The following is a 57,671-nucleotide window of genomic DNA, read 5'->3' as shown; positions in this document are numbered from 1 at the left end:
CTTCACACCCTGCTTCTTCAGGGCCGTGATGATGCCGCCGGCCATGCCGTCGTTGGCGGAGTAGACACCCTGGAAGCCGTCCTTGCCCAGGGAGTCGATGGCCGCTCCCATCTTCTTGTTGGCCTCGTCCGCCGACCAGTCCGGGATGTCCTGCTCGTAGACGACCTTCTTGACCTGCTTGTCGAGGACGCTGTGCGCGCCCCTCTTGAAGAAGGGGGCGTTCGGGTCGGTCGGCGAGCCGTTGATCATGACAACGTTGCTGTCCTTGGCCTTGGCGCCCAGCGCCTTGACCAGTGCCTCACCCTGGAGCTGGCCGATCTTCTCGTTGTCGTACGACACATAGGCGGAGATCGGCCCCTCCGCGAGACGGTCGTACGCGACGACCTTGACGTCCTTCTTCGCGGCCTGCTGGACCCAGGACTTCGCGGCCTTGTAGTCGACGGTGTCGAGGATGATGACCTTCACACCCTGCGTGACGAGCGCGTCGAACTGCTTCTTCTGGGTCTCGGTGTCCTGCGCGGCGTTGTTGTACTTGACCTCGCAGTCGGCGCAGAGCGCCTTGATCTTCGCCTCCATGATGGGGCGGTCGAACGTCTCGTAACGCGTGGTCTTGTTCTCCGGCAGCAGCAGACCGATGGTCTTGCCGTCGCCACCGCTGCCGCTGTCCTTGTCGCCGCCCGCCTTGCCGCAGGCTGCGAGGGAGACGGCCATCGAAACTGCGGCCGTGCCTATGACGATGCGTCGCGTCATTGCGTTCATTGCGGGTTTGCCTCCCTGACGAGGCCGCAACGTTGCGGCCGAGGTGGCTGGAAGTCAACTCGGCCGCGACGTCAACGTCAAGGAGTAAATTCTTAACGAGATGACAACGGTGCCATTCGTTATCTAAGTGAAGACAGGCGTGGCCGTCGACAGGCTGCTTTCCAAAAGGGGTGAATCCCCCATCTCGCTCAGCACGAGGGCCAGCGCGCCCAGCACCTCGGCCCGGCCGCCGAGCGCCCCGGGCAGCACCGAGAGCTGCCTGGCGGCACTGGGAATGGCATAGCGGGAGACCGAGTCGCGGATCGGCGCGAGCACCAACTCGCCCGCCTCGGCGAGCGATCCGCCGAGCACCACCCGGCTGGGGTTGAGCAGATTGCAGAGGTTGGCCACCCCGCTGCCGATGTGCCGCCCGACGTCCCCGATCACCCGACGGCAGCCCGGATCGCCCCCGCGGGCCAGCTGGACCACCCGTTCCATGGTGAGATCGGGCCCGTGACTGGGCTGGAGCAGCGGAAGGACGTACCGCGCGGCCGTGAACGTCTCCAGGCACCCCCGGTTGCCGCAGCGGCACACCGGGCCCGATTCGTCGAGCGTGATGTGCCCGATCTCACCGGCCGTGCCGCCCGGCCCCCGGTAGATGTTCCCGTCGATCACCAGACCGGCGCCGACACCGCTGGCGACCTTGATGTAGGCGAGGTCCCTGACCCCGCGGCCGCTCCCCCAGACCAGCTCGCCGAGCGCCCCGAGGTTGGCGTCGTTGTCGACGTACACCGGAACGCCGAGCCGGCCTGCGAGCTCCTCGCTGGGGTTGATGCCCGTCCAGCCCGGCAGGATCGACGTGGAGCCCAGCGTGCCGGACTCGACGTCGATCGGGCCGGGAACACCGAGGCCGACCCCGATCACCTTGTCCGGGCTGATCCCGGTCGTCTCGATCAGCCGTTTGACCAGCCGCTCCGCCCGCCCGAACCCCTCCGCCGCCGAGGCGTCGACATCCATCGGCTCGGACTCCTCGGCGAGCACCTGGTGGGCGAGATTGCCGACCGCCACCCTCAGATGCGTATGCCCGAAGTCGACACCGATCACAATGCCCGCGTCACCGCTGAGCGAGACGCTGCGGGCCCGGCGGCCGCCCGCCGAGGTGGGGGTCACCTCGACCGTGCCGCCGTCCTTCAGCTCGCGAACGATATTGGAGACGGTGGCCGCTGACAGGCCGGTGCTCCGTGCGATCTCCGCCTGGGTGAGCGAGCCGGCCATACGTACCGCGCGCACGACCCGCTCAAGGTTGGCGCGATGCAGAGATGTCTGCGACCCCGGAGTCTCCATCGACTCTCTCACTCCTACCGTTTTCTCTAACATGTGAACTCTAAGCTGAGCGTTTTGGGGTGCTCCCCGTCAAGACCTTGAGCATGCGAAGCCTCGGATGAGCACCATTGCCCGCACCGAGGCAGCCACCTGCACACGCGAACCGCCCGCCGGCGCGTGGCCGGCGGGCGGTTCGTATGTGTACGGAGGGTAGGGGTGCTACTTCACCGCACCCGCGGTGAGCCCTGCGACGACCTGACGCTGGAAGATGATGTAGGCCGCGAGAACCGGCAGCATCGCCATCACCAGACCGGCGAAGAGACCGGACCAGTCACCCTTGTATCCCTGGCTGGTGGCCAGTTCGACCAGCCCCTGGGAGAGCACCCGGTGGCCCGGATCGGTATTGAGCACCGTTGGCAGCATGTACTGGTTCCACTGCCCGAGGAAGTTGAAGATACCGACGCTGATCAGGCCGGGCTTCGCCATCGGCAGCATCACCTGGAAGAACGTCCGGGAGTGCGAGGCCCCGTCGAGCATCGCCGCTTCCGCCACCGAGGTCGGCAGCGTCCGGAAGAACGAGGTGAGGAAGAAGACGGTGAACGGCAGCGAGTACGCGATGTAGACCATGATCAGCCCGTGCCGCGTGTTCAGCAGGCCCATGTTGTTCATGACGAAGAACAGCGGGACCAGCGCCAGGATGATCGGGAAGCTCATCCCGCCGATGAACAGGTAGTAGATGAAGCGGTTGCCGGGGAAGTCGAACCGCGCCAGTACGTACGCCGCCATCGACCCGAGCAGCAGGGTGCCGACGAGCGAACAGCCCACCACCACGACGGTGTTGAAGAAGTAGTCGCTCATGTGTGCCTGACTCCAGGCGCGCGACCAGTTTTCGAAGTGCAGCTTGTCGGGCAGCGCCCAGGGCGTCGACAGGATCGAGTCGTCGGTCTTGAACGACGCCATCACCGCCCAGAGCAGCGGCAGGACGACCAGGATCGCCCAGATGATCAGCACACCGTGCGAGAAGACATTGAGGACCTGACCCTCGCTGCTCTTCTCCTTCACGGCGGGCGCGGGCGCCTTGGCCACGGGTGCCAGGTCGGCCGCCGGTGCCGCGGGAGGGGTGTCAGTCGTCTTCACGTGTACTCACCTCGTACTTTCGAGCCGGACACGGAGACCGACCTGTGGTGCCTGCCGGTGATCCGGGGGCCGGCCCCCGTCAATCGCAGCATCAGAACTCCAGCCGCTCGCGCCGGCCCAGTCGCATCACGATGGCGGCGAAGGCCATGGTGACGATGAGCAGTCCGACACCGATCGTTGTCGCGTATCCGGCCTGCCCGTCGCGGAAGGCCGTCTGGTACACGTACAGCGGAAGGACCGTGGTCGAGTAGTCGGGACCACCGGGGCCCACCGTCATGACCTGCACCGTGGTGAACGCCTCCACACCGAGCGCCAGGATCCCCATGTAGACCCAGCCCGACTGCACGGTGTCCCAGAGCAGCGGCAGCGTGATCCGGAAGAACGTCGTGAAGCGGTTGGCGCCGTCGAGGAGCGCCGCCTCGTAGAAGTCCTTCGGAATGGACGCCATTCCGGCCGAGAAGAGAACGACGAAGAATCCTACCGTCGACCAGACCAGCACCGACATGACACAGATGAGCGCGAGGTTCGGATCGCCCAGCCAGTCCGGCTGGATGGAGTCCAGGCCGATCGCCTTCAGCGTCGAATTCAGCATCCCGCTGGTGGGGTTGAAAGCGAACTGGAAGAGCAGGGCGACGATGACGATCGAGAGCACCTGCGGGAAGAAGTAGGCGATCTTGTAGAAACCCGAGCCGCGCACGCCGGAGACCGCGGCGTTCTTGCGCCGCCGGCCTCCGACATTGAGCATGAAGGCGAAGAAGAGTGCCAGGCCCAGCGTCACCAGCGGCAGCAGCAGCACGAGCAACACACTGTGCTGCAACGACTTCCAGAAGATGTCGTCCTTCAGCATCCTCGTGTAGTTGTCGAACCCGACCATCTTGAAGTCCGGGCTCAGACCGGTCCAGTCCGTGAACGAGTAGTAGATGGACTGGATGAACGGCCAAATGACGAAGACCGCGTACAACGCCAGTGGGACTACCAAGAACCCCACGATGAAACGGTACTTGCCATGCTGCATCGTTTACCGACCCCGATCTTTCCGCGGGTGCCGCCGCTGGTGACGGTTGCTCACTGGTGCTTGTAGTGCTTGATGGACTGGTCCTTGGCCGCCGCGTCGGCGAAGGCCTGGATCTTCTTGATGGCTTCCGCCGGGGTCGCGCGGCCGGCCATCATCTCGCCGATACCGGCGACGCCGATCTGCTCCTTCTGGAGCTTCACGTACCAGTCCTGCAGACGCGGGTTCACCACGTTGTCGCCGGCCTTCTTCAGCGCGTCGACACCGGACTGCATGGCGGTCGACAGGGTCAGGCCGTCGGTGCCGCCGTTGAACGCGCTGAGCGACTTGACCTGCTTGGTGAAGTTCTTCGAGGACTCCTCGGAGAGCATGATGCGCAGCTGCTCCATGCCGCCCTGGGGGTTCTTCGCGTTGGCCGGGACGACGAAGGGCTCGCCGCCGGAGGCCCAAATGGTGCCGAACGGCATCTTGTCGGACGAGTCCAGGCTGGACGGCGCCGCGACCATCATCTTGAAGTCCTTGGGCGTGGTCGGCGCGGCCTCGTTCTCCACCCACGAACCGTTCGGGAGGAAGAGCGCCTTGCCCTTGGTCCACTCGGTCTGCGACTGGATGTGGGTCAGACCGGGGGTGCCCTTGAGGATGTACCCCTTCTTGTACAGCTCGTAGTACGCCTCGAACGCCGCCTTGACCGCGGGGTCCTTCCAGGCGTTCGGCTCCAGGTTGTCGATCTTGTCGAGAACCTCCCGGCCACCGATCTTGCCGATGAACGGGTAGAGCGAGAACGGCAGGTAGTACGGGTACTTACCGGCGTACGTCCAGCCCGCGATGCCCTGCTTCTTCGCCTTCGCGCAGAGGGCGAGCATGGCGTCCCAGTCCTCCGGGTACTCCGCGTCGAGCTTCTCCAGCGCGGTCTGCGAGTACCAGACGCCGTACACGGTGTACGCGTAGTACATGATCCAGACCGGGTCGCCGTCGAACTGACCCATCTCCAGGACACCCGGGCGCAGCGTGTCGCGGACCTTCTTGGACGGGTCGTCGATGGACGGGGCGTCCATCAGCGGCGTCAGGTCGAGCAGCTGCTTCTTGCCGACCAGGACACCCATGTCCATCTGCTCGGCACCGGAGTTGTCGATCAGGTCCGGCGGGGTGCCGCCGTTGAAGCGCGGCTGGAGCTGCGACTGGATCTTCTGGGTCGCGACGTGCTTGACCTTCGGGGCCTTCGGGAACGCCGCGTTGTACTTCTTCTCCGCGTCGATCGCGTACTGCTGACCGAAGCCGCCGTCGAAGATGACCACCTCGAGCGGGGCCGTCTCGTTGACGCCGAGCGGGTTGGCCTTGGTGACCTTGCCCTTCTCGACCTTCTTGTCGCTGCTGCTGTCGCCGCTGGCGCACGCCGACAGGAAGCCCATCGTCGGAACGCTGATCAGGCCGAGTGCGGCCGATCGCTTGATCACATCGCGACGGCCAAGGCCCTCATTCTTGTGGGCGGAGGTGGATCCCATGCTCAAGTCCTCGCCTTCTCCAGGACTCAGGCGGTGTGTACCGGTCGCCCGTCGAAACTCGCCTCAGGCGAAGGGCCCCGCCACCGCGGTCAGTTGCGCTTGGGTAGTGCTGATCTCAGGCTAGCCATGTGCAGTGGGGGGCTTCGGAAGATCGGGCATCGGATGCACTTGTTGTGCACTCCTTGGCCGTTCCCCCGTGTCCCCCTTGTCCGCGGCGCCGGAAAAAGCTGTGCGGACGCCGACAGGTATAGTCCACTCACGGCCGCCTGAGCAAGATCGAATGCAAGGTTGAGCAGCAGTCTTTCCCGAGTTGAGACCTCGCGGATACCTGGACCCCTTGCGCCCCGGTCCGGGTGTAACGATTTCCGCATTACGGTCGATTCCGCTGGCGATTCATGCCCAACACCCTTGACACATCCCGGCACTTGGCTCCCTACTGGACCTTGCGTATCTCCATGACAACGTTGTCCAAAGCGCACTTCCTCGGGAGGAATGGCTCGGCATGCAGCCCCGACATGGTTCTCGCAAGAGACAAAGCCGTACGGCCGCACTGATCGCGGCTTCACTGGTTCTGGTCGTGACAGCCCCCACCGCGGCCGCCGCTCAGTCGGCAGGGACAGGCGAAAAGGGCCAAATCCCCTTGGGGGAACGGACATTCAGTTCGTCCTTCGAAACGGACGAAAAGCAGCCGGACTGGCGCAACACCATCGAAGAAGGTCCTGACGGAAAGAAGCGGTCATCGGGCGTCGATGGCGGCTTCTCCGCAGGAATACCGGGCAATGTCACGGACAAGGTGGCAGATGTCCGCGCCAGCGACGAGAACACCGGCGGCGGGGAGGTGAAGGAGAACCTGATCGACGGGGAGTCCGGCACCAAGTGGCTGTCCTTCGAGCCCACCGCCTGGGTCGAGTTCGATCTCACCGAACCCGTGAAGGTCGTGACATACGCGCTGACGTCGGCCAATGATCACGCCGAGCGCGATCCGAAGGACTGGACCCTCCAGGGATCCGCCGACGGCAAGGACTGGAAGGACCTCGACTCCCGGACCGGCCAGACGTTCACCGAGCGGTTCCAGACGAAGTCGTACGATTTCACATCTGACACGGCATACCAGCACTACCGTCTGCAGATCACGAAGAACAACGGCGCCTCTGACGCGACCCAGCTCGCCGACGTCCAGTTCTCCGACGGCGACACCTCGGTCCCGGCGCCCGACTCGATGCGCAGCCAGATCGACCGCGGCCCGTCCGGCTCCCCCACCGCCAAGGCGGGCGCCGGCTTCACGGGCAAGAAGGCCCTGCGGTACGCCGGTACGCACAAGGCGGACGGCCGGGCCTACTCGTACAACAAGATCTTCGATGTGAACACGGCTGTCACCCGTGACACCTCACTCTCCTATCTGGTCTACCCCCAGATGGGCGAGACGGACCTCTCCTACCCGGCGACGCATGTCTCGGTGGACCTGGCGTTCACGGACGGTACGTATCTGAGCGATCTGCGGGCCACCGACAGCAACGGCGGCCTGCTGACACCGCAGGGCCAGGCCGATGCCAAGCGGCTGTACGTCAACCAGTGGAACAAGGTCGACTCGACGATCGGCACGGTCGCGGCGGGCAAGACCGTCGACCGGATTCTGGTGGCGTACGACTCCCCCAAGGGCCCGGCGAAGTTCCAGGGCTGGATCGACGACATCAAGATCGCCCCGAAGGCACCCGAGAAGCGCCGCCCGCACCTCTCCGACTACGCGTCGACGGTCCGCGGCACCAACTCCAGCGGTGGTTTCTCGCGCGGCAACAACTTCCCCGCCACCGCGGTCCCGAACGGCTTCAACTTCTGGACGCCGGTCACCAACGCCGGGTCGACCAGCTGGCTGTACGACTACGCGCGCGGGAACAACGACGACAACCTGCCCACCCTCCAGGCGTTCAGCGCCAGCCATGAACCGAGCCCGTGGATGGGCGACCGACAGACCTTCCAGCTGATGCCGTCGGCGGTCTCCGGCACCCCGGACGCCTCCCGCAAGGCGCGGGCCCTGCCGTTCCACCACGAGAACGAGACGGCGAAGCCGCACTACTACGGTGTGACATTCGACAACGGCCTCAAGGCCGAAATGACACCGTCCGACCACGCCGCCCGGATGCGGTTCACCTATCCCGGTGACGACGCGAGCATCGTCTTCGACAACGTCTCCAACGACGGCGGGCTCACCCTCGACCCGAAGAACAGCTCCTTCACCGGCTTCTCCGATGTGAAGAGCGGCGGCTCGACCGGCGCCACCCGCCTCTTCGTCCACGGCGTCTTCGACGCGCCGGTCACCGCGAGCGGCAAGCTGTCCGGCGGCGGTGGCGACGATGTCACGGGCTACCTCCGCTTCGACGCGGGCAAGGACCGCACGGTCGGCCTGCGACTGGCGACCTCGCTGATCAGCATCGACCAGGCGAAGCAGAACCTCGCCGCCGAGATCCCCGCCTCCCGTTCCTTCGGCCGGGTGGAGGACCGGGCGCAGCAGGCCTGGGACGACATCCTGGGCAAGGTGGAGGTCGAGGGCGCCACGGCCGACCAGCTGACCACGCTGTACTCCAGCCTGTACCGGCTGTATCTGTACCCGAACTCGGGCTTCGAGAGGGTCGACGGCAAGGACAAGTACGCAAGCCCCTTCTCCCCGCAGGTCGGCTCCGACACCCCGACGCACACCGGGGCGAAGATTGTCGACGGCAAGGTGTACGTCAACAACGGCTTCTGGGACACCTACCGGACGACGTGGCCCGCGTACTCCCTCCTCACGCCGGACAGGGCCGGCGAGATGGTGGACGGCTTCGTCCAGCAGTACAAGGACGGCGGCTGGATCTCCCGCTGGTCGTCCCCCGGCTACTCCGACCTGATGACCGGCACCTCTTCGGATGTCGCGTTCGCGGACGCCTACGTCAAGGGCGTGAAGTTCGACGCCGAGGCGGCCTACGACGCGGCCCTGAAGAACGCCACCGTGGTCCCGCCGTCCTCGGGCGTCGGCCGCAAGGGCATGCAGACGTCCCCGTTCGTCGGCTACGCGAACACCTCCACGCACGAGGGCCTGTCCTGGTCGCTGGAGGGCTACCTCAACGACTACGGCATCGCGCAGATGGGCCGGGCGCTCTACAAGAAGACGAAGAAGGAGCGGTACAAGGAGGAGTCCGAGTACTTCCTGAACCGCGCCCGCAACTACGTCCAGCTCTTCGACGACAAGGCCGGCTTCTTCCAGGGCAAGGACGCCAAGGGCGACTGGCGGCTCCCCTCGGAGAAGTACGACCCGCGGGTCTGGGGCTACGACTACACGGAGACGAACGGCTGGGGCTACGCCTTCACGGCCCCGCAGGACAGCCGGGGCCTGGCGAACCTGTACGGCGGCCGCGACGGCCTGGCCAAGAAGCTCGACACGTACTTCTCCACTCCCGAGACGGCGGGCCCGGAGTTCGTCGGCTCGTACGGCGGTGTCATCCACGAGATGACGGAGGCGCGTGACGTACGAATGGGCATGTACGGCCACAGCAACCAGGTCGCGCACCATGTCACCTATATGTACGACGCGGCTGCGCAGCCCTGGAAGACGCAGGAGAAGGTCCGCGAGGTCCTGAGCCGCCTCTACACGGGCAGCGAGATCGGCCAGGGTTACCACGGCGACGAGGACAACGGCGAGCAGTCGGCCTGGTACCTCTTCTCCTCGCTCGGCTTCTACCCGCTCGTCATGGGCAGTGGCGAGTACGCGATCGGCTCCCCGCTCTTCACGAAGACCACGGTCCATCTGGAGAACGGCCACGACCTGGTCGTCAGGGCTCCGAAGAACAGCGCGAAGAACATCTATGTGCAGGGTCTGAAGGTCAACGGCAAGAAGTGGAACTCGACTTCACTGCCGCACGACCTGCTGGCCAAGGGCGGTGTGCTGGACTTCGACATGGGTTCCGAGCCGTCGTCGTGGGGCACCGGCAAGGACGCGGCGCCGACCTCGATCACCACGGACGACAAGGTGGCGTCGCCGAAGGCGGACGTACTGAAGGGCGAGGGTGCCCTGTTCGACAACACATCGGCCACCTCGGCGAAGGTCGCCACGGTGGACCTGCCGGTCCCCTCGGCCACGGAAGTGGTCCGCTACACGCTGACATCGGACAAGGCGGCCGGGGCCCCGGCCGGCTGGGTCCTCCAGGGCTCGTCGGACGGCACGACGTGGAAGGACCTCGACAAGCGCTCGGCCGAGCCCTTCGCCTGGGACAGGCAGACGCGGGTGTTCTCGGTGACCGATCCGGGCTCGTACGCCCACTACCGCCTCGTGTTCGCCGGTGAAGGCACGCTCGCGGAGCTGGAGTTGCTCTCCTGACCCGACGTTTCCCTTCGTCACGGCCGACGGCCGGTACCCCCGCCCCGGGGTACCGGCCGTCGGTCCGCCCACGGGGCGGCGCGGCTCCCGCTCAGTCGCGTTCCGGTGTCTCCGGTACGGCCCGGGGAAACAGGCTCTCCGGAAATGTCATATTCCATGCCGTGATGACCGGCTTCCCGTGCTCGGTGCCGAGCCGGGAGACGGCTCCCGTGGCGAGCTGGAACAGTGTGCCCTCGGCCGGGGTCAGGCCGAGGTAGCGGGCGGTGAGCACGCGCAGGAAGTGGGAGTGCGCGACGAGCGCGACGTCCTCGTCCGTGTCACGGCTCGCCGCCTCCGCGACTTCGGCCAGCACCCGGTCGGCGCGGGCACCGACCTCGGCGGGGGCTTCGCCGGGGTGCGCCTCGGGGCCGGGGGCGACTCCGTCGGTCCAGAGGTTCCACTCGGGACGGGTGCGGTGGATCTCCTCGGTGGTCACCCCTTCGTAGCCGCCGTAGTCCCATTCGCGCAGCTCGGGCGTAATGCGGGGGGCGGCGAGTCCGGCGAGCTCGGCGGTGCGCCGGGCGCGTACGGCGGGACTGACGAGGGTGAGTGCGATGCGCCGGTCGGCGAGCAGGGGCGCCAGCGCACGGGCCTGCCGTTCCCCGAAGACGGTCAGGGGCAGATCGGTGTAGCTCGTGTGCTGCCCGGACCGTGACCACTCCGTCTCGCCGTGCCGGATCAGGATCAGCTCGCCCATGATGATTCCGCTCTTTCTGTGCCTATGCCTTGTGCCTGTGCCGTTGCCGCTGTCGTTGTGTGAACCCGCGGTCCCACGATCGCATTCCACCGGGCCGGCGGCGGGGTGCGGCTCACCCTCGGTGTCGGGGCAGCGGTGGACACCTACGGGTGGCGCATTCCGGGTTTCCCGGAGCGATGCGTCCGCGCGCCGCTACATTGCGGCGTATGCCGCAGCCCAAGGATCTCGACCCGTACGCCGACGCCCGTTCCTTCTACGGTTCCGAGTTGCGCCGCTTGCGTGAGGCCGCCGGGATGTCCCAGAGCGAGCTGGGCGACAAGGCGTTCTGCTCGGGTACATACATCGGGCTGTTCGAGATGGCGGAGCGTCGTCCGCAGGAGGACATGTCCCGCATCTTCGACGAACTGCTGGGCAGCGGCAAGCACCTTCAGCGGCTGTGCCGTCTGGCGCGGAAGTCGAAGGTGGCGGGGTACTTCGCGGATGCGGCGGAACTCCAGTTGCGAGCTTCGTCCATCGACAGCTACACGTCGATGGTGGTCCTCGGACTGTTGCAGACACCGTCCTACGCGCGTGCGCTGACCCGGGCCGCCCACCCGTTCGCCGACGCGGAAGTCATCGAAGGACATGTCAGGACGCGCATGGAGCGCACAAGCCTTCTCGACTCCCCCACGGCACCCGTGCTTTGGGTGGTGATCCACGAAGCCGCACTGCTCCTGCCGGTGGGTGGACCGGCCGTCATGACGGAGCAGCTCAATCATCTCGCCGAGCAGATCGCTTCCCGCCCTCGTATCGTCGCCCAGGTGCTCCCGTTCTCCGCCGGGGCACACCCCTTCTTGCACTCGTCCATGACACTGATGCAGTTCACCGACGCTCCGTCCGTCGTATACACGGAGAGCGCGTACAGCGGCCAACTCATCGAAGAACCGCTCCTGGTGGAGCAGTATCGATCCGCATACGATCTGGCCAGGGCCGCCGCACTGTCGCCGGAGGCGTCCCTGGACCGGATCGCGTCGGCGGCGAAGGAGTTCGCGGCCGATGAGCACCACACCTGACCTGAGCACCGCTTCCTGGCGCACGTCGTCCCACAGCAACGGCGACGGTGGTGAATGCGTCCAGGTCGCCGACAACGTCCCCGGCTTCGTCCCCGTACGCGACACCAAACTGGCCAACAGCCCGGTCCTGCCCTTCCGCGCACCGGTCTGGGCGGCCTTCGTGCAGAGCGTCAAGCGGTAGAGCGACAACCTCGGCCGACGCGCCCGACGCGAAGGGCCTCACTCATCACGTGGATCCGTCGTCGGCGAGGACTTCGCGGATGACGTGCCGGGCGATCGCCGCCATGGCCGGATTCGACTCCCGGTAGTAGCGCAGTTCGCCGAGCGCGGTCGACAGTGCCCAGCCACGCCCTCGTGCCCAGGCCGAGTCATCGGTGTTCAGGGCCGCACGGAAGACCCCGCGCGCGTGCGCCGGCAGCAGGTACCACGCCGCGATCAGGTCGACGGCGGCGTCGCCCAGTCCCATGCAGCCGAAGTCGATGACGGCGCTGAGCCGTCCGTTCGCGAGCAGCAGGTTGCCGGGTTGCAGATCCGCGTGGATCCAGACGGCCGGACCGGTCGGGGCGGAGGCACCGAGCGCCGCCTCCCACACGGTGAGCGCCGCGCCGGTGTCCACGGCCTCGTGCAGCGCCGCGAGTGCGGCGCGCGTCGAGGCGTCGCGGGCTGCCAGGGGCTCGCTGCGGAAGGAGGGCGGTGCGTCGGCGGGATCGATCCGGTGCAGCGAGGTGACGAAGTCCGCCAAGTCGGTTGCGAGCTGGCCGGGTTCGGCGATCTCCCCGACCACCGGGTTCGCGCCGTCGAGCCAGCGGAAGACCGACCAGTGCCAGGGGTAGCCCTCCGCGGGCACACCCCTGCCCAGCGGAACGGGGATCGCGGCGGGAAGCGACGGGGCGAGCCGGGGCAGCCAGCGCTGCTCCATCGCCACCTCACCGGCCGTCCCCGCCGTACGGGGCAGTCGCACCACCAGGTCCTCGCCGAGCCGGTACATGGCGTTGGACGTGCCCACGGGGACGACCGGTTCGACGGGCAGTCCGGCCCAGTGCGGGAACTGCGAGGCGATCAGCCGGTGTACGAGGGATTCGGTGAAGTCCGGTTCGTCGGCATGCATCTTGCCCGGCTGCATGAGCACCCTTCGGGGGTCGGGGTGGCGACGGTTGTCTGCCGGGTTCATACGACCGGTCCGGGCCCTCACCGGTCAACTCGTTTCCGGAGCACCGCCCAAATCACGCAGAAGCGCGCGGACCTCGTTCACCTCGGGGCTGAGGGCGTGGATGTCGAGGTAGATGGCGAGGGCCTCGCTCAGGGCGTCCCTGGCCGGCTCGACGGCCTCCGTCGCGAGGTGGGACTGGCTCAGATGGACCAGCGTCTCGGCCTCGTTGTAGCGGTGCCCCAGTGCGCGGTTGAGGTCCAGGCTGTGCTGGTAGCAGTCGATGGCCTTCGCGTGTTCGCCGAGGCGGTGGTAGGCGTAGCCGAGGGTGTCCCAGGTGCCGGCCCGGCCTCGTTCGTCGCCCAGTTCCCGCTGGATCACCAGCGCCTCCTGGCAGCGGCGTACCGACGCCTCGTGGTCCCCGAGCTGGGTGTGGTCCCAGGCCACGGCGTTCAGGGCGCGGGCCCGTCCGGGGAGGTTTCCGGCCGAGGTGAAGTACTCGACGGCGCTCCGGTCGTGCCGCAGAGCGGCGGCGTTGTCGCCCTCGCGCTCGTACTGCCAGCCGAGGGCGAGGTGGGTGTGGGCGGTGGAGAGGAGATCGCCGTGTCTCTCCGCGAGGGCCAGCGCGTGGGCCAGTTCCTGGTGGGCTTCCTCGAAGCGCCCGGTCTCCGTGCAGGCCCAGGCGAGCGCGCGGCGGGATTCCGCCTGGGCGGCCGGATCCCCGAGGCGGACCGCGGCGGCGAGCGCGGTGCTGTGCACGGCGGTGACGTCGACCCACCACGCCCGACGGGCGAGGAAGGTGGTGATCGCCCAGGCCATCCGCCATGCCTGGGCATCGTGCCCGGTACGTACCGCGTGGTTGACGGCCGCGGTCAGCACGGTGTGCTCGCTCGCGAACCACGCCATGGCCCGGTCGGCGTCGGCGAATTCCTCAAGGCGTGTGCCGTCCGCCGGAGATGCCGGCGCGAGCGGGTCGCGGTGGGGCAGCAGGAGCCGGTCGGCCGCGTACGCGGTGTGCGCGTAGTGGTCGAGTACGCGGGTGAGTGCCGCTTCCGCCTCCCCGGCAGGGGCGACGGCCTCCGTCATCTCCAGGGCGTAGGCGCGCAGCAGGTCGTGGCAGGTGAAGCGGCCTGGGACGCGCTCCTGGACGAGGTGGTGGGCCTGGAGGCGGTGCAGCCGGGTACGGAGGCGGGGAAGCGGCAGCCCGGTGAGGCTGGCGGCGGCGGGCAGGCCGATGTCCGCCCCGGGGGCCTGGGCGAACTGCCGGAAGACCCGGGCCGAATCGGCGTCGAGTGCGAGGTAGGAGGAGGCGAAGACGATCCGCATGTCGCCGTTCGGTTCGCCCGTCTCCAGGGCGTCCAGCGGGGTCGCCGCTTCCCGGAGTTCGGCCGCCAGGGCGATGAGGGTGAGCATCGGGTCGGTGGTGAGGCGGGCGGCGAGGACGCTGATGGCGATGGGGAGCCCGGCGCAGTGGCGGAGGAGTTCCGTCGCCGCCCCGGGTTCCGCGGCGATGCGGTCGGAGCCGAGGCGGCGGACGAGCAGGTCGCGCGCCTCGGCGGGGTCGAGCGTCTCCAGGGTGAGCTGGGCGGCACCGTGGGAGGCGGCGAGGCCGGGCAGCCGGTGCCGGCTCGTGATCAGGACCGTACAGGTGGGGCTGCCCGGTAACAGGGGCACCGCCTGGTCGGTGTCCCGGGCGTTGTCGAGCACGATGAGCAGGCGCCGGCCCGCCGTGAGGCTCCGGTACAGCGCGGCCTGGGCCTGGGGGGTGGCGGGAAGGCTCCCGGGGTCGGCGCCGAGGGCTTCCAGGAAACCGCGCATGACCGCGTACGGGTCGGCGGGTTCGCCGGAGGGGGTGAAGCCCTGGAGATCCGCGAAGAGCTGACCGTCGGGGAAGCGCTCCTGCCAGCCATGGGCCCAGCGCAGTGCCAGCGAGGTCTTGCCGACGCCGCCGGTGCCGCAGATCACTGCGATCAGCACGGTCCCGCCGTGCGGTTCGCCCTGCGGCGCCAACAGTTTGTCCAGGCAGACCAGTTCGCTGTCCCGGCCGGCCAGCAGGGGCGGCGGAGCGGGCAGTTGTCTGGGGTGTGTCGTCGGGGCGTGTGCCGCGGTGGGGTGTGTCGTTGTGGCATGCGCCGGGGCGGGCGCGGTGTCGCGGGCCGGCGGGGCGAGCCGCGGATCCGAGATCAGGATCTGCTGGTGCAGGCTCCGCAGCGGCGGTGCCGGGTCGATGCCCAGCTCCTCGACGAGACGACGGCGCAGCTCCTGGTAGTGGTTGAGGGCGTCGGCGGGGCGCCCGCCGCGGTAGAGGGCGAGCATCAGCTGTCCGGCGAGCCGTTCGTCCAGCGGGTTGTCCTCGGCGAGCGGGGCCAGCACGGTCACCAGCTCGGTGTGGATCCCGCGGCGCAGCTGGAGATCGCTCCAGTCCAGCACGGCGGCGAGGCGTTCGACCTGCGCCGCCTCGCGCCGGGAGTTGAACCACGGGGTGTCCATGCCGGGGCACAGCTCGCCCTGCCAGTTCGCGAGGGCCTCCTCGAAGAGGTGCGCCGCCGCCGTCTCGTCCCCCGCGTGCGCGGTGGTCCTGGCCCTGGCGGAGAGGGCCCGGAAGCGGTGCAGGTCGGCGGCGGTGGCGGCGACGGTCAGTACGTATCCTCCCGACCGCCGCGCGATCGGCGCGTCCTGGCCCGCGGTGCGTAACGCGTTGCGCAGCCTGGAGAGGTAGCTGTACAGCGTCGGCCGGGCGCGCTGCGGGGCGTGCTCGCCCCAGACCCGGTCCACGAGTTCGTCCGCCGTGACCACTTGGCCGGCTTCGAGCAGCAGCACGGCGAGGACGCGCTGCTGCCGTGCGGGCCCCAGGTCCAGCCGGTGGCCGTCGACACCGGCCTCGACCCCTCCGAGCACGCGGAATTCCACGGCCACGCCACCCACCCCCCGGGCGCGATCCTAGACCGAGGCCAATGGCTCGGAGTAGCTGTTTCAAGTTCTTTCCAAGGTTGCGACAGGGTCGCCCGAGCACGGTGATGTCCATCCCGTCGGACAGGTTCGGGGACGGGCTCCCGGAGAAGTCAGTGCAGCCGGCAGCCGAGGACCCACCTACCGAGAAGCAGGACAGCAGCCCGATCTCAAGGAGCAGACATGCGTATTCGCCATGCCCTGGCGACGGCCGGCCTCGGCACCGTGCTCACCCTGGGGGTCACGACGTACCCCGCGACCGCCGTCCAGACCGACACGGCCGGCACTGCCGGTTCGGCCAGTACGGTCAGTACGGTCAGTGCTGCCAGCGCGCTCGGCAACAAGATAGCCGCGCAAGCGCTCGGTCAGTACACGAGCGAGAATGCCGAGGTGAAGAAGCGCAGGTACGAGGGCGCGGCCAACGGCGTCAACGCCAAGAACAACTGCAACTTCTACACCGGCTTCTGGACCGACCCGCGCAACCGCCGCTTCGACGGCACGAAGGCCCCGCGCACCGGTACCAACCGCGCCACCTGCGGCACGAGCAAGGGCTACATGTACGTCAAGGGCACCAAGACCTGGACGCCTGTGAAGTGGAAGTCCCGCGCCTGGTGCTCCGACTTCGCGAAGTACACCTGGTACTGGGGCGGCGCGAAGGTCACGGGGCTCAACTCGGCCGCCGCTTCCTTCCGCAGCTACGGGCGCACCAACCACACCTGGCACACCCGCGCCGACGTGGCCGCCAAGCGCTATGTGCCGAAGAAGGGCGATGTCGTCAGCTACGACTGGAAGGGGGACGGCATCATCGACCACGTCGGTGTCATCACCGCGTACAGCACCAAGTACAAGGCGTACTTCTCGGTCGAGGGCAACTCCAGCGAGAAGCTCAACTACAAGAACACCAAGCAGTCGGCGCTGGCGAAGTACGTCGTCGGCTACACCTCGCCCAAGTCGCTCTGACGGTGTCCGCGCGACGGTGAGCCGGTACGGGAAAGGGCCGCACCCCTTCGTCCTGCGAAGAGGTGCGGCCCACTGCCCCGCCGGATCGCCTACTTGCGGATCAGGCTGCGGAGCACGTACTGCATGATGCCGCCGTTGCGGTAGTAGTCCGCCTCACCGGGGGTGTCGATGCGGACGACCGCGTCGAACTCCACACCGGTGTCGGTGGTCACCTTGACCGTGCGCGGCGTGGTGCCGTTGTTCAGCTCGGTCACGCCGGTGAAGGAGAAGGTCTCCTCGCCGGTGAGGCCGAGGGCCTCGGCGGTCGCGCCCTCCGGGAACTGGAGCGGGAGGACGCCCATGCCGATGAGGTTCGAGCGGTGGATGCGCTCGTACGACTCGGCGATGACGGCCTTGACGCCGAGGAGCGCGGTGCCCTTGGCGGCCCAGTCGCGGGACGAGCCGGAGCCGTACTCCTTGCCCGCCAGGATGACCAGCGGGGTGCCGGCGGCCTGGTAGTTCTGCGAGGCGTCGTAGATGAACGACACCGGGGCGTCGGCCTGGGTGAAGTCGCGGGTGAAGCCACCCTCGGTGCCCGGGGCGATCTGGTTGCGCAGGCGGATGTTCGCGAAGGTGCCGCGAATCATGACCTCGTGGTTGCCGCGGCGCGAGCCGTACGAGTTGAAGTCGCGGCGCTCGACGCCGTGCTCCGTCAGGTACTTGCCGGCCGGGGTGTCGGCCTTGATCGCACCGGCCGGGGAGATGTGGTCGGTGGTGACCGAGTCGCCCAGCTTGGCGAGCACGCGCGCGCCGGTGATGTCGGCGACCGGGGTCGTCTCCATCGTCATGCCCTCGAAGTACGGGGGCTTCCGCACGTAGGTGGACTGCGGGTCCCACTCGAAGGTGTTGCCGGTCGGGATCGGCAGCGCCTGCCACTGGGCGTCGCCCGCGAAGACGTCCTGGTAGGACTTGTTGAACATGTCCTCGCCGATGGAGTTGGCGACGACGTCGTTGACCTCGGCCTCGGAGGGCCAGATGTCCGCGAGGTAGACCGGCTTGCCGTCCTGGTCGATGCCCAGGGCGTCCTTGGTGATGTCGACCTTCATCGAACCGGCGATGGCGTACGCGACGACCAGCGGCGGGGACGCCAGGTAGTTCATCTTGACGTCGGGGTTGATCCGGCCCTCGAAGTTACGGTTGCCGGAGAGCACCGAGGTCACGGCGAGGTCGTGCTCGTTGACCGCCTTGGAGACCTCCTCCGGCAGCGGGCCGGAGTTGCCGATGCAGGTGGTGCAGCCGTAGCCGACGAGGTTGAAGCCGACCTTGTCGAGGTACGGGGTCAGGCCCGCCTTGTCGAAGTAGTCGGTGACGACCTTGGAACCCGGGGCGAGGGTGGTCTTGACCCACGGCTTGCGGGTCAGGCCCTTCTCGACCGCCTTCTTGGCCACGAGCGCCGCGGCGACCATGACGTACGGGTTCGAGGTGTTGGTGCAGGAGGTGATCGCGGCGACGGTGACGGCGCCGTGGTCGATCTCGTACGTCGTCCCGTCGGGGGCCGTGACCGTGGTCGGACGCGACGGCACACCGTTGGAGGAGGCCGGCGAGTCGGAGGCCGGGAAGGACTCCTTGCCGGACTCCTCGTCCTCGGAGACGTAGTTGCGGACGTCCTGCGCGAACTGCTCCTTGGCGTTGGCCAGGACGATGCGGTCCTGCGGACGCTTCGGGCCGGCGATGGAGGGGACGACCGTGGCGAGGTCGAGCTCCAGCTTCTCGGAGAAGTCCGGCTCGGCGGCCGGGTCCAACCAGAGGCCCTGCTCCTTGGCGTACGCCTCGACGAGCGCGACCTGCTGCTCGTCACGGCCGGTCAGACGCAGGTACTTCAGCGTCTCGTCGTCGATCGGGAAGATCGCGGCGGTGGAGCCGAACTCCGGCGACATGTTGCCGATGGTGGCGCGGTTCGCGAGGGAGGTGGCGGCGACGCCCTCACCGTAGAACTCGACGAACTTGCCGACGACGCCGTGCTTGCGGAGCATCTCGGTGATGGTCAGCACGAGGTCGGTGGCGGTGGTGCCGGGCTTCAGCTCGCCGGTCAGCTTGAAGCCGACGACGCGCGGGATGAGCATGGAGACCGGCTGGCCGAGCATCGCGGCCTCGGCCTCGATGCCGCCGACGCCCCAGCCCAGCACACCGAGGCCGTTGACCATGGTGGTGTGCGAGTCGGTGCCGACGAGAGTGTCGGGGTACGCCTGGCCACCCCGGACCATGACCGTACGGGCCAGGTGCTCGATGTTGACCTGGTGGACGATGCCGGTGCCCGGGGGGACGACCTTGAACTCGTCGAAGGCGGTCTGGCCCCAGCGCAGGAACTGGTAGCGCTCCTTGTTGCGGCCGTACTCCAGCTCGACGTTCTGCGCGAACGCGTCGTTGGTGCCGAACTTGTCCGCGATGACGGAGTGGTCGATGACCAGCTCGGCCGGCGCGAGGGGGTTGATCTTCGCCGGGTCGCCGCCGAGCTCCTTCACGGCCTCACGCATGGTGGCGAGGTCCACGACACACGGCACACCGGTGAAGTCCTGCATGATCACGCGGGCCGGCGTGAACTGGATCTCCTGGCTGGGCTGCGCCTGGGAGTCCCAGCCGCCGAGCGCCCGGATGTGGTCGGCGGTGATGTTCGCGCCGTCCTCGGTGCGGAGCAGGTTCTCCAGCAGCACCTTCAGGCTGTAAGGGAGGCGCGCGGAGCCCTCGACCTTGTCCAGCTTGAAGATCTCGTACGACTCGTCGCCCACGCGCAGCGTGCTGCGGGCGTCGAAGCTGTTCGCCGACACGACAGTCTCCTTCATCAATGTGCGCGTACTCCGCGCCGCGCCTCCTTACGGCGGGCGCCGCGTGGTGCCGCCTACGGCCCCTCGACCATCCGCTAAGGTAAGGCTTAGTTAGGTAACCCTTACCGACTGGCGGACTGCGGTGCGCCTTCGGCATATATCTCGATGTCGAGATAACTCTAGTACATCACCGCCGCACGGTCATGCGCGGGCGGCGCGGCTGCACTGCGCCCGCTAGTCTCGCCGCCGCACACCTCTTCCTCCGATGAACATATCGACCCCGCGGCAGCGCGGGAACGTGTCCTCATCGGTGGGAAGGGGCGCCCGGACGAAGGAGGAACATGAACGACGTCACCGAGTTCAAGAACATCTCCCCGACCACCCTCGCCGATCTCCTGGGACGCGAGCAGGTCATGGACATCGGCATCCGCCCCCTGTGGCCCTCGATCCCGCGAGTCGCCGGCCCGGCATTCACCGTGCGGTGCCCTCCGGGCGACAACCTCATGCTCCACGCGGCCATCCACCGCGCGGAGCCGGGCTCGGTCATCGTCGTCGAGGCGGGTGACGTCGACTACGCACTCGCCGGAGGAAACGTCTGCGCCGTCGCCCAGCGCCGCGGGATCGCGGCGTTCGTGACCGACGGGGTGATACGCGACCTCGCCGAGGTGCGCGAGATGGGCTTTCCCGTCTTCGCCAGAGGAGTCATCCCCGTCCCGGGCACCAAGAAGGCCATCGAGCCGCTCAACGGCCCGGTGCGGTGCGGCGGCGTGAACGTCGACGCGGGCGACATCGTGGTGGCCGACGAGGAAGGCATCGTGGTCACCCCCCGCGCCCGCCGGGAGCAGGTGCTCCTCGACGCCCTGAAGAAGCTGGCCGAGGAGGCCGGCGAATCCCTGGACGTGTGGGAGGAAGCGCATCGCGCCCGAATCGACAAGATCCTGGCCGAAGGCGGCTTCGAGGGCTGATTCGACGCCAGGCTTCCGTCAGGCCTGCACTGTTCCCCGGCCTCGCCCCGCCCCGGCCCGGCAAGTGGGGCCGGGCGAGGCCGGCGCCCCCGGATGGACGTACACCGCGCGCCGTCGCGGTGATCCGGGTGGACCATGGAACGCACGGTGCACCCGTAGCCCGCACCTTTCACGCACATCAGGCTGCGTGACTGCCGCGCCTCCACACGCAGCCGTCACCCGAACACCACACCCCACCGCAGGTCTCATCTCATATCTGAGATAACCTTTCGTCATGTCAGACGACTATCTCGTACGCATAGGCAAGCTCATCCGTGACGCCCGTCAGCACCGGGGCTGGACACAGAGTCAGCTCGCCGAGGCGCTCGCCACCAGCCAGAGCGCCGTCAATCGCATCGAGCGCGGCAATCAGAACATCAGCCTTGAGATGATCGCGCGCATCGGCGAGGCACTCGACAGCGAGATCGTGTCGCTCGGCTACGCCGGACCCATGCACCTGCGGGTGGTCGGCGGGCGCCGGCTCTCGGGCTCCATCGATGTCAAGACGAGCAAGAACGCGTGCGTGGCACTGCTCTGCGCCTCACTGCTCAACAAGGGCCGTACGGTGCTGCGCCGTGTGGCCCGCATCGAGGAGGTCTACCGACTTCTGGAGGTGCTGAACTCCATCGGCGTGCGGACGAGGTGGATCAACGAGGGAGTCGATCTGGAGATCGTCCCGCCGGCCCGGCTCGACCTGGACGCCATCGACGCGGACGCCGCCCGCCGGACCCGTTCCATCATCATGTTCCTCGGTCCGCTGCTGCACCGGATGGACTCGTTCAAGCTTCCGTACGCGGGCGGCTGCGACCTCGGTACGCGGACCATCGAGCCGCACATGATCGCGCTGCGCCGGTTCGGGCTGGAGATCGCCGCGACGGAAGGGCTCTACCACGCCCAGATAGACCACTCGGTCACGCCCGACCGTCCCATAGTGCTGACCGAGCGCGGGGACACCGTGACCGAGAACGCCCTGCTGGCCGCCGCCCGGCACGACGGCACGACCGTCATCCGTAACGCGTCCTCCAACTACATGGTCCAGGACCTGTGCTTCTTCCTGGAGGCACTGGGCATACGCGTGGACGGCATCGGCACGACCACACTGACCGTGCACGGCGTCCCGCACATAGATGTGGACGTCGACTACTCCCCCTCCGAGGACCCGGTCGAGGCGATGAGCCTCCTCGCCGCCGCCGTGGTGACGGAGTCCCGGCTGACGATCCGCCGGGTACCGATCGAGTTCCTCGAGATCGAGCTCGCGGTGCTGGAAGAGATGGGCGTCGACTGCGACCGTACGACCGAGTACGCCGCCGACAACGGCCGTACCCGGCTGGTCGACCTCACGGTCCGCCCCTCCAAGCTGGAGGCGCCGATCGACAAGGTCCACCCCATGCCGTTCCCCGGGCTCAACATCGACAATGTGCCCTTCTTCGCGGCCATCGCCGCCTCGGCCCACGGCCAGACCCTCATCCACGACTGGGTCTACGACAACCGGGCCATCTATCTCACCGATCTGAACCGCCTCGGCGGCAGGCTGCAGCTCCTGGACCCGCACCGGGTACTGGTCGAGGGCCCGACCCGCTGGCGCGCCGCCGAGATGATGTGCCCGCCCGCGCTGCGGCCCGCCGTGGTGGTGCTGCTCGCCATGATGGCGGCGGAAGGCACCTCCGTACTGCGCAATGTGTATGTCATCAACCGCGGTTACGAGGAACTGGCGGAGCGGCTCAACTCCGTGGGCGCGCAGATCGAGATCTTCCGGGATATCTGACCGTCCGATGCCGTCGAGGACCACGTCGCGGGTGATCTCCGGCAGCAGCCCGCCATCGCCCATCAGCCGCAGCCCGCCGCCGCTTCGGGCCGGTGGTCGTGGTGGGGAGGAGGGAGTGGGACGAACTCATGTCCAGAGCTGTTCGCCGAAAGTCCCGGTGGGTGCGGTGCCGGGCAGGACGTAGGCCACGGCCGAGGCGCGGTGTTGGAGGAACGGGCCGAGGGCGTCGCGGGCGGCCAGGCGGTCCTGGACGCGGGTGAACTGGGCGGGGTCGCGCATGAAGGCGCAGAAGAGAAGGCCGCGGTCGGTCGGGCCGTCGTCGTAGCTGTAGCTGCGGCGGAGCATACGGGCGCCGCCGTCGAAGCGGGGGCTGGCAAGACGCACGTGGGCGGTGGCCGGGATGACGTAGGAACCGTCGGGGTTCTTGGCGTAGATGTCCGGCTCGTCATGCTCGGCGGTGCCGCTGAGGGGGACGCCGTCGCGGGCGCGGCGGCCTATCACCCCGTCGCGCCGGCCTTCGGGAAGGGCCGCGAAACCGGCGACGTCCATGTGGATCCTGCGGTAGACCAGAACGGTGCCGTTCCGGTGGGCTCCGGGTTGGCCCCAGACCCACTTCTCGGCCGCCGCGTGATCGGGGTTGGCGGTGCCGTCCTTGGAGCCGAACAAGTTGCGCGGGGTGGTGCCCGGCGCCGTGTGGGGCAGGAAGCCGGACTGGGTCCAGCGCGGTACGGCGCCGGCGGCGTGCGCGGCCCTGTCGGCGAGTTCGGCGACGATGGTGAGGGTCCAGCGGTCGGCTGCGCACAGTTGGACCAGGATATCGCCGTTGCTGCGGTGCGGGTCGAGACGGTCACCGGGGAAGGGCGGCAACTCGCCAAGAGAATCGGGGACGTTGAGGCCGAGGCGGGTGGCGAGGGCGGGGCCGATACCGACCAGGGAGGTGAGCCGGGTCGCGCCGCCGCCCCGGAGTCGCGGGTCCAGCGGAGCGTCGGAGGCTGCGGTGGCGAGCGTGCGGGTCAGCGCGTCGAGGACGCTGCGCAGGGTCTTCCGGTCGGTGGCGGCGGAGGTCTGCGGGAGGTCGAAGGAGAGCAGGTGCGTCGCCGGTTGCTGGGGCGCCGTGACACCCGCCTGGCGGGCGCCGTGGAAGGGAATCGCGGCCTCGGCCGGCGGGGCGCCGGCGGTGGCACGGACGGCTGTCCGGCCGTCTCTCGCCAGTTCATCGGCCGCCGCGCCGATCCCGGCGGCGAGCACCGCTCCGCCGGCGAGCAGTGCCCGGCGCCGCCCGAGATGGGTTGCCGCGGGTCGGGATGAATCCTGCGCATTTCCCTGTTCGGTGGGCATACGCCTATTGGAGACGATAAAACAACTGCCATGCAAATCCTGTCTGGAGAAGGCCCGTTGACGCGTTCGGCAGTCCCGGCGGCGGTGTTCCGGTCGGCGCTGCGTCTGTCGGTGCTGGTCGTCTCGGTCGCGATGGCGGCCACCGGGTGCTCCACAACGAAGTCGACGTCCGCCGATGCGCGGCATCCGGCGGGGAGCGTGCTGCGCGTTCCGCAGGACTTCTCCTCGGTGCAGCAGGCGGTGGACGCCGCTCGTGAGGGCGAGACGGTGCTGATCGGCCCGGGCGTGTACCGGGAGAGCGTGCGCGTCACCAAGCCCCGCGTGGTGCTGCGCGGAGCGGACCGCAACAAGGTGGTCTTCGACGGCGGTGTGCGTCTGGCCAACGGCATCACCGTGACCGGCGCCGGCTCGGTGGTCGAGAACCTCACCGTGCACGGCTACCTCGCCAACGGCGTGCTGTTCACCGGCGTCACCGACGAGCGGTTGCAGCAGCGCGGCGCCGGCGGCTCCGCCTACGACCCGCTGGACACCACCCGCTTCCCTCCCGTCCGGGGCTTCCGCGCGACCCGGGTGACGTCGTACAACAACGGTCTGTACGGCATCTACGCCTTTGACGCGCGCGACGGCGTGATCGAGGACTCCTACGCCTCCGGGCACGCCGACTCCGGCATCTACGTCGGCCAGTGCAAGCCCTGCAACACCGTCGTCCGCGGCAACACCGTGGAGCGCAACGCGGTCGGCATCGAACTGACCAATGCCTCGGACGACCTGTCGGTGCTGGGCAACCGCGTCGTCCGCAACCGGGTCGGCGTCACGGTCAACTCCAATGACCTGGAGGCCCTCGCCCCGCAGCGCCGCGCGCTGATCGCGGGCAATGTGGTCGCCGACAACAACGCCGCCGACACGCCCGAGCAGGCGGACGGAGGCTTCGGCATCGGCATCGGCATCGGCGGTGGCACCGGGAACCGCATCCAGCGCAATCTGGTCCGGGGCAACCGGGCGGCCGGGGTGGTCGTCACCGACCCGCCGGGGCATCCGGCGAGCGGCAACCGCGTCGAGGGCAACCGCGCCACCGGCAACGGCACCGACCTCGTGCTGGCCTCAGCCGACCCCGGCAACTGTTTCGCGGACAACCGTCCCGCCACCCAGAGCCCGGACCGCCTGGAGGGCCGCGCAGGCTGCGGCACCCGCGGTCGGGGAGCGCTGCCCGGCGGCCGGACGACTCCGGTGCAGGCGCCGCCCGGCGTCCCGTTCAACAAGGTGCCGGCCCCGCCCGCCCAGCCGTCCATGCCGGACCCGACGGCCCCGGGCCGCCCGGCGACCGGCCTGCCGGGGGCCGTCGACACGGCCGCGTACCCGCTTCCGAAGGAGGCGGACGCCGTGCCGCGCTCGCACTGAGCACGATGCTCCGGTGGACTCGGCCCCCGTTCACCATGTCGCCCTGGAGGGCGAGTTGGGGAGGCCGTCGGCAACCGCGGAAGCCGGGGCGCATCGGCACGGAGATGTCAGCCGGTGGCCCACGGCGCCTCGGGGAGCTTCGCGCGGCCGTCGCGTCCGGAGAACTCCACGGTGGTGGGAGTCCCCAGGCCCGACATCCGCATCGTCACCCGCAGCAGGCCGCCGTCACCGTCGATCCAGTACGTCAGCGGCGACCGTCCGCCGTCGGGCCCCGCACTGGGCATGACGCCCTGGGCGCGCGGCCCGGCGAACCGGTCGTAGCTGCGGCCGTCGACGCGGTCGCGACCCAGCCAGCGAGCTCCGGACTGTGCGAGCAACAGCGGGTTGTCGGGGCGGTCCGCGCCCAGCCCGACCAGCAACTGCAGCCCGGCGTCCAGGGGATCGGTCGTGTAGGAGCGCGCGGACCAGCCCGAGCGCGGGATGTGCTCGGCCTGTTGCCAGGCCGGGCTGTTGTCTCCCTTGGGCGCGGGGGCCAGGCCGAGGCCGCCGGTGTCCCAGACGATCAGCCCGTGGTCGAGCTGCCCGGTGGCGGGTCCGGAGGTCCCGGAGGAACCGGAGGCCCCGGTGACCTGGTAGCTCCCCACGGCCCGGTGGGTTCGGTAGTCCACGACCCCCTTGACCCGCACCACCACTCCGCCGCCCTCGGTGGCCGTGAGGGTCACCGCCACGGGACTGGCCTGGTACAGATTCAGCCGCGACAGCGCCAGCCTGGACGCCTCCTCCGTCGTCACCGGCCGCTCGGTGGCGGTGTCGTCGGAGAAGGTCCGGTAGGCGGCCAGGCCGCCCACTGCGACACCGCACGCCGTGATCGCGATCAGTGTTCTCAACCAGAGGGCCCGACGCGGCGTACGGCCGTCGGTCTCTCTCTTCCGAGCCATGCGGTCGCCTTCTCTCGTCGGTCGGTCACACAGGAGGGCGGGTTCGCGGACCGCTGGTCCGCGAACCCGCCCGGTCCGGCCCGGAGGGTCACCGGTGCCGGTCGCCCCGCTTCGGGGCTAGCGGTGCTGTGCCCTTCGCCTGCGCATCAGTACGACCAGAGCCCCGCCGAGGGCGGTGAGCGCGGCGCAGCCGGCCAGGGCCAGCAGAACCGCCTGGCTCATGCCGGTGGACGCCAGGCCCGAGTTGGACTCGTGGCCCGGTGCACCCGGTTCACCTGGAGCCCCCGGCGAACCCGGTTTGCCCGGTGCCGGCGTCGTCGGTGTCGGCGTCGGCGTCGGAGTGGGGCCGGGCAGCCGCTCGTTGACCGCGGTCACCGAGACCCCCTCGTCGAGGTTGTCGGAGGTCAGTACCAGCGGCCCGAACACCGCCACGTCGGGTACGGCGTACCCTTCGGGCGGGCTGACCTCCTGCCAGTAGTACGTCCCCGGCGCGCCGGCGCCCTGGCAGATGCCGTCGGTCCCGGTCAGGCAGGGCTTGTCGACCGGCGTGTCAGGCTCCGTCCCGGTGGCCTGCAAGCCGTCGGAACCATTCGTCTCCTTCCACAGCTGGAACTTCGCCTTCGCCAGCGGCTTGCCGTCCTGGTCGTGCTTGACCAGGCGCAGCGCGCCTTCCTGTTGCCGGAAGCCGAAGTCGTAGGTGTGGTCATTCTCCCCGGGCCCGCCGGTGGTCAGCGCCCGTTCCGGGTACTTCGCGCCGGACGGGACGATGCCCTTGGAGTCGATGAAATGGTTGTCGCCGACATCCGCGTCGGTGGGCACCCACTGGTGGAGCGGGCCGCCCTTGGCGTAGTCGGCCGGGTTGTCGAGCCGGATGGTGTACTTGGTCGTCGGTTTGAGACCGCCGGTGACGTTGGAGTCGTCGAAGTAGTACTCACCACGCTCTGACGTCTTGGTCGTGCCGACCTGCTTGCCCGACTCGTCGTAGAGGTGGACGGTCGCGCCCACGACCGGGCGCTGGCCCGGGTTCTGGATGCCCTTGCGCTCGGGGTCGTACCAGACCCGGTTGCCGATCTGCAGCGGGGCCTGGTCGCAGAGCACCTCCAGGTCACCCATCGAGGCGCCCTTGCCGAACGGGGCCACGGCCCCGGGCGGGTTGAGGCGCAGGCCGAACTTCGGGTCCTGCGTGCCATCGCGCTGGAGGAACGACGTGCCGTACCCGAGGGCGGTGTGGTTGGGGTCGAAAGCGGAGGTCGCGATGGTGTTCTCGGCCTTGGAGAGCGTCATGCCGGCGAACGCCGTGTTGCGGTGACCACCCCAGCTGGTGTCGAAGAAACGGGTGCCCCGAGGGGACAGCCCGCAGCCGTTGTTGGTGTCCATCACATACATGCCGTCCGCCGGGCAGGCCTTGTTCAGGTCACCGCCCGACATGACGATGGCGGCGGAGTTCGGCGCGGGACCGGCTGGCGCGCGGTCGCCGAAGCGGTCGCGGAAGGCCAGCAGCATCGAGCCGTCTGTCTCGAAGGCGATCTCACCCAACTCCGGTTCGGGTTTGGCGATGGTGGAGTTGCCACACGGCCGGCCGTTCTGCGAGTCCGGGTAGGTGCTCGTCCACGGGAACCAGCCCGCGCCGTCGCACGGGCCGGCGCCGACCGTCGAGCCGCGCGGGTAGTCCAGCGGCTGGTTCAGCACGGCCTTCTGGAAGGCGCCGGTGCCCAGGTCGAAGGGCAGAACCACCGCGCGCAGGTCCGAGACCTTCCCGGTGGACTCACCCGAGCAGACCCCGCCGAGGAAGCCGGTGCCGTCCTGCATCCCCAGGCCGAAGGGGCGCCAGTCCACCGCCGCCGGACAGCCCGGGTCCGGGATCGCGTAGACGGCCTTCGGCGCCGCCGCGGTCGCCACCGTGGCGTCGTAGCGGTAGAGCTTGCGGTTGTTGAGGTTGACGACGAACAGGTTCTTGCCGTCATCGGTGATCTTGATGCCGCCCAGGCTCTCCTTGCCCGGTACGGCAAGGAAGGCGTCGTCAGTACCCGAGCCGTGCGCCGTCGTCCCCGCGTCCGGGACGACGGTGAACAGGGTGGTCTTCTTCTGCGCGCGATCGGTCACGTAGATGCCCCCGGCGCCACCCGGACCGTAGTCCGTGGTGCGCTTGGCCACCGCCGAGGAGAACACCCGCTTGTCGGCCTTGTTCCACGCGATGCCGAACAGTGTGCCGGTGTCGGCGTTGGTGGCGATGTTCGTGACGTTGACGTCGACGCCGTCCTGGCCGCGTGCGTCGTACGGGAAGGAGACCAGCGTGCGCTGAGCCGCGCCCTCGCGCGTGGTGGGCTGACAGGTCGTCATCAGCGGTGCGTTCTTCTGGCAGTAGTCACCCGGACTCCACAGCCCGGTGGTGTACGCCACGCTCTTATCGCCGGAGAGGTCGACGAACTCCTCATTGCTGCTCAACTGGTTGGGCGCACCGTCCAGTCCCTGGCGCGAGGCGAAGGCCGGGAACAGCACACCCGGCTTCGGATTCACCACCTGCACACGGTACTTGCCGCTGGTGGTCTCACCCGCCGCCGGAGTCAGCGTCACGGTGCCGTCGGCCGCCGTAACCCCCTCGATGCCCGTCCCGGCGTCGTCGGTGAGGGTCACCTTGACGCCCGCGATACCCGGTTCCAGGGCAGGCGTCCACACGCCGCTGGTGTCCACGGCCCGGATCACCCGGACCGTCACCGACCCCTCCTCCGCCTGCGAGTAAGCCGCAGGCGCCATGGCTAACGAGCCACTACCGATTCCCAAGGCGAGCGCGGCCACGCAGCCAACGGTGCGGCGACCGAGCACGCCCGGCCGCCGCCGACGCGGCTCGGGCGCGGCTCCCTTCGCTTGTTCATTCGTAGATGTCATCTCCTGCTCTCAGCGTTCAGAAGGGCCTGACGCCCTGCTCGTGGGGGAGTACATAGAGATGCGGAGAACCGCCATGCCCGCGATCTTAGAAGGGCTTTGGGCAAGATCGTGGCGGAATGGCGAACTCATCCTCCGCCGGACCCTCGCGCAACGGTCTCTGAGCGCAACGCGGGCGGGGCAGCGAGATGGCGAGCGAAACTCCCACGCCTGTCGCACCGGTCGCTGCAGACGCGGACGCCCTCCAGGTTCTGGCCGAACTCGACGACGACACAGTGGAATCTGCCGGGCCCGGCGCAGATCGTACGAGCAAGGCGCTGCGGCGGAGCGGGAAAGGAAGGTGCCGGTGGTGCCCCCAGGAGGGCGACGGGCGACGACGTCTGCTGCCGACCTGGGTGTCGCCGGGGCACGGTCAACCGGCCGTCGCGGATGCCTCGTCGGCAGACACGTGAGGGTACGGGCCCAGTCGGACGCGACATCCACCGCACCGACGCCGAACGCCGTGCCGTCACACGCACCGTAGAAGAAGGCGACCCGGAGGATCGCCATGTCCGCCGTGACGAACGAGCCCGCAAGGGCACTGTGCGACCCCGTCGCCACACTTTCCCGGTCCAGGCACTGCGCCTGCTCACGGGGCCGTCGGCCGTTCCGGGCGGTTCTGGTGGCCGACGTCGCGGACGAGGTCCAGACCGAGGACGCGGTCGAGATGGGCGAAGGTCTCGAACTTGGCACCGGCCGGCACATCGGACCGTCCCGCGACGTCGGCCAGCAGATCCAGTACGGCGTCGACGCCGAGGTCGTCGACGAGCGCCGCATGCGACTGTCGCAGCAGGTCGGCGGGGATCGGCCTGGACGGCTCCTGCGCCCAGTCGGCCACCTGCTGACGCCACTGCCGCAGTGTGCGCCGGGCGTCGGCCAGCGCTCCACCGGTGACCGTGACAGGTGTGCCGTAGGGGCGGCCGAGCAACAGAAGGCGCACGGCCAGTGGATCGGCGACCTCCGGTACGAGTACGTCCGGAAGATCCGGCGAGAGAAGGTGGCCGGGGTCGGGAACGCCTTCGTCCAGAGGCGCCGTGCTGACCTGCCCCACATCGATCCGGACCCCGCCCATGGCGTCGTCCGTGTCGGTGCCCTGGGCGACCACGTGTACGTCGGCGGGGCCGCCGAGTGCCCGGTCCGAATGGTGGCCTGCGACGACAACGGGCGGATGGATGCCGAGCACCGCCAGGACGCGGTCGAGCGCGCGGGCCTGATCTGGCGTCAGGTCCGGGGTGGTGAGGACCGTGACGACCTGCAGGCCGTTCAGCTCCGCTGTGCGCGCCAGTACGTCACCGACCAGCGGCACACGCAGGTACGTCGGACCGGCCCCGGTGCCGATGGCCGGCATATGGACGCAGCTGCGCAGCAGGCGGCGGGGTGCGGCGGGGATCTCCGCGAGGTGACCGGTGCGGGTGTCGGCGATACGCAGCATGTTCGGAGGCTAGTCGCGGGCACCGCCCGCACGTGGGAGAAACCGGTCGGGGCAGCGGTGTTGCACATCATGGAGCAGTACGTGGGGCGGGGATGACGGGCCCGGCGTCATGAATCGCCGATAGCGGCACCGATCTGCAAGCCGATACGCGCGAATTGCCGTCGGTAGCCGCAGGGCATGCCCGGCCGGACCGGGCCGGGCCGTTCCGCTGCCGCACGGCCATGGGCCGTGTCCAAAGAGCGGCTACCGCGCCGTTGTCGGCACCGGCCGGCGTCCGAGGAATGCCACGAGCCGGTCCACGGCCGACGCGTCCGCGTCGACCGGAACGATCTGGCCGAAGGGCAGGTTCTCGCCCCGGTACTGCGGCGGCAGGGTGGCCTCCGCGCGGGCGAGGGTTTCTGCCGCTTCCCGGTCGGTGTAGGGAATCGGCTGCCCGGTGGCGACCGCCAGGTCCCAGCCGTGGGTCAGGTACTCCATGAGGGTCATGCTGAACACCGCTTCGCCCGGCATTTTGCCGCCCGTGACGGTGACCTGACGGTCGAAGCCGTGCTTCTCCCAGCCCTCGACGACGCCGGCCGCGGCAGCGCGGAACTCGCGGGCGGGGTCGGCACCGCATCTGTGGTTTGCCGCGTCGGCGTCGTTGGACCGGCCCTGGGCGCCGGCCTCGAATACGAGGAGCCACCCGACGATGTGATTGACAAGAGCCTCGACGTCGTAGTCGTCGCACGGCGTCGGAAGGCTCAACTGGTCCGCTCCGACCCCCTCGATGACGTCGCCGGTCTTGGACAGCACACCCGCAAGAAGATCGACTTCGCTCATGGACGGAGCCTAGGCGGTGCTGTTGACGCAGTCTTGAAGAAACACGACACACGGCCTCGTTAGCATGGTTCCGTGACTCGGCCGACCGATCAGGACACCCGCGGCATCGTCGACCCCCGCACCGGATTCGAGCACTTCGAGCTGACCCGGCACCTGCCCTCGCCCGACCTGGCCTGGGCGGTCGACTGCTACTGGGTCGTTCGCTGGGACATGCCGGACGGGGAGTCCTACGAACAGCGCGTGATCCCGCACGCTGCCGTACATCTGGTCTTCGAGGCCGGTGCCGCCACGATCGAGGCCATTTCGCCGCACGAGTTCGTGCGACGGCTGGAGCGCCGTGGCCAGGTCTTCGGCGTCAAATTCCGGCCCGCGGGATTCCGGCCCTTCCTGCGTGGCCGGGTGTCCGCCGTAGCCGGGCAGCGGTTCGCGGCGTCGACCGTGTTCGGGGCAAAGGCCGACGACACGGCGCGTGTGCTGGCCGGGGCCGACGACGTGAACGGGTCGACGGCCGTCGTCGAGAACCTTCTCCGTTCCCTGGACGCACAACCGCTGCCCGCGACCGGGCCGTTGAACGCCGTTCTCGGCCTCATCGTCGCCGACAGGTCGCTGACCAGAGTCGGCGATCTCGCCGATCGGCTGGGAATGAACACGCGTAAGCTGCAACGGCTGTTCGCCGATCATGTGGGCCTCAGCCCCAAGTGGGTCATCAACCGGTGCCGGATCCACGAAGCCGCGGAGGCGGCCATGCGCCGGGCGTCCGTCGACTGGGCGGAACTGGCCACCGAACTCGGTTACAGCGACCAGTCCCACCTCGTCCGTGACTTCACCGCCACCGTGGGCATCTCCCCGGACCAGTACACCCGCCGGGCCGCGCGAACCCCGACGGACTGACCGTCACCCCGCCTCACGTTCAGGACGCCGGACCGCCCCGCTGTCACCCGTACCGACCGCGCCCCCTCTCGGCCGGAGCGCGGCGCGCCAGGACTGCTGACAGCGGGAGAGGGTCAGCGTTCCTCGGTCAGCTGCTCGTCCAACTCGTCGAAGAGCAGCTCGCTGTGGCCGGTCTGGCCGGTCCGGTAGGCGGATCGCGCCACCAGGTGGGCGGCGACCGGGCCGGTCATCAGCTGGAAGAAGCCGATCAGCGCGAGGGTCGCGAGATCCATGCCGCTGCGCAGCCGCAGAGCCACCCCGGCGAGGACCAGGAGCATGCCGAGCGTCTGCGGTTTGGTGGCGGCATGGCTGCGGGACAGCACGTCCGGCAGCCGCAGCATTCCGATCACACCGAGCAGGCAGATGGCCGCGCCGATGAAGACCAGCACCGCGCCGGCCATGTCGAGGATCTGGAGCCAGACACTCACCGGGCTTCCCCCTCGCGTCCGTCGTTGCCGTCGCGTCCGTCGCTGCTTTCGGTTCCGTCCGCACCTCGCCGCAGCGCCGGCCGGTCTCGTACGGCGATGAAGCGGGCGATGCCGACCGACCCCGTGAACCCGAGAAAGGCCAGTACGAGCATGATCGGGAAGTAGAACGGGTCGCGCGCGAAGGCGGACTTGGCGCCGAGACCCGCGATGATGAGGGCGGCGCACACATCCAACGAGATGGCCCGGTCCAGCATGGAGGGGCCTCGCCAGATCCGGGTGAGGAGCCCCGCTCCGGCAATGGTGATCACGACGACGGCAGCGGTGAGCAGCACCCGGTCGACGGACTCCGGCACGCTCATGTGCCGTCCCTCCTGTCGTGCCTGATCGGTGGCGGTGGTTCGGCGACGCGGGCGATCTCGTCGGGGGTGCCGAAGGCCCGTACGGTCAGCTCCTCGAGCCGCCAGACGGAGTGCCGCGCCGCGTCGAGTGCGGCAGGTCTGTCCGCGTCGAGGACATGCAGGAAGACGGTGGCCGTGGCGCGGCGCACTTCGACGACCGATCCGCCGGGCACATTCGACACGGCGACGGCGGTGGCCGCGAGCATCAGGTCGGAGCGGCAGCGCAGCGGTACGGCGATGACGGCGGCCCGGTGCGGATGGCCGACGAAGATCTGCCGGGTGACCCGTACACCCGAGGTGTACATGTCGTAGAGCAGATAGCCGGCGAGCATCAGGATGCCCCATGGGTGCAGGCGGAGCCCGAGGTCGACCCGGGGCAGCGGGAAGGCGAGGCAGACGGCGACCGCGACGAGCACACCGGTCAGTACGTTGGCCCAGTTGAGGCTGGACCACAGCAGCACCCAGATGAGGGTGAGCCAGGCGATCAGCGGAAGGTCGAGCACACGTCCCCGCCCGCCGAACTCACAGCTGAAGGGCGGCAGGTCCTTGTTCCGGAAGGACGGCTTGATCAGGCGTTTCACCGGCCGAGCACCGCCTCGACGTAGGGGGCGCGTGCGAGGAGTTCGGCGGCCGTGCGGTCGGTGTAGGAGGTCAGCGGTCCGGCGAACACGGTGAAGGCGAGTCCGAGGGCGACGGCTGCGGCGGTGGCCGCGGTCATCGGCCGCGGCAGTTTCGTGGTGGTGGTGACGGCGTGTCCGTGCAGGGTGGCCGCGACCGCGCGCCCGGCGGGCTGATGGCGGGGGCGGACCGGTTCGTCGCCGCTGCCCGGGATGTGGTCGGGGCCCTCGTCGGCGTCGTTGTCGTCCTCGTCGGAGTCGGACTCCAGGACGGTGCCGTACGCGGCCTGCCCGGGGGGCGCGGCCCGCCAGAACGCCAGGTTCCAGACCTTGGCCATCACGTACAGCGTGAGGAGACTGGTCACGGCCGACCCGATGACGAGGATCCACGCCCAGACGCTGCCGTCGGCGACACCGGCCCGCATCAGCCCGAGTTTGCCGATGAATCCGGACAGCGGCGGAATGCCGGCCAGGTTCATGGCGGGTACGAGGAAGAGGACGGCGAGCAGCGGGGCGGCCTTGGCCAGTCCGCCGATCCGGGTGAGTTCGGTGGTGCCGGTGCGGCGTTCCATCAGCCCTGTCACCAGGAAGAGCGTGGTCTGGACGGTGATGTGGTGGGCGACGTAGACGATCGCGCCGCCGTACGCGTCCCGGGTGGCGAGGCCGATACCGAAGACCATGTAGCCGATGTGGCTGATGAGGGTGAAGGAGAGCAGCCGTTTCAGGTCGGTCTGGGCGACGGCTCCGAGGATGCCGACGACCATCGAGGCGAGTGCGGCGGCCATCAGCAGGTCGCCGAGCCGGTTGCCGGGGAAGAGCAGAGTCTCCGTACGCAGCATGGAGTAGACACCGACCTTGGTGAGCAGACCGGCGAAGACCGCGGTGACGGGTGCGGGCGCGGTCGGATACGAGTCGGGGAGCCAGGCGGCGAGAGGGAAGACGGCGGCCTTGATGGCGAAGACGGTGAGCAGCATCGCCTGAATCAGGGTCTGTACCCCGAGCGGGAGTTCGGCGAGCCGTCCGGCCAGTTGGGCGAAGTTGGCGGTGCCGGTCGCCGCGTATGTCATGGCGATGGCGGTGAGGAACAGCATCGACGAGAACAGCGAGATGATCACGTAGGTGGAGCCTGCGCGGACGCGGGGTCCGGTGCCGCCGAGGGTGAGCAGTACGAAGCTGGCGACCAGCATGATCTCGAAGCCGACGTAGAGGTTGACGAGGTCACCGGCGAGGAAGGTGCAGGAGACCCCGGCTACCAGGATCAGATACGCGGGGTGGTAGACCGCGACGGGTGTTACCTCGTCCCGGTCGGCCATGCCCTGGCCCAGGGAGTAGACCAGCACGCAGAGCGTGATGGCGGAGGAGACGGTCAGCATCAGCCCGGACAGCCGGTCGGCGACCAGGGTGATGCCGAGCGGTGGTGCGAAGTCGCCGAGGTGGACGGAGAGCGGGCCGCGGGTGTCGGCGACGATCATCAGGGTGAGGGAGAGTCCGAGTACGGCGCTGAGCACGGCGACGCTGATGAGGCGTTGGACCTGTTTGAGCCGGGTACCGAAGGCGAGGCTCAGGCCGGTGGCGCAGAGCGGCAGCAGCACCGGCAGGGGGACGAGTGCGTTCATCCAGTGGCTCCGGGGTCGGCGTCGGCGGAGTGGTCCTGCTGCTGGGCGTAGTCCGCGGGGTCCGCGCCCAGTACGTCGTGCCAGAGGTCCCCGGTGGCGTACCGGCCGCGGGCCTGCAGGGCGCGGTCGGCGCGCAGCCTGGCCCTCAGGCGTCGGCGTTCCTCGCGGTACCGGGCGCGTTCCTCGTCCGTGACGTCCGAGGCGGCCCGGTACCGCTCACGCAGCTCGTCCCGCTCCCCCAGTACCTCGGAGCGCAGCGCGATGCGCCGGTCCTCCAGGTCGTCGTGGACCTCGTCCGTGCCGGTCAGCTGGTGGCTGCGGTAGGCCATGGCGAGGAGGAACGCCGTGGTGGCGAGGGTGATGACGATCGCGGTGAGCGCGATGGCCTGCGGCAGGGGGTCGGTGACCTTTCCCAGCGGGACGCCGTAGAGGAGCGGTTCCCGGCCGGCCGATCCGCTCGCGGCGAGGACGAGCAGATTGATGCCGTTGCCCGCGATCACCGCGCCGAGCAGGATGCGGGTGAGGGGCCGGGTGAGCATGAGGATGCCGCCGACCGCGCACAGCACCGCGGCGGTGCCCAGGAGCGAGAAGCTGACCGTCATCCGGGCATTCCCCCCGTCCCGGGTGCTGTTCCCGGTGGGGTGGCGGTGCTCGCCGCGGCTGCCTTTTCGACCGCTGCTCGCTCGATCTGCCGGTCGATCTTGGCGCCGAGGGCGCGCACGATGTCCAGCACCACGCCCAGGACCAGCAGATAGACGCCGAAGTCGAAGAGGACCGGGGTGCCCAGGTGGTACTCGCCGATCAGAGGCAGCCGGCCGTGGTGGGTCCAGGCGTGCAGGACCGTTCCCTCGGCGAGGCCGAGCAGGGCGACGCCGGTGGAGATGAACAGGCCGAGGCCGGTGAAGAGTCCGGGCTGCAGCGGCGCGGCCTCGGCGAGTTCGAAACGGCCGCCGGCCAGGTAGCGGGTGATCAGGGCGAGCCCGGCGACGAGCCCGCCGACGAAGCCGCCGCCCGGCATGTTCTCGGCACAGAACAGCAGATAGAGCGAGAGCACCAGGATCGGGTGGAACAGCAGCCGGGCCACGACCTCGAAGACGATCGAACGGTGCTCGGGTGCGAGCGTCGATCCGGCCGCCAGCCAGCTGCGCTCCGGTGCTCCTTCTTCGCCGTGCGGAAGTCCCGTCATCTCGGGGGCCGTCAGCGACCACGCGGTACGCCCGTGCAGCTCTTCCCGCAGTGACGATCCCTCGGTGCGGCGGTGCAGGTAGATCAGGCTCGTCACCCCGATCGCCGCCGCGGCGAGCACGGCGGACTCCCCCATCGTGTCCCAGGCGCGCAGGTCGACCAGGATGGTGGCCACGACGTCCTTGAGGCCGTGGTGGGCGGTCTCCTCCACCATGGCCGCGCCCGCCGGGGCGGCCCTGCGGGCGGCCGCAGCGACCCACACCACCACGCCGAGCGTCGCCGCCGCGGCCAGCGCCACCGGAATGCGTACGGCACGCCGCCAGGTACTGACCGACTCCTGGAAGTGCACCGGCATCCGCCGCAGCACCAGCACGAACACGATCATCGACACGGTCTCGACGCAGAACTGGGTGAGTGCCAGGTCCGGACCGCCCTGGACGACGAAGAGCAGCGCCGCGCCGTAGCCGGTCAGCCCGGCCAGGACCACGGCCTTCATCCGGCGGCTGACGGTGAGACAGAGGAGTGCGGCCGCGCAGGTCAGCACGGCGATGGCGCCCTGCAGCGGGACGTCCCAGACCCTCGGGGCGGCCGCCCCGTGCCAGGGCCGGTCCACTCCGAGGACGGTGAGCTGGCCGGCCAGCATCACGAGCAGGGTGGTGGCGAGGTAGACGGAGAGCGAGCCGCGCTGGACGAGGCCGGTGAGCTGGAGGGAGAGCCGTTCCAGGTCGAGCAGCAGGTGCCCGAAGACGCTGTCGGCGGTCGGCCAGGCGATCCGCCGGGACAGCCTGGTCACGGTGGTGCGTGCGGCGAAGAGCACCACGCCGCCCGCCATGGCGACGGCCGAGAGCAGGAGGGCGGTCCCGAATCCGTGCCAGAGCGCGAGATGGTAGGGATGCGCGGACGGGGGGAACGTGTCCGCGTACGCACTGAGCAGCCGGTCGGTCCATCCGACGCCAGGCCCCAGCACCAGCCCGCAGACCGCGAGCAGCGCGGGCGACGCGAGGAACGCCCAGCCGACCCGGTGGACCGGAGTGTCCTCTACGCCGGGCTTGCGGGCGAAGGCGCCCCAGACGAACCGCACGGTGTACGCGACGGTCAGCGCCGAGCCCGCGACCGTGATGCCCAGCGCCCAACGGTCGGCGGTGTCTCCGTGCAGCAGCGCCTCGAACGCGGCCTCCTTCGCGGCGAAGCCGAGCAGTGGGGGCAGCGCGGCCATGGACGCCGCGGCCAGCACCGCGACCGTGCAGACGTGCGGCAACGCCCGGCCGACGCCGGAGAGCTTGCGCAGATCCCGGGTGCCGGCCGCGTGGTCGACGATGCCGGTGACGAGGAACAGCGGGGCCTTGAACAGGGCGTGGCCCAGGATCATGACGGCGGCGGCCAGCGCCGCGTCCCGGTTGCCGACCCCGGCGAGCAGGGTGAGGAAGCCGAGCTGGCTGACGGTGCCGTAGGCGAGGACGATCTTGAGGTCGTTCAGGCGCAGCGCGCGCCAGCCGCCGAGCAGCATGGTCGCGGCGCCGAGGACGATCACGACGGGGCGCCAGACCGGCACGTCGGCGAAGCCGGGCGCAAGCCGGGCAACCAGGTAGACACCGGCCTTCACCATCGCGGCGGCGTGCAGATAGGCGCTGACGGGTGTGGGCGCGGCCATGGCGTTCGGCAGCCAGAGACTGAACGGCCAGATCGCCGACTTCGACAGGGCCCCGCACAGGATCAGCACCACGGCGACCGAGACGGCGAGACTCACCCGGGGCGGGTCGGCGAGGATGGCGGAGATCCGGTAGGTGCCCGCCGACTGACCGATGATCAGGAAGCCGACGAACATCGCGAGGCCGCCGAGCGTGGTCACGGTGAGGGCCTGGAGCGCGGAGCGGCGGCTGTGTTTCTGCTCGCTGTCGTACCCGATCAGCAGGTACGAGAAGACCGTGGTCAGTTCCCAGAACACATAGAGCGAGATCAGGTCGTCGGCGAGGACCAGGGCGAGCATGGCTCCCGCGAACGCCAGGAGGTTCCCGGCGAAGCCGGCCAGTTGTGGGGTCTCGTCCGTGAAGTACGAGGCGCAGTACAGCAGGACGAGCGTGCCGATTCCGGCCGCGAGCAGCACCATCAGTTCGGCGAGTGCGTCGAGCCGCAGATCGACGGTGACGTCGTACGCCGGCATCCACTGCCACGACCAGGTGACCGAGCCGCCGGACGCCGCGGTGTCCCACTGTGTGGCAGCCCACGCGGTGGCGGCGGCCGGTGGCAGCGCGAGCACGATGAAGGCGCGCCTGCCCAGCGCTCGTACCAGCGGGCGCGCGCAGGCGGCCAGGACGAAGTGGCAGACGACGAGCGCGGTCATACGGCCCCGGGGGGCGTACCGTGCCCGCCCCGGTCGGGAATCCGGGGCCTGGGCGATACATGACGGGTAAAGAGCACTAAATACAGATATATCCCCAACCGCGCTTCACCTGCACGGCGCGCCGCGCCCCGCTCGGCGGCGCCGCCGGAGCCGGACGCCGTCCGCGCGGAGGGCGGGTCCGGCCGGCCCGCCCTGCCCGCGCCCGGTGCGGAGCCCCCGCTGCCGCGCCGGGTACGGCAGGCCGGCCTGGTGGACGAACTGCGGATCGACCCGGCCGTCCGTTCCGCCTCACCCCAGCCGCCGAACCGGTACGAGAACCCGCTGCTGCGACCGTCCCCGCGCCGTGCCGGGAGGCGCGCCGCCGCCCCCGGGCCATGTGGGTGCAGGCCATGTCGCGTGCGGTGCGCAAGCAGGAGACGGGCACCGGGACCACGCCCGAGGAGGACGAGCTGCTGAAGGCCGGCATTCCGGGCGCGGCGCACGTCCTGGTGAAGCCCTACTGATCCGCACTGATCCACGCGTTGCCGGACGGGCTCGGCATGCCCGGCCCGTCCGGCGCGTTCACGGCAGTACCGCCACCCCGTCGATCTCGACGAGAGCCTGCTCGTCCCAGAGTCTCGCCACGCCGACGACCGCCATCGCCGGATAGTCACGGCCCGCCAACTGCCGCCAGATACGGCCCAGTTCCCCGGCATGGGCCCGGTAGTCGGCCACGTCGGTGGCGTACACGGTGACCCGGGCCAGGTCCGCCGGGGCGCCGCCCGCCGCGCGCAGGGCGGTCAGCAGATTGGTGAGCGCCGTCGCGAACTGCTCGGGCAGGGCGGTGCCGATGACCTTGCCGTCCTGGTCGAGGGCGGTCTGCCCGGCCAGGAAGACCAGTTGGCCGCCGGTGGCGGTGACGGCGTGCGAGAAACCCGCGGGCGGCGCGAGTTCGGCGGGGTTGATCCGGTGGACCGGACTCATGCGGACGCCTCCTGGTTCGCGTACAGCTCCTTGGCGATGATCGTGCGCTGGACCTCGCTGGCGCCCTCGTAGATCCGTGGGGCGCGGACCTCCCGGTAGAGGTGCTCGAGGAGGTGGCCGCGGCGCAGGGCGCGGGCGCCGTGCAGTTGGACGGCGGTGTCGACGACGTACTGCGCGGTCTCGGTGGCGTACAGCTTCGCCATGGCTGCGCGGCGCGGTACTCCGGCCTCCCCCGCGTCGTACGCGGCGGCGGCCGCGTACACCAGGAGCCGGGCGGCCTCGGTGCGGGTGGCCATCTCGGCGACCTGGTGGGAGACGGCCTGGAGGTCCTTCAGCGGACCGCCGAACGCGGTGCGTTCGGCGGTGTACGCGACCGTGGCATCGAGGGCGGCGCGGGCCATGCCGACGGCGAAGGCGCCGACGCTGGGGCGGAACAGGTTGAGGGTGTTCATGGCGACCCGGAAGCCGCGGTCCGGTTCGCCGAGCACATCGTCGGGGGTGACCGGGACTCCGTCGAGGACCAGGGCCCCGATGGGGTGGGGCGAAAGCATGTCGAGTGCGGTGCCGGTCAGTCCGGGTCGGTCGGCGGGGACCAGGAACGCGGTGACGCCACGCGATCCGGCGCCCTGGGTCGTACGGGCGAAGACGGTGTAGAAGTCGGCCTCGGGTGCGTTGGAGATCCAGCACTTCTCGCCGGTCAGCCGCCAGCCGTCAAAAGTGCGTTCGGCGTTCAGGGCCAGGGCCGCCGCGTCGGAGCCCGCGCCCGGTTCGCTCAGCGCGAAGGCGGCGACGGCGCGGCCGGCGCGCACCTCGGGGAGCCAGCGTTCGCGGTGGGCCGGGGTGCCTGCCTGGACCACGGGGTGGGTGCCGAGGCCCTGGAGGGCCAGTGCGGTTTCGGCCTCCGTGCAGCCTCGGGCCAGGGACTCGCGAAGCAGGCAGAGGTCGAGGGCGCCGGAGTTCAGCAGCCGGTCGAGGAGGCCGGACTCACCGAGTGCGGCGATCAGGGGGCGGTTGACATGGCCCGGTTCACCTTTTTCGGCGAGGGGGCGCAGTTGCTGCTCGGCAAGGGCTCTTAGTTCTTCGCACCAGGCGGTTTGTGCCGGATCGAGCGAGAATGCCGTCATACCGGCGCCTCTCTTGTCGCGTCTCGTCTTCTCTTCTTATCGCGGACCGTTGACTACCGTCACCCAAACGATACGCTCCAGAGGCGACAAGGGGGCGATCCGTCATGGACCCGAAGACCTCAGCGCACCTCGACACCTTCGCCAGGGAGCACCTGCCACCCTCGGACCAGTGGCCGGAACTGCTCTTCGACCTTCCTGAACTGCAGTACCCGGCCCGCCTCAACTGCGCGGCCGAACTGCTGGACCGCACGGTCGACCGCTTCGGCCCCGGGCGCCCCGCCTTCCGTACTCCCGACGGCGGAGTCTGGAGCTACGGGGAGCTGCGGGACCAAGTGGACCGGATCGCCCATGTCCTCACCGCCGATCTGGGGGTCGTACCCGGCAACCGCGTCCTGCTGCGCGGCCCCACCACCCCCCATCTGGCCGCCTGCTGGCTCGCGGTGCTGAAGGCGGGCGCGATCGCCGTCACGGTGCTGGCCCAGCAGCGGTCCGCCGAGCTCGCCACCATCTGCTCGATCGCCCGGGTGAGCCACGCACTGTGCGACATCCGGGCGGTCGACGACCTGGTGAAGGCTCAGGTGCCGGGGTTGCGGATCACGGCGTACGGAGGCGAGGCCCCGGACGATCTGCTGCACCTGGCCGAGGCCAGGACGGGGCCGTACCGTCCGGTGGACACGGCGGCGGACGATGTCGCACTGATCGCGTTCACCTCGGGCACCACCGGGCGCCCCAAGGGCTGTATGCACTTCCACCGGGATGTGCTCGCCATCGCCGACACGTTCTCGCGCCATGTCCTGCGCCCCACGTCCGACGATGTGTTCGCGGGCAGTCCGCCGCTCGGCTTCACCTTCGGGCTCGGCGGTCTGGTGGTCTTCCCCCTGCGGGCCGGTGCCAGTGCCCTGCTGCTCGAACAGTCCGGCCCGACGCAGCTGCTGCCCGCGCTCGCGGCCCACCGTGTCTCGGTGCTGTTCACCGCGCCGACCGCCTACCGCGTGATGCTCGACCACATCCACAAGCACGATCTGAGCGCGCTGAGGCGCTGTGTCTCGGCCGGCGAGAACCTCCCGGTCGCCACCTGGCGATCCTGGTACGAGCGGACGGGTCTGCGCATCATCAACGGCATCGGCGCCACCGAACTGCTGCACATCTTCATCTCCGCCGCCGACGACGCGGTCCGCCCCGGCACCACCGGAGTTCCCGTGCCCGGCTGGCAGGCCCGGGTGCTGGACCGCGAGGGCAGGCAGGTGCCGGACGGGGAGCCCGGACTCCTCGCCGTCCGCGGTCCGGTCGGCTGCCGCTATCTCGCCGACGAGCGCCAGCGGGACTACGTGGCGCACGGCTGGAATCTCACCGGCGACACCTATGTGCGCGAGCCGGACGGCTACTTCCGTTACGTCGCCCGCGCCGACGACATGATCATTTCCTCCGGCTACAACATCGCCGGCCCCGAGGTCGAGGACGCCCTGCTGCACCACCCCGCGGTGGCCGAGGCGGCGGTGGTGGGGCGGGCGGACGAGCTGCGCGGCCAGATCGTGGTGGCGTACGTGGTGCTGCGCGAGGGCGCGGAACTGGACGCCGACGAGCTGCGCGCGTACATGAAGAGCGAACTGGCCCCGCACAAGTGCCCGCGCGTCATCGAGTTCCTGCCCGCCCTCCCCCGCACCGCCACCGGGAAGCTGCAGCGCTTCCGGCTGCGGGACGACTGACCCGGAAATACGGGTGCCTCGCTCCACGCACACCCGGCAGGATGAGGCATGACCTGGACCTTCACCGATGACGTCAACGCCTTTCTCGACGCGGCCGGCGCCTCGCTGGTCGCCCGGCCCGCCGAGAACACCCTGGTTCTGACCGTGACCGCGACTCTGCGCCGCGGTGGCCCGCACGCCTATGGTGACGCCGCCCCGCTGCTGGGCTGGTGGCGCGGGGCGGACGGCGAGGTTGCGGGGACGCTCGTGCAGACCCCGCCGTATCCGCCGGTACTGACAGCCGTCGCCCTGGAGGCGGTCGCTCCGCTGGCCGCCTCGCTCCCCCTGACCGCGGTCAACGCGGACCGGGCCATCGCCCAGGCGCTGGCCGCCACCTGGCCCGGCCACCGGGTCGTCCAGGAGCAGCGGCTCTACCGGCTGGGGACGCTGATCCCGCCCTCCCCCGCCCCCTCGGGCCGGCCCAGGACCGCCACCACCGCCGACCGGGAACTGCTGGTGCGCTGGTTCCTCGCGTTCGCCGATGAGGTCGGCCAGCCCGCCACCCATGCCGAACGGCAGGTGGACGAACGGACGGCGTCCGGCAGGCTGACCCTCTGGGAGGTCGACGGCGTCCCGGTGTCGATGGCGGGCGTCTCCCCGCGGATCGCGGGCACGGTGCGGATCGCGCCGGTCTACACGCCTGCCGAGCACCGCGGCCGGGGCTACGCGGCAGCGGTGACGGCGGAGGTCAGCCGGGCGGCACGGGAGGCGGGCGCGCAGGAGGTGCTGCTCTTCACCGACCTCGCGAACCCGACCAGCAACGGCGTGTATCAGCGCATCGGTTTCCGGGCGGTCTCGGACCGGCTGCTGATCAGCGCGACGGAGCGATGAGCGGACCGCCGGAACCCGCGTGGCTGGTCGCGGCGAATGTGGTGCTGTGGCGGCGGTACGGGATCTCGGGCAGGAGCTCCGTCCCGGCACGAAGGCGTACCGGGGCGGGGCGAAGGTGTATGTCGCCGACACCTACCCCGGGACGGGCCACCAGCAGCTGACCACGGTGGGACATGCGCGGCACGCCGGCCGCTGGATCACCGTCGACACGGGGACCCGCCATCTCCATACCGTCCGGGCGCAGCTGGTGTACGTCCCGGCCGTGCTGCAGCGGTGTGCCGGTCCGGGCGCCGCCACAAGGGAGAAGGCCGAGGGACTGGCCGCCCTGCTGGAGCGGGTCGCCGGGGAGGAACGGGATGCACATCATGGGGCCCCGCACCCCGACGCCTGTCTCTGCCACGCGTGCCTGCCCGTCACCCCAGGGTGAGCCGCGGCTTCGGTGCGTCCGTGCGGCCTGTCGGCGGGGTGCGGCTGCCCGCGCGGTACGGGAGCGGCCAGGGTGCGCCCGGTCCGCTGTAGCCCTGGTCGGCCGCCGCGTGCAGCGTCCAGTGCGGGTCGTAGAGATGCGGACGGGCCAGGGCGCAGAGGTCGGCCCGGCCCGCGAGCAGCAGTGAATTCACGTCGTCCCAGGAGGAGATCGCACCGACCGCGATGACGGGCACGCACAGCGTGTTGCGGATCCGGTCGGCGTACGGGGTCTGATAGGAGCGGCCGTACTCGGGGCACTCGTCGGGGACGACCTGACCGGTGGAGACGTCGATGGCATCGGCCCCGTGGGCGACGAAGGCGCGGGCGATCTCCACGGCGTCCTCGGCCGTCGTGCCGCCCTCGGCCCAGTCCGTGGCGGAGATGCGGACGGTCATGGGCCGGTCGTCGGGCCAGTCGGCGCGCATCGCGTCGAAGACTTCGAGGGGGAAGCGGAGCCGGCCCTGCAGCGATCCGCCGTAGCGGTCGGTGCGGTGGTTGGTGAGCGGCGAGAGGAAGCCGGAGAGCAAGTAGCCGTGGGCGCAGTGGAGTTCGAGCAGGTCGAAGCCGCAGAGGTCGGCGCGCCGGGCCGCCGCTGCGAACTGTTCGCGTACGGCGTCGAGGCCGGCCCGGTCCAGGGCGTGCGGGACCTGGTTGACGCCGTCGGCGTACGGGATCGGGGAGGCGGCGGTGAGCGGCCAGTTGCCGTGGTCGAGGGGCTGGTCGATGCCCTCCCACATCAGTTTGGTGGAGCCCTTGCGCCCGGAGTGGCCGAGCTGCACGCCGATGGCCGTACCGGGTGCGCTCGCATGGACGAAGTCCGTGATCCGGGTCCAGGCGGCAGCCTGTTCGGGAGTGTAGAGGCCGGTACAGCCGGGGGTGATGCGGCCCTCGGCGCTGACGCACACCATCTCCGTCATGACGAGCCCGGCGCCGCCGAGTGCACGTGCGCCCAGGTGGACGAGGTGGAAGTCGCCGGGGACGCCGTCGACGGCCGAGTACATGTCCATGGGTGAGACGACGACGCGGTTGCGGAGTTCGAGACCGCGCAGCCGCAGCGGGGTGAACATCGGCGGGGTGCCCGGGGCGCAGCCGAACTCCTCCTCGACGGCGGCGGTGAAGGAGGCGTCGCGCAGCCGCAGATTGTCGTGGGTGACGCGGCGGCTTCGGGTGAGGAGGTTGAAAGCGAACTGGCGGGGCGGCTGATCGACGTAGGTGCCGAGCTCCTCGAACCAGCGCAGGCTGGCCGCGGCGGCCCGCTGGGTCGATTCGACGACCGGCCGGCGTTCGGTCTCGTACGCGGCCAGTGCGCCCGGCAGGTCGGGCTGTTCCTCGATGCAGGCGGCGAGCGCGAGGGCATCCTCGACGGCGAGTTTGGTGCCGGAGCCGATGGAGAAGTGCGCGGTGTGGGCGGCGTCGCCGATGAGGACCGTGTTGCCGTGCGACCAGCGGTCGTTGACGACGGTACGAAAGGTGAGCCAGGAGGAGTTGTTGGAGCGCAGCGGCCGGCCGCCGAGCGCCTCGGTGAAGATCTTGGCGCAGCGTACGGTCGAGTGCTCCACGTCGCAGGTGTCGAATCCGGCGGCGCGCCAGACCTCCTCGCGCATCTCGACGATGACGGTGGAGGCGTCGGCCGAGAAGGGGTAGCCGTGGAGCTGCATCACCCCGTACGCGGTCTCGGCGATCTCGAAGCGGAAGGCGTCGAGGGCGAAGTCGGCGGCGAGCCAGATGTAGCGGCAGCGGTGAGTGGTGAGGCGGGGGCCGAAGGCTTCGGCGTGCGCGGCGCGGGTGAGGCTGTGCACACCGTCGGCGGCGATCACCAGGTCGTATGCGGCGGCCAGCTCGGCAGCCGGCGGTGCCTCGGTGCGGAAACGGAGCCGTACGCCGAGCCGGTCACAGCGTTCGTGCAGGATCTCCAGGAGTCTGCGCCGGCCCAGCGCCGCGAAGCCGTGGCCGCCGGAGGTCTGCGTCACGCCGCGGTGGACGATGTCGATGTCGTCCCACCGTACGAACTCGTCCTGGAGTGCACGGTGGACGACGGGGTCGGCGTGCTCGATACCGCCGAGCGTCTCGTCGGAGAGGACGACGCCGAAGCCGAACGTGTCGTCGGGGGCGTTGCGCTCCCAGACGGTGATGTCGCGTTCCGGGTCGAGCCGCTTGAGCAGTGCCGCGGCGTAGAGTCCGCCGGGGCCGCCGCCGATGACCGCGATCCGCCTCACGCCGGTCCGATTCGCGCCGGGCGCCGTCCCGGTGGATTGCCGGGTTCCGATCGCGCTCGTGTCGGGCGGCATCGTGCTACCGGCCTTGCCACTTCGGTGGCCGCTTCTCGGTGAAGGCGGCGTGGAATTCGGCGTAGTCGTCGCCGTGCATCAGCAGGGCCTGGGTCGCGGCGTCCATCTCGACCGCGGCGGCGAGCGGCATGTCGAGTTCGGCGGTGAGCAGCGCCTTGGTCTGGGCAAGGGCGAGGGCCGGACCGTCGGCGAGGCGGCGGGCGAGCGCTGCCGCGCGCACATCCGCCTGGCCCTCTTCGGTGAGCTCGCTGATCAGTCCGATCCGTTCTGCTTCGGGTGCGCGGACCGGTTCGCCGAGCATCAGCAGCCGGGTGGCATGGCCGAGGCCGACGACGCGCGGCAGCAGATACGCGGCGCCCATGTCGCCGCCGGAGAGACCGACCTTGGTGAAGAGGAAGGCGAAGCGGGCGGACGGATCGGCGATCCGGAAGTCGGCGGCCAGTGCAAGAACCGCGCCGGCACCTGCGGCCACGCCGTGTACGGCGGCGATGACGGGGAAGGGGGTTTCACGTAGGGCCCGCACCACCTGTCCGGTCATGCGGTTGAAATCGAGGAGCTGGGCGGTGTCCATGGCGAGTGTCGCGCCGATGATGTCGTCGACATCTCCGCCTGAGCAGAATCCGCGGCCCTCCCCCGCGAGCACCAGAGCGCGCACGGTGCGTTCGCGGGACAGTTCGGCAAGCAGGTCGCGCAGGTCGGCGTAGGCACCGAAGGTGAGAGCGTTGAGTTTCTCGGGGCGGGCGAGGGTGACGGTGGCAACGCCGTCGTCCGTCGTCAGCCGCAGATGGCGCCAGTCGTCCGTGCGGGGGGCGGAGCTGGGAAACGGGCTCATCGAGGGGGCTCCCCTTCAGCCGTCGGGCTGCTACTGCGAACGAACTTATCACTCGTACGTGACTCCCGTCACGAGCACGCAATAGGCGGAGCGTGAGAACTCAGTGCCGAACGTCCCCTTCGTACCGGTCGGCAGTCCCTGGCCTGTGTCGTTGCACTTCGCAAGGTTGAAACCGGGAAGTCTTGACCTCCAGAAAGCCTGGCCTCCAGAAAGTTCGTGAACTCCGGAACGGAAACCGTGCTGTGCCCTCCGATGTTCCTCTCCCCGCCTCCTGGCGGATTGCCCTGCCGCGTTCGACGGTGGCCGTACCGGTCGCTCGCGCCCTGATCCGTACGGCACTGGCGGACATCGAAGCACCGGCCGATTCCGATACCGCCGAACTCCTCACCGCCGAACTGGTCGCCAACGCCGTGGAGCACACCCGCAGCGACGAACCCATCGAGCTGGTGGTGGAGCTCCTGCCGACCGGCTGCCAGGTGGAGGTGCACGACCGCGACCCGGCCCCGCCGGGCGATCTCTCCCGTCCAGAGCCCGGCAGTGCGCCGGACCCGTGGCAGGAACACGGCCGGGGTCTGCTGCTGATCCGTACGCTCAGCTCGTCCTGCGGTCACCGCACGACGGAGCACGGCAAGGCGGTGTGGTTCACCCTGCCGTCCCGTACGCCTCGGAGCTGATCGGACATCTCGGAGCCGACCGGCCGCGCTCATCAACCCGCGCCGGCCGCGGCCAGCCGGGAACGGCTGCGGCCGTAGAAGGCGTACACCGTCGCACCGACGATCAGGAACACGGCGAACTGCACCCAGGTCGCCCAGCCCGTCCCGTACATCAGATAGAGGCAGAAGACGACGCCCAGGAGCGGGCTCACCGGGTAGAGCGGCACCCGGAACGAGCCCGTCACCTCCGGGTTTCGACGGCGCAGCACGATCACCGCGATGTTCACCGCGACCATGGTGCCCAGCGTGCCGATGGTCGTCAGATTCACCACCACGTCGAGCGACGAGAAGGCCGCCGGGATCGCGAAGACGACCGCCACGATCCAGGTGTTCGCGACTGGCGTCGCCGTCCGCGGCGAGACCTTCTCGAAGACCCGCGGGATCAGACCGTCGCGGGACATCGACATCAGGATGCGGGTCTGCCCGTACATCACCGCGAGCACGACGGATGCGATCGCGACGACCGCTCCGAAAGCGATGATTCCACCGCCGACGGTCGAGTCGGTGACCTGGTCGACGACGATCGAGAGCGCGGCCGGCTTGTCGGCGACGGCCTCCGGGCCGAGGGCAGCGATGGCCGCGAGCGCGACGGCGCAGTAGAGCAGCGTGACCAGGCCGATGCAGACCATGATCGCGATCGGGATGTTCCGCCGCGGGTTCTTGACCTCTTCGCCCGCGGTGGTGATGGCGTCGAAGCCGATGTACGAGAAGAATGCCAGCGACGCACCGGCGGTGACCCCGCCCGCCCCGTGCGCGACGAACGGCGTGAGATTCCCGTGCTCGAAGGCCGTGAAGGCGATGACACAGAACATGATCAGAATGGCGATCTTGAGGACCGCCATCGCGGTGGTGGCCCCCGCACTCTCCCGGACGCCGCGCACCAGCAGGGTGGCGGCCATCATGACCACCAGGACCGCGGGCAGATTGATCACTCCGCCGTCGCCGGGCCCCGCCGAGAGGGCCGCAGGCAGTTGCCAGCCGAACAAGCTGTTCAGCAGCTCATTGACGTACTGGCTCCAGCCGACGGCGACCGCGGAGACCGAGACTCCGTACTCCAGCAGCAGACACCAGCCGACGAGGAACGCGATGCGTTCGCCGAGGGTCGCGTAGGCGAAGGAGTACGAGCTGCCGGACACCGGGATCGCGCTGCCCAGCTCGGCGAAGGAGAACGCGGTGAAGATGCAGGTGATCGCGGCGAGCACGAAGGACAGCACGACCGCGGGGCCCGCCTCGGCGACGCTGTCGGAGAGGCCGACGAAGATGCCGGTGCCGACGACGGCGCCGACACCGAAGCACACCAGCTGGAAAAGTCCCATGGTGCGCTTGAGGCCATGCCCCTCCAGGTCGGCGCCGGACTCGGCGATCAGCTGGTGGGGGCTCTTGATGCGTGGCCCACAGGGGCGCAGGGAGCTCGGTGGGCGCAGCGGACTCACGGGGATGGTCTCTTCTCTGGTGGAGCATGTGGGGGGCGCCCCGGGGCCCTGTGGGGGAGCTCCGGGCTCTGGTGACACACACGAAAATGGGGTTCGAGCGTGTGAGCCCGAACCCCACCAAGAGACAACATATTAGTCGCCTTCGCGCATATTCACCCAATCGGGCGCATGATCATGCAGCGGTCAGCTTGCGGCCGCCAGGGTCGCCACCAGAACAGCCTTGATCGTGTGCATCCGGTTCTCGGCCTCGTCGAAGACGACCGAGTGCGTGGACTCGAAGACCTCGTCGGTGACCTCCAGCTCCGTCAGCGCGTGGGCGGCCTCGATCTCCCGCCCCACCTTGGTGCCGAGGTCGTGGAAGGCCGGGAGGCAGTGCAGGAACTTCACGTCGGCGTTGCCGGTGGCGCGCAGGACGTCCATGGTCACGGCGTACGGCGCGAGAGTCTCGATGCGCTCGCCCCAGACCTCCTTGGGCTCGCCCATGGAGACCCAGACATCGGTGGCGACGAAGTCCGCGCCCTTGACGCCCTCGGCGATGTCCTCGGTGAGAGTGACCGTCGCACCGCTGACCCCGGCCAGCCTGCGGGCCTCGGTGACGATCTCCTCGGCCGGCCAGTACGACTTCGGCGCGACGATCCGCACGTCCATGCCCAGCAGGGCGCCGGTGACCAGGTAGGAGTTGCCCATGTTGAAGCGGGCGTCGCCGAGGTAGGCGAAGGCGATCCGCTCCAGCGGCTTCTCACTGTGCTCGGCCATGGTGAGGACGTCGGCGAGCATCTGGGTCGGGTGCCAGTCGTCGGTGAGCCCGTTGAAGACCGGAACGCCGCCGTACGCAGCGAGTTCCTCGACGGCCGCCTGACTGTCACCGCGGTACTCGATGCCGTCGAACATCCGACCGAGGACGCGGGCCGTGTCCTTCACCGACTCCTTGTGCCCCAGCTGCGAGCCGGAGGGATCGAGATACGTCGTGGACGCACCCTGGTCCGCGGCCGCCACCTCGAAGGCGCAGCGGGTGCGGGTCGAGGTCTTCTCGAAGATGAGCGCGATGTTCTTGCCGCGCAGCCGCTGCACTTCGGTTCCCGATTTCTTGGCGGCCTTGAGCTCGGCCGCGAGGTCGATCAGGCCGCGGAACTCCTCGGCCGTGAAGTCCAGCTCCTTGAGGAAGTGGCGGCCTACGAGGTCTATGGCCATGAGACTGCTCCAGGGTCGGGCGAGGATCGCGCATACGGTGACCCTGGAAGTCTATACGAAGCCCTGCATCGCTATACGGAGCTGTCTCGCGCACCACTGCACCAGGTCGTGCGCCGCTACACCGGATCACGCACCACGGGGCAGCTCATGCAGCGGGGGCCGCCCCTGCCCCGGCCGAGTTCGCTGCCGCGGATCTCTATGACCTCGATGCCCTCCTTGCGCAGATAGGTGTTGGTGGTGGCGTTGCGCTCGTACGCGACGACGACGCCCGGCTCGACGGCCAGCACATTGCAGCCGTCGTCCCACTGCTCGCGCTGGGCGGCGTGCACATCCTGGGTGGCTGTGAGGACCCGGATCGAGTCCAGGCCCAGGGCATGCGCGATCGCGTCGTGCATGTGCTCGGGCGGATGGTCGGTGACCTTCAGGTCCCTCGGCCCTTCACCGGGCTCGATGGTGTACGAGCGGAGCATGCCCAGGCCCGCGTACTTGGTGAAGGTGTCGCCGTCGATCATCGTCATGACGGTGTCGAGGTGCATGAACGCACGGCGCTTGGGCATGTCGAGCGCCACGATCGTGTGCGCCGAGCCGGCGTCGAACAGTCCACGGGCCAGCATCTCCACCGCCTGCGGGGTGGTGCGCTCGCTCATCCCGATGAGTACGGCGCCGTGGCCGATGACCAGAACGTCGCCGCCTTCGATGGTGGAGGGGTAGTCGTCCTGCCCCTCCGACCAGTGGTGGAAGACGCCTGCGTCGGGTCCGGTGAAGAGGGGGTGGTGGCGGTAGATCGCCTCGAAGTGGACTGTCTCGCGCTGCCTGGCCGGCCAGCGCATCGCGTTGATCGACACCCCGTCGTATATCCAGGCCGAGGTGTCCCGGGTGAAGAGATGGTTCGGCAGCGGGCCGAGCAGGAAGTCGTCCAGGTCCATGACATGGAAGCGGACGGAGGTCGGCTCGCTGTGCCGCTCCAGGAACTCCCGCTTGGTCATCCCGCCGACCAGCGCCTCGGCCAGCTCGGCGCTGGGCAACTCCTCGAAGGCAGCCCGCAGATGCTCGGTGGCGAGCGGGCCGTACTCCTTCTCCTCGAAGACCCGGTCCAGGACGAGCCGCCTGGCCACCGGGATCTCCAGCGACTCACGGAGCAGATCGCCGAACAGGTGCACCTCCACCCCTCGGTCGCGCAGCACGTCCGCGAAGCCGTCGTGCTCCTGGCGGGCGCGGCGCACCCAGAGCACGTCGTCGAACAGGAGCGCGTCCTTGTTGCTGGGGGTGAGCCTCTTCAGTTCAAGATCGGGGCGGTGCAGGATGACGCGGCGCAGCCGCCCGGCCTCGGAGTCGACATGGAATCCCATGCATCCATCCTCACCGTGCGGAGCGCCGTTCACCCGGCGAATCGCCAGCGGTTTTCCGTTGATCTCACCGGAAAACCCGCTGACACCGCTCACAGTCGCGGGTCGACCGGCTCCGACTCCAGGGCCAGCACCGCGAACACCGCCTCGTGGACCCGCCACAGCGGCTCCCCGTCGGCCAGCCGGTCCAGTGCTTCGAGCCCCAGTGCGTACTCCCGCAGCGCCAACGACCGCTTGTGGCCGAGGAACCGGCCGCGCAGCCGCGCCAGATTCTCCGGGCGGGTGTACTCGGGGCCGTAGATGATCCGGAGGTACTCCCGGCCGCGCACCTTGATGCCCGGCTGGACCAGCCTTCCCTTGCCGTCCCGTACGAGCGCGGCGAGCGGCTTGACGACCATGCCTTCGCCGCCGCGGCCGGTCATCTCCAGCCACCAGTCGATGCCGGAGCGCACCGACGCCTCGTCACCGGTGTCGACGACGAGCCTGCGGGTGACCTGGAGCAGCCCGGTCGGATCGTGCTCGACCAGCCGGTCGAGCCAGGCCAGCTGCTCGTCATGCGGTACGGAGGCCAGCGAGCGACCCTGCACGGCGAGGATCTGGAACGGCGCGAGCCGCACCCCGTCCAGGCCCTGGGTGGTCCAGCAGTAGCGGCGGTACGCCTCGGTGAACGCGGTCGCATCCTCGGCCCGCCCCTGCTGGCGGGCCGCGAGCGCGCCCACGTCCACCCCACGGGCCACCGCTGCCGCGAGGGCCGCGTTGGCCTCCGGGAAAACCGCCCCGGATGCGGCACCGACCGCGGCGTACTGCGAGCGCAGCAGCCCGGCCGCCTTGAGAGACCACGGCATCAGCTCGGCGTCGAGCAGCACCCAGTCGGTGTCCCACTCCTCCCAGAGTCCGGCGGCGGTGACGGCGGTGCGCAGCCTGCCGAGGATCACCTCGGTGAGTGCGACGTCGTCGAGGAACGGCCTTCCGGTGCGGGTGTAGAGCGCCCCGGTCGGACCTCCTTCACCGCCGGAAGCGGTTCCCCCTGCGCCGAACCTCTCACGGGCGGTGTTCGCGTCCCGGCAGACCAGCGCCACCGCACGCGAGCCCATGTGCTTCTCCTCGCACACGACCTTGGTGACACCGTCCGCCCGGTACTGGGCGAAGGCCTCGGCCGGGTGCTCCAGGTAACCGTCCTCGTGCGAGGTGGCGGTGGGCGCCATGGTCGGCGGGAGGTAGCCGAGCAGCCGCGGGTCGACGGCGAACCGGCTCATGACTTCGAGCGCCGCCGCGGCGTTCTCCTCGCGGACCGAGATGCGGCCCATGTGCCGGGTCTCCACGATCCGGCGGCCGTGCACATCGGCGAGGTCCAGCGGCCTGCCCTCCCTGCCCCCGGGCGCCTCGCTGGTCAGCGGCTTGGCCGGCTGGTACCAGACCTTCTCGGCCGGTACGTCGACGAGCTCGCGCTCCGGCCAGCGCAGCGCCGTCATCTTCCCGCCGAAGACCGCACCGGTGTCCAGGCAGATGGTGTTGTTGACCCAGGAGGTATTGGGCACCGGGGTGTGACCGTAGACCACGGCGGCACGGCCGCGGTACTCCTCCGCCCACGGGTAGCGCACGGGCAGGCCGAACTCGTCGGTCTCACCGGTGGTGTCCCCGTACAGCGCGTGCGAGCGGACCCGTCCGGAGGTGCGCCCGTGGTACTTCTCGGGCAGTCCGGCGTGACAGACGACGAGCTTGCCCTCGTCGAGCACGTAGTGGCTGACGAGCCCGTCGATGAACTCCCGCACCTGCTCGCGGAAGGCGGGGTCCTTCTCGTCCTCCCGGTCCAACTGCTCGATGGTCTCGGCGAGTCCATGGGTGTGCTGGACGCTGCGGCCCTTGAGGTAGCGGCCGAGCTTGTTCTCGTGGTTGCCCGGCACGCACAGGGCGTTGCCCGCCGACACCATGGACATGACGCGGCGCAGTACCCCGGGGCTGTCGGGGCCGCGGTCCACGAGGTCACCGACGAAGACCGCTGTACGCCCTTCGGGGTGCGCGCCGTCGACGTAGCCGAGCTTGCCGAGCAGGGCCTCCAGCTCGGCACTGCAGCCGTGGATGTCGCCGATGATGTCGAAGGGGCCGGTGAGGTGGCGGAGGTCGTTGTAGCGGCGCTCAAGCACCACTTCGGCGTGCTCCGCCTCCTCTTCGGTGTGCAGAATGTGCACCTTGCGGAAGCCCTCGCGCTCCAGTCCGCGCAGCGAGCGCCGCAGTTCGCGGCGGTGGCGCTGGATGACGTGGCGCGGCATGTCGGCGCGGTCGGGACGGGCCGCATTGCGCGCGATGCAGACCTCTTCGGGCAGGTCGAGAACGATCGCGATGGGCAGCACGTCGTGGCTCCTGGCCAGCTGGACCAGCTGCTTGCGGCTCTCGGACTGGACGCTGGTGGCGTCCACGACGGTCAGCCGCCCGGCGGCGAGCCGCTTGCCCACGATGTAGTGGAGGACGTCGAAGGCGTCACGGCTGGCGCTCTGGTCGTTCTCGTCGTCGGCGACCAGGCCGCGGCAGAAGTCCGAGGAGACGATCTCCGTGGGCTTGAAGTGCTTACGGGCGAAGGTGGACTTGCCGGAACCGCTGGCTCCGATGAGCACCACGAGGGAGAGGTCGGTCACCGGCAACGTGCGCGAAATACTGGTCATGCGACTTTCGCCCCCTTCTCGGTCTCGTTGGCAGTCTCGTGCCAGGACTCGTTCTTACTCTCGTTCTTGCTCTCGTTCTTGCTCTCATCGGCCGCGGTCATCGTGAACACGGCCATCTGCGTGGGCGGCCCCACCTCGGGGTCGTCGGGCCCCACTGGGACGAAATCGACCGCGTATCCATGCCGCTGCGCCACCTCCTGGGCCCATGCGCGGAACTCGGCCCTGGTCCACTCGAACCGGTGGTCGCCGTGGCGCACATGCCCGGCCGGAAGGGTCTCCCAGCGGACGTTGTACTCGACGTTCGGCGTCGTCACGAGCACGGTCCGCGGTCGGGCCGAACCGAACACGGCGTACTCCAGCGCGGGCAGCCTCGGCAGGTCGAGGTGCTCGATGACCTCGCTGAGCACGGCCGCGTCATACCCCTTGAGCCGCTTGTCGGTGTACGTGAGCGAGCCCTGCTGAAGCGTGACCCGTCCGGCCTGCCGCTCCCCCATCCGGTCCAGCTTCAGCCGTCGTGAGGCGATGGTGAGGGCGCGCATCGAGACATCGACGCCGACGATCTCCGTGAAGCCCACGTCCTTGAGCAGTGCCTGCACCAACTGGCCCTGACCGCAGCCCAGGTCGAGGATCCGGCTCGCCCCGGCGGTGCGCAGCGCGTCAAGGATCGCGGTGCGCCGCTGCTCGGCGAGCGGCACCGGCTTCTCCTCGGTGTCGGTCGTCTCGTCCACCGCGTTGTCGATGCTCTCGACGTCCAGGTCGTCCGACTCGGCGAGCCGTACCAGTTCGAGCTGCTGCATCGCCTGCCGGGTCAGCCCCCAGCGCCGGGACAGATAGCGGCTGGTGATCAGCTTCTGCTCGGGGTGGCCGGCCAGCCAGCCCTCACCGGCCCGCAACAGCTTGTCCACCTCGTCCGGTGCGACCCAGTAGTGCTTGGCGTCGTCGAGCACCGGCAGCAGGACATACAGCTGCCGCAACGCGTCCGCCAGCCGCAACTCGCCTTCCAGCACCAGCCGTACGTACCGCGAGTCCCCCCACTCCGGGAACTGCTCGTCCAGAGGTACGGCCACAGCGTCCACGCTCTTCCAGCCGAGCGGCCCGAAGAGCTTGCGCACCAGTTCCGCGCCGCCGCGCGCCGGCAGTGCGGGCACCTCGATCCTCAGCGGAAGCGGCGCCTGCGCACGTTCGGGCAGTGCGCGGCACACACCGTTCAGCGCGGTCTTGAATACCGTACTCATCGCGACGGAGAGCAGCGAGGACGCCGCGTACGGACGGTCGTTGACGTACTGCGCGAGCGCCGCATCGGGGGCGCCGCCCCGGCCCTTGCCCTTGCCGCGCCGCACCAGCGCCACGGGATCCACCTCCAGCAGGAGCACCGCTGTGCAGCGCTCGGCGGATGCCTCGGGATAGAAGACATGCGCGGTGCCATGGGAGGTGGAGAACGTCTGCGCCTTCTCTGGATGCTTGTGCAGCAGAAAGCCAAGATCGGTCGCGGGACGTTCCGGGTTGCCGGTCGTGCTGATCGTCAGGAACACACGTCCGAGTATGGTCCGCTTCACTCGCCCCCCACCAGGTATTTTCATGTGTCTACGGCACTGTTGACCCTCCTTGCCCTTCGCCTGCTGTCGCTGCGCCGAGCAGCCCGGCCAGCTCCGCGATGGTCTCCGGGCCGACCCGGCAGCAGCCGCCCACCAGCCGGGCGCCGGCGTCCTGCCAGGCCCGTACTCTCCCCGGATCGAAGGTGGGGGCACCAGCCCACTCCCGTCCGCCGGCATCCCACCGCTCACCGCTGTTCGGATAGACCACGACCGGTTTCCCGGCCACCTCCGCCGCCGCCCGCACCGCCCGGTCCGCGTCTGCCGGATCGCAGCAGTTCACCCCGACTGCCAGCACACGGTCATGCCCCGAGGCGAGGGCGAAGGCCGTCTCCAGCGACTGCCCCGCCCTGGTCCGGTCCCCCGCCACGCTGTACGAGAGCCAGACGGGCAGCCCGCACCCCTCGACCGCCCGCAGCAATGCCTCGGCCTCATCGATGTCCGGCACCGTCTCCAGCGCCAGCACATCGGGCCCTGCCGCGGCCAGCGCCTCCACCCGCGGCCGGTGAAACCGCTCCAGCTCCCGGACGGAGAGCCCGTAGCGGCCCCGGTACTCGCTGCCGTCCGCCAGCATCGCCCCGTACGGGCCGACCGAGGCGGCGACCCAGATCTCCCGCTCCACCGCACCCGCGGCCCGCCGCGCCAGCCGCACACTGCGGGCGAACAGCTCCGCCGCCTGGGCCCGTCCGATCCCCCGCCCCTCGAATCCCTCGAAGGTCGCCTGGTAACTGGCCGTGATGAGCACCTGCGCACCCGCCCGCACATAGGCAGTGTGCGCGGCCTCGATCTGCCCCGGCCCGTCGGCCAGCAGCCGGGCCGACCACAGAGCGTCGGACAGATCGCAGCCCTGCGCCTCCAGCTGGTTGGAGAGACCACCGTCGAGCAGGACCGCCCCATCCAAGAGGGCACGATCAAGCGTCGGGGCGGGCGGACCGTTGACTGACCGGACGGGTTGCACGGGTGACTCCCTTGTGAGCCGGGCCCGGACGACCTGGCTCGGGTGAGCGGCGACCGATCCCCGACTCGGGTGAGCCGGGATGGTTCCCGGCTCAGGTGAACTGGGACTGGACCTGGGAAGAGATCAGCTCCAGGTGCTCCAGGTCGTCCAGATCCAGGACCTGGAGGTAGATCCGGGACGACCCGATCGCGCCGTACCTGCCGATCTTGTCGACCACCTCGGCGGGTGAGCCCGCGAGCCCGTTCGCCTTCAGCTCCGCCACCTCACGGCCGATGACGGAGGCGCGCCGAGCCACCTCGGCGTCGTTCTTCCCGACGCACACCACCAGGGCGTTGGAGTACACCAGGTCGTCCGGTCCGCGGCCGGCCGTCTTCGCCGCCTCCCTGACCCGGCCGAACTGCTTCTCGCTGTCCTCCAGCGACGCGAAGGGAATATTGAACTCGTCCGCGTACCGGGCAGCCAGCCGCGGTGTGCGCGTCGCGCCGTGACCGCCGATCAGGACCGGCACCTTGGCCTGCGCCGGCTTGGGCAGCGCGGGCGAATCGGTCAGCTGGTAGTACGTGCCGTCGAAGCTGAACGTCTTGCCGATCTCGGTCGCCCAGAGCCCGGTGACGATCTCCAGCTGCTCCTCCAGCCTGCCGAACTTCTCCTTGGGGAACGGAATGCCGTAGGCCTTGTGCTCCTCCTCGAA

General features: G+C 69.5%; 42 protein-coding genes and 2 pseudogenes (2 of these 44 cut by a window edge). 13 read left to right on the top strand and 31 right to left on the bottom strand.

Annotation, left to right across the window (positions count from 1 at the left end; translation table 11 throughout):
• From IEZ15_RS08790 to ngcE, 5 genes are all read right to left on the bottom strand, one after another.
• Positions 1-759, bottom strand: the 5' portion of a protein-coding gene (locus tag IEZ15_RS08790) for a substrate-binding domain-containing protein (protein WP_373302528.1). The gene continues 339 nt to the left of window position 1, outside the view; the window shows 759 of its 1,098 coding nt (coding positions 1-759); the start codon lies at positions 757-759; its stop codon lies beyond the left edge, outside the window.
• Positions 760-882: 123 nt separating this feature from the next.
• Positions 883-2,082, bottom strand: coding sequence for an ROK family transcriptional regulator (locus IEZ15_RS08785; protein ID WP_189275563.1), 1,200 nt, complete (start codon positions 2,080-2,082; stop codon positions 883-885).
• Positions 2,083-2,280: 198 nt separating this feature from the next.
• Positions 2,281-3,198, bottom strand: coding sequence for a carbohydrate ABC transporter permease (locus IEZ15_RS08780; RefSeq protein ID WP_114247264.1), 918 nt, complete (start codon positions 3,196-3,198; stop codon positions 2,281-2,283).
• Positions 3,199-3,289: 91 nt separating this feature from the next.
• Positions 3,290-4,213 (bottom strand): carbohydrate ABC transporter permease, encoded by a 924-nt coding sequence (locus IEZ15_RS08775; RefSeq protein WP_114247263.1) that lies wholly within the window; start codon positions 4,211-4,213, stop codon positions 3,290-3,292.
• A gap of 50 nt (positions 4,214-4,263) precedes the next feature.
• Entirely contained in the window at positions 4,264-5,712 is a 1,449-nt protein-coding gene (gene ngcE / locus IEZ15_RS08770) for an N-acetylglucosamine/diacetylchitobiose ABC transporter substrate-binding protein (protein ID WP_114247262.1), read from the bottom strand.
• A 502-nt stretch (positions 5,713-6,214) separates the two neighbouring features.
• Between ngcE and IEZ15_RS08765 the strand changes: the two genes are divergently transcribed.
• The gene (locus IEZ15_RS08765) at positions 6,215-10,060 is read left to right on the top strand and encodes a GH92 family glycosyl hydrolase (protein WP_189275561.1); all 3,846 of its coding nucleotides are present in this window, start codon (positions 6,215-6,217) and stop codon (positions 10,058-10,060) included.
• Between the two features lie 91 nt (positions 10,061-10,151).
• On the opposite strand, the gene IEZ15_RS08760 is transcribed toward IEZ15_RS08765, so the two are convergent.
• Positions 10,152-10,796 carry a histidine phosphatase family protein gene (locus IEZ15_RS08760; RefSeq protein WP_189275559.1) on the bottom strand — a complete coding sequence of 215 codons (645 nt, stop codon included), beginning with the start codon at positions 10,794-10,796 and terminating at the stop codon, positions 10,152-10,154.
• A gap of 206 nt (positions 10,797-11,002) precedes the next feature.
• Here IEZ15_RS08760 and IEZ15_RS08755 point away from each other — a divergent pair, with 206 nt between their 5' ends.
• Entirely contained in the window at positions 11,003-11,848 is an 846-nt protein-coding gene (locus tag IEZ15_RS08755) for a helix-turn-helix domain-containing protein (RefSeq protein WP_189275557.1), read from the top strand.
• The gene (locus IEZ15_RS08750) at positions 11,832-12,029 is read left to right on the top strand and encodes a DUF397 domain-containing protein (protein WP_189275555.1); all 198 of its coding nucleotides are present in this window, start codon (positions 11,832-11,834) and stop codon (positions 12,027-12,029) included. The genes IEZ15_RS08755 and IEZ15_RS08750 overlap by 17 nt, the downstream gene beginning before the upstream one ends.
• Before the next feature lie 45 nt (positions 12,030-12,074).
• On the opposite strand, the gene IEZ15_RS08745 is transcribed toward IEZ15_RS08750, so the two are convergent.
• Together IEZ15_RS08745 and IEZ15_RS08740 are read right to left on the bottom strand one after the other, a co-directional pair.
• A complete protein-coding gene (locus IEZ15_RS08745; RefSeq protein ID WP_373302536.1) occupies positions 12,075-12,956 on the bottom strand; it encodes an aminoglycoside phosphotransferase family protein in 882 nt (293 codons plus the stop codon).
• 87 nt (positions 12,957-13,043) lie between these two features.
• Positions 13,044-15,911 (bottom strand): AfsR/SARP family transcriptional regulator, encoded by a 2,868-nt coding sequence (locus tag IEZ15_RS08740; protein ID WP_189275553.1) that lies wholly within the window; start codon positions 15,909-15,911, stop codon positions 13,044-13,046.
• Between the two features lie 216 nt (positions 15,912-16,127).
• Between IEZ15_RS08740 and IEZ15_RS08735 the strand changes: the two genes are divergently transcribed.
• On the top strand, positions 16,128-16,904 hold the full coding sequence (locus IEZ15_RS08735) for a CHAP domain-containing protein (protein WP_189275551.1): 777 nt from the start codon (positions 16,128-16,130) through the stop codon (positions 16,902-16,904).
• An 89-nt stretch (positions 16,905-16,993) separates the two neighbouring features.
• On the opposite strand, the gene acnA is transcribed toward IEZ15_RS08735, so the two are convergent.
• Positions 16,994-19,708, bottom strand: coding sequence for an aconitate hydratase AcnA (gene acnA, locus IEZ15_RS08730; protein WP_308427390.1), 2,715 nt, complete (start codon positions 19,706-19,708; stop codon positions 16,994-16,996).
• Positions 19,709-20,046: 338 nt separating this feature from the next.
• Here acnA and IEZ15_RS08725 point away from each other — a divergent pair, with 338 nt between their 5' ends.
• Both IEZ15_RS08725 and IEZ15_RS08720 read left to right on the top strand, forming a co-directional pair.
• The gene (locus IEZ15_RS08725) at positions 20,047-20,670 is read left to right on the top strand and encodes an RraA family protein (protein WP_189275547.1); all 624 of its coding nucleotides are present in this window, start codon (positions 20,047-20,049) and stop codon (positions 20,668-20,670) included.
• 274 nt (positions 20,671-20,944) lie between these two features.
• Positions 20,945-22,474, top strand: coding sequence for a helix-turn-helix domain-containing protein (locus IEZ15_RS08720; protein WP_114247254.1), 1,530 nt, complete (start codon positions 20,945-20,947; stop codon positions 22,472-22,474).
• Positions 22,475-22,600: 126 nt separating this feature from the next.
• On the opposite strand, the gene IEZ15_RS08715 is transcribed toward IEZ15_RS08720, so the two are convergent.
• Positions 22,601-23,812 carry a Dyp-type peroxidase gene (locus tag IEZ15_RS08715; RefSeq protein ID WP_189275545.1) on the bottom strand — a complete coding sequence of 404 codons (1,212 nt, stop codon included), beginning with the start codon at positions 23,810-23,812 and terminating at the stop codon, positions 22,601-22,603.
• 30 nt (positions 23,813-23,842) lie between these two features.
• On the opposite strand from IEZ15_RS08715, the gene IEZ15_RS08710 reads away from it, so the two are divergent.
• Positions 23,843-25,210: a right-handed parallel beta-helix repeat-containing protein gene (locus IEZ15_RS08710; protein WP_229845802.1), complete on the top strand. Its 1,368-nt coding sequence runs from the start codon at positions 23,843-23,845 to the stop codon at positions 25,208-25,210.
• 107 nt (positions 25,211-25,317) lie between these two features.
• Here IEZ15_RS08710 and IEZ15_RS08705 read toward each other — a convergent pair whose 3' ends face one another.
• The 4 genes from IEZ15_RS08705 to IEZ15_RS08690 all read right to left on the bottom strand — a co-directional run bounded on the left by IEZ15_RS08705 (position 25,318) and on the right by IEZ15_RS08690 (position 31,321).
• Complete coding sequence (locus tag IEZ15_RS08705) at positions 25,318-26,148, bottom strand: hypothetical protein (RefSeq protein ID WP_189275543.1); 831 nt, start codon at positions 26,146-26,148, stop codon at positions 25,318-25,320.
• Between the two features lie 117 nt (positions 26,149-26,265).
• Positions 26,266-28,863, bottom strand: coding sequence for an SdrD B-like domain-containing protein (locus IEZ15_RS08700; protein ID WP_229845801.1), 2,598 nt, complete (start codon positions 28,861-28,863; stop codon positions 26,266-26,268).
• Between the two features lie 796 nt (positions 28,864-29,659).
• Positions 29,660-30,502: a hypothetical protein gene (locus IEZ15_RS08695; protein ID WP_189275539.1), complete on the bottom strand. Its 843-nt coding sequence runs from the start codon at positions 30,500-30,502 to the stop codon at positions 29,660-29,662.
• Between the two features lie 243 nt (positions 30,503-30,745).
• Positions 30,746-31,321, bottom strand: coding sequence for a TIGR03086 family metal-binding protein (locus IEZ15_RS08690; RefSeq protein ID WP_189275537.1), 576 nt, complete (start codon positions 31,319-31,321; stop codon positions 30,746-30,748).
• A gap of 72 nt (positions 31,322-31,393) precedes the next feature.
• On the opposite strand from IEZ15_RS08690, the gene IEZ15_RS08685 reads away from it, so the two are divergent.
• Positions 31,394-32,212 carry an AraC family transcriptional regulator gene (locus tag IEZ15_RS08685; RefSeq protein WP_189275535.1) on the top strand — a complete coding sequence of 273 codons (819 nt, stop codon included), beginning with the start codon at positions 31,394-31,396 and terminating at the stop codon, positions 32,210-32,212.
• 113 nt (positions 32,213-32,325) lie between these two features.
• Here IEZ15_RS08685 and mnhG read toward each other — a convergent pair whose 3' ends face one another.
• The 6 genes from mnhG to IEZ15_RS08655 are packed head-to-tail and all read right to left on the bottom strand — an operon-like array spanning position 32,326 to position 38,836.
• A complete protein-coding gene (gene mnhG, locus IEZ15_RS08680) occupies positions 32,326-32,679 on the bottom strand; it encodes a monovalent cation/H(+) antiporter subunit G (protein ID WP_114247200.1) in 354 nt (117 codons plus the stop codon).
• Entirely contained in the window at positions 32,676-33,038 is a 363-nt protein-coding gene (locus IEZ15_RS08675) for an MrpF/PhaF family protein (RefSeq protein ID WP_189275533.1), read from the bottom strand. Before IEZ15_RS08675 ends, mnhG begins: the two co-directional genes overlap by 4 nt.
• Positions 33,035-33,658 (bottom strand): Na+/H+ antiporter subunit E, encoded by a 624-nt coding sequence (locus tag IEZ15_RS08670; protein ID WP_189275531.1) that lies wholly within the window; start codon positions 33,656-33,658, stop codon positions 33,035-33,037. The genes IEZ15_RS08675 and IEZ15_RS08670 overlap by 4 nt, the downstream gene beginning before the upstream one ends.
• On the bottom strand, positions 33,655-35,310 hold the full coding sequence (locus IEZ15_RS08665) for a Na+/H+ antiporter subunit D (RefSeq protein WP_114247197.1): 1,656 nt from the start codon (positions 35,308-35,310) through the stop codon (positions 33,655-33,657). Before IEZ15_RS08665 ends, IEZ15_RS08670 begins: the two co-directional genes overlap by 4 nt.
• On the bottom strand, positions 35,307-35,912 hold the full coding sequence (locus tag IEZ15_RS08660; RefSeq protein ID WP_114247196.1) for a Na(+)/H(+) antiporter subunit C: 606 nt from the start codon (positions 35,910-35,912) through the stop codon (positions 35,307-35,309). The genes IEZ15_RS08665 and IEZ15_RS08660 overlap by 4 nt, the downstream gene beginning before the upstream one ends.
• Positions 35,909-38,836: a Na+/H+ antiporter subunit A gene (locus tag IEZ15_RS08655; protein ID WP_189275530.1), complete on the bottom strand. Its 2,928-nt coding sequence runs from the start codon at positions 38,834-38,836 to the stop codon at positions 35,909-35,911. The genes IEZ15_RS08660 and IEZ15_RS08655 overlap by 4 nt, the downstream gene beginning before the upstream one ends.
• A 347-nt stretch (positions 38,837-39,183) precedes the next feature.
• Here IEZ15_RS08655 and IEZ15_RS46705 point away from each other — a divergent pair.
• Positions 39,184-39,339 (top strand): annotated as a pseudogene (locus tag IEZ15_RS46705) (FAD-dependent monooxygenase); the annotation flags it as partial.
• 58 nt (positions 39,340-39,397) lie between these two features.
• Here IEZ15_RS46705 and IEZ15_RS08645 read toward each other — a convergent pair.
• A complete protein-coding gene (locus IEZ15_RS08645; RefSeq protein ID WP_189275528.1) occupies positions 39,398-39,799 on the bottom strand; it encodes a RidA family protein in 402 nt (133 codons plus the stop codon).
• Entirely contained in the window at positions 39,796-40,923 is a 1,128-nt protein-coding gene (locus IEZ15_RS08640) for an acyl-CoA dehydrogenase family protein (RefSeq protein ID WP_114247193.1), read from the bottom strand. The genes IEZ15_RS08645 and IEZ15_RS08640 overlap by 4 nt, the downstream gene beginning before the upstream one ends.
• Positions 40,924-41,027: 104 nt before the next feature.
• Here IEZ15_RS08640 and IEZ15_RS08635 point away from each other — a divergent pair, with 104 nt between their 5' ends.
• From IEZ15_RS08635 to IEZ15_RS08625, 3 genes and pseudogenes are all read left to right on the top strand, one after another.
• Entirely contained in the window at positions 41,028-42,629 is a 1,602-nt protein-coding gene (locus IEZ15_RS08635) for an AMP-binding protein (RefSeq protein ID WP_189275526.1), read from the top strand.
• 48 nt (positions 42,630-42,677) lie between these two features.
• Positions 42,678-43,499, top strand: a complete 822-nt coding sequence (locus IEZ15_RS08630; RefSeq protein WP_189275524.1) for a GNAT family N-acetyltransferase — start codon at positions 42,678-42,680, stop codon at positions 43,497-43,499.
• Positions 43,496-43,926, top strand: a pseudogene (locus IEZ15_RS08625) (hypothetical protein). The gene IEZ15_RS08630 and the pseudogene IEZ15_RS08625 overlap by 4 nt, the downstream one beginning before the upstream one ends.
• Here the strand turns inward: IEZ15_RS08625 and IEZ15_RS08620 are convergent.
• Together IEZ15_RS08620 and IEZ15_RS08615 are read right to left on the bottom strand one after the other, a co-directional pair.
• Positions 43,913-46,255, bottom strand: a complete 2,343-nt coding sequence (locus IEZ15_RS08620; RefSeq protein WP_373302526.1) for a bifunctional salicylyl-CoA 5-hydroxylase/oxidoreductase — start codon at positions 46,253-46,255, stop codon at positions 43,913-43,915. The pseudogene IEZ15_RS08625 and the gene IEZ15_RS08620 overlap by 14 nt on opposite strands.
• A gap of 4 nt (positions 46,256-46,259) precedes the next feature.
• Entirely contained in the window at positions 46,260-47,087 is an 828-nt protein-coding gene (locus IEZ15_RS08615; protein WP_114247191.1) for an enoyl-CoA hydratase family protein, read from the bottom strand.
• A gap of 242 nt (positions 47,088-47,329) precedes the next feature.
• Here IEZ15_RS08615 and IEZ15_RS08610 point away from each other — a divergent pair, with 242 nt between their 5' ends.
• A complete protein-coding gene (locus IEZ15_RS08610; protein WP_114247190.1) occupies positions 47,330-47,761 on the top strand; it encodes an ATP-binding protein in 432 nt (143 codons plus the stop codon).
• 32 nt (positions 47,762-47,793) lie between these two features.
• On the opposite strand, the gene IEZ15_RS08605 is transcribed toward IEZ15_RS08610, so the two are convergent.
• From IEZ15_RS08605 to IEZ15_RS08575, 7 genes are all read right to left on the bottom strand, one after another.
• On the bottom strand, positions 47,794-49,233 hold the full coding sequence (locus tag IEZ15_RS08605; RefSeq protein ID WP_189275519.1) for an amino acid permease: 1,440 nt from the start codon (positions 49,231-49,233) through the stop codon (positions 47,794-47,796).
• A 183-nt stretch (positions 49,234-49,416) separates the two neighbouring features.
• Complete coding sequence (argF, locus tag IEZ15_RS08600) at positions 49,417-50,424, bottom strand: ornithine carbamoyltransferase (RefSeq protein WP_189275517.1); 1,008 nt, start codon at positions 50,422-50,424, stop codon at positions 49,417-49,419.
• Between the two features lie 116 nt (positions 50,425-50,540).
• The gene (locus IEZ15_RS08595; RefSeq protein WP_189275515.1) at positions 50,541-51,773 is read right to left on the bottom strand and encodes an arginine deiminase; all 1,233 of its coding nucleotides are present in this window, start codon (positions 51,771-51,773) and stop codon (positions 50,541-50,543) included.
• A gap of 89 nt (positions 51,774-51,862) precedes the next feature.
• Positions 51,863-54,430, bottom strand: a complete 2,568-nt coding sequence (locus IEZ15_RS08590; protein ID WP_189275513.1) for a polynucleotide kinase-phosphatase — start codon at positions 54,428-54,430, stop codon at positions 51,863-51,865.
• Entirely contained in the window at positions 54,427-55,962 is a 1,536-nt protein-coding gene (locus tag IEZ15_RS08585; RefSeq protein ID WP_189275511.1) for a 3' terminal RNA ribose 2'-O-methyltransferase Hen1, read from the bottom strand. Before IEZ15_RS08585 ends, IEZ15_RS08590 begins: the two co-directional genes overlap by 4 nt.
• Positions 55,963-56,014: 52 nt before the next feature.
• Positions 56,015-56,923: a homocysteine S-methyltransferase gene (gene mmuM / locus IEZ15_RS08580; RefSeq protein WP_229845800.1), complete on the bottom strand. Its 909-nt coding sequence runs from the start codon at positions 56,921-56,923 to the stop codon at positions 56,015-56,017.
• A gap of 148 nt (positions 56,924-57,071) precedes the next feature.
• Positions 57,072-57,671, bottom strand: the 3' portion of a protein-coding gene (locus IEZ15_RS08575) for an LLM class F420-dependent oxidoreductase (protein ID WP_189275509.1). It continues 324 nt past the right edge of the window; only the last 600 of its 924 coding nucleotides appear in the window; the start codon falls outside the window, past its right edge; it ends in the stop codon at positions 57,072-57,074.

Origin of the sequence: Streptomyces atratus (assembly GCF_014648655.1) — a bacterium.
GTDB classification, from domain to species: domain Bacteria; phylum Actinomycetota; class Actinomycetes; order Streptomycetales; family Streptomycetaceae; genus Streptomyces; species Streptomyces atratus.
This window is presented reverse-complemented; position numbering and strand designations above follow the sequence as displayed.

Coding starts and splice junctions, on each gene's coding strand:
- IEZ15_RS08785 (WP_189275563.1), bottom strand. CDS start 2,082: ATGGAGACTCCGGGGTCGCAGACATCTCTGCATCGCGCCAACCTTGAG.
- IEZ15_RS08775 (WP_114247263.1), bottom strand. CDS start 4,213: ATGCAGCATGGCAAGTACCGTTTCATCGTGGGGTTCTTGGTAGTCCCA.
- ngcE (WP_114247262.1), bottom strand. CDS start 5,712: ATGGGATCCACCTCCGCCCACAAGAATGAGGGCCTTGGCCGTCGCGAT.
- IEZ15_RS08765 (WP_189275561.1), top strand. CDS start 6,215: ATGCAGCCCCGACATGGTTCTCGCAAGAGACAAAGCCGTACGGCCGCA.
- IEZ15_RS08760 (WP_189275559.1), bottom strand. CDS start 10,796: ATGGGCGAGCTGATCCTGATCCGGCACGGCGAGACGGAGTGGTCACGG.
- IEZ15_RS08755 (WP_189275557.1), top strand. CDS start 11,003: ATGCCGCAGCCCAAGGATCTCGACCCGTACGCCGACGCCCGTTCCTTC.
- IEZ15_RS08750 (WP_189275555.1), top strand. CDS start 11,832: ATGAGCACCACACCTGACCTGAGCACCGCTTCCTGGCGCACGTCGTCC.
- IEZ15_RS08745 (WP_373302536.1), bottom strand. CDS start 12,956: ATGCATGCCGACGAACCGGACTTCACCGAATCCCTCGTACACCGGCTG.
- IEZ15_RS08735 (WP_189275551.1), top strand. CDS start 16,128: ATGCGTATTCGCCATGCCCTGGCGACGGCCGGCCTCGGCACCGTGCTC.
- IEZ15_RS08725 (WP_189275547.1), top strand. CDS start 20,047: ATGAACGACGTCACCGAGTTCAAGAACATCTCCCCGACCACCCTCGCC.
- IEZ15_RS08720 (WP_114247254.1), top strand. CDS start 20,945: ATGTCAGACGACTATCTCGTACGCATAGGCAAGCTCATCCGTGACGCC.
- IEZ15_RS08715 (WP_189275545.1), bottom strand. CDS start 23,812: ATGCCCACCGAACAGGGAAATGCGCAGGATTCATCCCGACCCGCGGCA.
- IEZ15_RS08710 (WP_229845802.1), top strand. CDS start 23,843: ATGCAAATCCTGTCTGGAGAAGGCCCGTTGACGCGTTCGGCAGTCCCG.
- IEZ15_RS08705 (WP_189275543.1), bottom strand. CDS start 26,148: ATGGCTCGGAAGAGAGAGACCGACGGCCGTACGCCGCGTCGGGCCCTC.
- IEZ15_RS08695 (WP_189275539.1), bottom strand. CDS start 30,502: ATGCTGCGTATCGCCGACACCCGCACCGGTCACCTCGCGGAGATCCCC.
- IEZ15_RS08690 (WP_189275537.1), bottom strand. CDS start 31,321: ATGAGCGAAGTCGATCTTCTTGCGGGTGTGCTGTCCAAGACCGGCGAC.
- IEZ15_RS08675 (WP_189275533.1), bottom strand. CDS start 33,038: ATGAGCGTGCCGGAGTCCGTCGACCGGGTGCTGCTCACCGCTGCCGTC.
- IEZ15_RS08665 (WP_114247197.1), bottom strand. CDS start 35,310: ATGAACGCACTCGTCCCCCTGCCGGTGCTGCTGCCGCTCTGCGCCACC.
- IEZ15_RS08660 (WP_114247196.1), bottom strand. CDS start 35,912: ATGACGGTCAGCTTCTCGCTCCTGGGCACCGCCGCGGTGCTGTGCGCG.
- IEZ15_RS08655 (WP_189275530.1), bottom strand. CDS start 38,836: ATGACCGCGCTCGTCGTCTGCCACTTCGTCCTGGCCGCCTGCGCGCGC.
- IEZ15_RS08645 (WP_189275528.1), bottom strand. CDS start 39,799: ATGAGTCCGGTCCACCGGATCAACCCCGCCGAACTCGCGCCGCCCGCG.
- IEZ15_RS08640 (WP_114247193.1), bottom strand. CDS start 40,923: ATGACGGCATTCTCGCTCGATCCGGCACAAACCGCCTGGTGCGAAGAA.
- IEZ15_RS08635 (WP_189275526.1), top strand. CDS start 41,028: ATGGACCCGAAGACCTCAGCGCACCTCGACACCTTCGCCAGGGAGCAC.
- IEZ15_RS08630 (WP_189275524.1), top strand. CDS start 42,678: ATGACCTGGACCTTCACCGATGACGTCAACGCCTTTCTCGACGCGGCC.
- IEZ15_RS08620 (WP_373302526.1), bottom strand. CDS start 46,255: ATGCCGCCCGACACGAGCGCGATCGGAACCCGGCAATCCACCGGGACG.
- IEZ15_RS08615 (WP_114247191.1), bottom strand. CDS start 47,087: ATGAGCCCGTTTCCCAGCTCCGCCCCCCGCACGGACGACTGGCGCCAT.
- argF (WP_189275517.1), bottom strand. CDS start 50,424: ATGGCCATAGACCTCGTAGGCCGCCACTTCCTCAAGGAGCTGGACTTC.
- IEZ15_RS08595 (WP_189275515.1), bottom strand. CDS start 51,773: ATGGGATTCCATGTCGACTCCGAGGCCGGGCGGCTGCGCCGCGTCATC.
- IEZ15_RS08590 (WP_189275513.1), bottom strand. CDS start 54,430: ATGACCAGTATTTCGCGCACGTTGCCGGTGACCGACCTCTCCCTCGTG.